General features: G+C 73.4%; 48 protein-coding genes and 1 pseudogene (1 of these 49 running past the window's edge). 24 read left to right on the forward strand and 25 right to left on the reverse strand.

Translation table 11 applies throughout. The annotated features are described in order from the left end of the window. Nucleotides 1–65: 65 nt before the first annotated feature. Nucleotides 66–356, reverse strand: coding sequence for a rhodanese-like domain-containing protein (locus ABD106_RS00605; protein WP_343916290.1), 291 nt, complete (start codon nt 354–356; stop codon nt 66–68). A 46-nt stretch (nt 357–402) separates the two neighbouring features. On the opposite strand from ABD106_RS00605, the gene ABD106_RS00610 reads away from it, so the two are divergent. Then, complete coding sequence (locus tag ABD106_RS00610) at nt 403–876, forward strand: VOC family protein (protein ID WP_343916292.1); 474 nt, start codon at nt 403–405, stop codon at nt 874–876. A 3-nt stretch (nt 877–879) separates the two neighbouring features. Here the strand turns inward: ABD106_RS00610 and ABD106_RS00615 are convergent, their stop codons facing one another. From ABD106_RS00615 to aroA, 3 genes are all read right to left on the reverse strand, one after another. Beyond that, nucleotides 880–1,617, reverse strand: coding sequence for an inositol monophosphatase family protein (locus ABD106_RS00615; protein WP_343917826.1), 738 nt, complete (start codon nt 1,615–1,617; stop codon nt 880–882). Nucleotides 1,618–1,709: 92 nt separating this feature from the next. Continuing rightward, nucleotides 1,710–2,750, reverse strand: a complete 1,041-nt coding sequence (gene rsgA / locus ABD106_RS00620) for a ribosome small subunit-dependent GTPase A (RefSeq protein ID WP_343916294.1) — start codon at nt 2,748–2,750, stop codon at nt 1,710–1,712. Further along, nucleotides 2,747–4,045 (reverse strand): 3-phosphoshikimate 1-carboxyvinyltransferase, encoded by a 1,299-nt coding sequence (gene aroA, locus ABD106_RS00625; protein WP_343916296.1) that lies wholly within the window; start codon nt 4,043–4,045, stop codon nt 2,747–2,749. The genes rsgA and aroA overlap by 4 nt, the downstream gene beginning before the upstream one ends. 139 nt (nt 4,046–4,184) lie before the next feature. Here aroA and ABD106_RS00630 point away from each other — a divergent pair, with 139 nt between their 5' ends. Beyond that, complete coding sequence (locus ABD106_RS00630) at nt 4,185–4,790, forward strand: sigma-70 family RNA polymerase sigma factor (RefSeq protein ID WP_343916298.1); 606 nt, start codon at nt 4,185–4,187, stop codon at nt 4,788–4,790. Then, a complete protein-coding gene (locus ABD106_RS00635; RefSeq protein ID WP_343916300.1) occupies nt 4,787–5,047 on the forward strand; it encodes a zf-HC2 domain-containing protein in 261 nt (86 codons plus the stop codon). The genes ABD106_RS00630 and ABD106_RS00635 overlap by 4 nt, the downstream gene beginning before the upstream one ends. Nucleotides 5,048–5,115: 68 nt before the next feature. On the opposite strand, the gene aceB is transcribed toward ABD106_RS00635, so the two are convergent. Beyond that, complete coding sequence (gene aceB / locus ABD106_RS00640; RefSeq protein ID WP_343916302.1) at nt 5,116–6,804, reverse strand: malate synthase A; 1,689 nt, start codon at nt 6,802–6,804, stop codon at nt 5,116–5,118. Between the two features lie 70 nt (nt 6,805–6,874). Further along, nucleotides 6,875–8,149 carry an isocitrate lyase gene (aceA, locus tag ABD106_RS00645; protein WP_425545713.1) on the reverse strand — a complete coding sequence of 425 codons (1,275 nt, stop codon included), beginning with the start codon at nt 8,147–8,149 and terminating at the stop codon, nt 6,875–6,877. 198 nt (nt 8,150–8,347) lie between these two features. Here aceA and ABD106_RS00650 point away from each other — a divergent pair, with 198 nt between their 5' ends. Then, on the forward strand, nt 8,348–9,835 hold the full coding sequence (locus tag ABD106_RS00650; protein WP_343916304.1) for a helix-turn-helix domain-containing protein: 1,488 nt from the start codon (nt 8,348–8,350) through the stop codon (nt 9,833–9,835). Here the strand turns inward: ABD106_RS00650 and ABD106_RS00655 are convergent. The 3 genes from ABD106_RS00655 to ABD106_RS00665 form a co-directional block, all read right to left on the reverse strand. Next, nucleotides 9,832–10,281, reverse strand: coding sequence for an FAD synthase family protein (locus ABD106_RS00655; protein ID WP_343916306.1), 450 nt, complete (start codon nt 10,279–10,281; stop codon nt 9,832–9,834). The two genes, ABD106_RS00650 and ABD106_RS00655, sit on opposite strands and share 4 nt — an antisense overlap. A 75-nt stretch (nt 10,282–10,356) precedes the next feature. Beyond that, complete coding sequence (locus tag ABD106_RS00660; protein ID WP_343916308.1) at nt 10,357–11,283, reverse strand: glycosyltransferase; 927 nt, start codon at nt 11,281–11,283, stop codon at nt 10,357–10,359. Beyond that, nucleotides 11,280–12,323: a glycosyltransferase gene (locus ABD106_RS00665; RefSeq protein ID WP_343916310.1), complete on the reverse strand. Its 1,044-nt coding sequence runs from the start codon at nt 12,321–12,323 to the stop codon at nt 11,280–11,282. Before ABD106_RS00665 ends, ABD106_RS00660 begins: the two co-directional genes overlap by 4 nt. Before the next feature lie 108 nt (nt 12,324–12,431). Here ABD106_RS00665 and ABD106_RS00670 point away from each other — a divergent pair, with 108 nt between their 5' ends. From ABD106_RS00670 to ABD106_RS00680, 3 genes are read left to right on the forward strand one after another with little or no spacing between them, the layout of a single operon-like run. Then, nucleotides 12,432–13,172 (forward strand): CDP-alcohol phosphatidyltransferase family protein, encoded by a 741-nt coding sequence (locus ABD106_RS00670; RefSeq protein WP_343916312.1) that lies wholly within the window; start codon nt 12,432–12,434, stop codon nt 13,170–13,172. Further along, nucleotides 13,169–14,134 carry a glycosyltransferase family 2 protein gene (locus ABD106_RS00675; protein WP_343916314.1) on the forward strand — a complete coding sequence of 322 codons (966 nt, stop codon included), beginning with the start codon at nt 13,169–13,171 and terminating at the stop codon, nt 14,132–14,134. Before ABD106_RS00670 ends, ABD106_RS00675 begins: the two co-directional genes overlap by 4 nt. Next, nucleotides 14,131–14,772: an arsenate reductase/protein-tyrosine-phosphatase family protein gene (locus tag ABD106_RS00680; RefSeq protein WP_343916316.1), complete on the forward strand. Its 642-nt coding sequence runs from the start codon at nt 14,131–14,133 to the stop codon at nt 14,770–14,772. Before ABD106_RS00675 ends, ABD106_RS00680 begins: the two co-directional genes overlap by 4 nt. A gap of 24 nt (nt 14,773–14,796) precedes the next feature. Here ABD106_RS00680 and ABD106_RS00685 read toward each other — a convergent pair whose 3' ends face one another. Beyond that, complete coding sequence (locus ABD106_RS00685; RefSeq protein WP_343916318.1) at nt 14,797–15,840, reverse strand: glycosyltransferase family 4 protein; 1,044 nt, start codon at nt 15,838–15,840, stop codon at nt 14,797–14,799. A gap of 162 nt (nt 15,841–16,002) precedes the next feature. Here ABD106_RS00685 and ABD106_RS00690 point away from each other — a divergent pair, with 162 nt between their 5' ends. Genes ABD106_RS00690 through ABD106_RS00700 form a run of 3 tightly spaced genes read left to right on the forward strand, consistent with a single transcriptional unit; the run spans nt 16,003 to nt 21,540 of the window. Then, complete coding sequence (locus ABD106_RS00690; protein WP_343916320.1) at nt 16,003–16,686, forward strand: hypothetical protein; 684 nt, start codon at nt 16,003–16,005, stop codon at nt 16,684–16,686. Nucleotides 16,687–16,701: 15 nt separating this feature from the next. After that, entirely contained in the window at nt 16,702–20,217 is a 3,516-nt protein-coding gene (locus ABD106_RS00695; RefSeq protein ID WP_343916322.1) for a PKD domain-containing protein, read from the forward strand. Between the two features lie 60 nt (nt 20,218–20,277). Beyond that, the gene (locus ABD106_RS00700) at nt 20,278–21,540 is read left to right on the forward strand and encodes a hypothetical protein (RefSeq protein WP_343916324.1); all 1,263 of its coding nucleotides are present in this window, start codon (nt 20,278–20,280) and stop codon (nt 21,538–21,540) included. Here ABD106_RS00700 and ABD106_RS00705 read toward each other — a convergent pair. Genes ABD106_RS00705 through ABD106_RS00715 form a run of 3 tightly spaced genes read right to left on the reverse strand, consistent with a single transcriptional unit; the run spans nt 21,497 to nt 25,265 of the window. Continuing rightward, the gene (locus ABD106_RS00705; RefSeq protein WP_343916326.1) at nt 21,497–22,981 is read right to left on the reverse strand and encodes a lipopolysaccharide biosynthesis protein; all 1,485 of its coding nucleotides are present in this window, start codon (nt 22,979–22,981) and stop codon (nt 21,497–21,499) included. The two genes, ABD106_RS00700 and ABD106_RS00705, sit on opposite strands and share 44 nt — an antisense overlap. Further along, nucleotides 22,981–24,195 (reverse strand): Coenzyme F420 hydrogenase/dehydrogenase, beta subunit C-terminal domain, encoded by a 1,215-nt coding sequence (locus tag ABD106_RS00710; RefSeq protein ID WP_343916329.1) that lies wholly within the window; start codon nt 24,193–24,195, stop codon nt 22,981–22,983. The genes ABD106_RS00705 and ABD106_RS00710 overlap by 1 nt, the downstream gene beginning before the upstream one ends. Next, nucleotides 24,192–25,265, reverse strand: a complete 1,074-nt coding sequence (locus ABD106_RS00715) for a polysaccharide pyruvyl transferase family protein (protein ID WP_343916331.1) — start codon at nt 25,263–25,265, stop codon at nt 24,192–24,194. Before ABD106_RS00715 ends, ABD106_RS00710 begins: the two co-directional genes overlap by 4 nt. 90 nt (nt 25,266–25,355) lie before the next feature. Between ABD106_RS00715 and ABD106_RS00720 the strand changes: the two genes are divergently transcribed. After that, the gene (locus tag ABD106_RS00720) at nt 25,356–26,789 is read left to right on the forward strand and encodes a tyrosine-protein kinase domain-containing protein (protein WP_343916333.1); all 1,434 of its coding nucleotides are present in this window, start codon (nt 25,356–25,358) and stop codon (nt 26,787–26,789) included. Here ABD106_RS00720 and ABD106_RS00725 read toward each other — a convergent pair. The 5 genes from ABD106_RS00725 to ABD106_RS00745 form a co-directional block, all read right to left on the reverse strand. Beyond that, nucleotides 26,769–27,734, reverse strand: coding sequence for a DUF6492 family protein (locus ABD106_RS00725; protein ID WP_343916335.1), 966 nt, complete (start codon nt 27,732–27,734; stop codon nt 26,769–26,771). The two genes, ABD106_RS00720 and ABD106_RS00725, sit on opposite strands and share 21 nt — an antisense overlap. Then, nucleotides 27,731–28,903, reverse strand: a complete 1,173-nt coding sequence (locus ABD106_RS00730; RefSeq protein ID WP_343916337.1) for a glycosyltransferase — start codon at nt 28,901–28,903, stop codon at nt 27,731–27,733. Before ABD106_RS00730 ends, ABD106_RS00725 begins: the two co-directional genes overlap by 4 nt. A 9-nt stretch (nt 28,904–28,912) precedes the next feature. Further along, entirely contained in the window at nt 28,913–30,451 is a 1,539-nt protein-coding gene (locus ABD106_RS00735; RefSeq protein ID WP_343916339.1) for a sugar transferase, read from the reverse strand. A gap of 173 nt (nt 30,452–30,624) precedes the next feature. Further along, nucleotides 30,625–34,509 (reverse strand): multifunctional oxoglutarate decarboxylase/oxoglutarate dehydrogenase thiamine pyrophosphate-binding subunit/dihydrolipoyllysine-residue succinyltransferase subunit, encoded by a 3,885-nt coding sequence (locus tag ABD106_RS00740; RefSeq protein WP_343916341.1) that lies wholly within the window; start codon nt 34,507–34,509, stop codon nt 30,625–30,627. Nucleotides 34,510–34,599: 90 nt separating this feature from the next. Beyond that, on the reverse strand, nt 34,600–35,106 hold the full coding sequence (locus ABD106_RS00745; protein WP_343916343.1) for an HNH endonuclease: 507 nt from the start codon (nt 35,104–35,106) through the stop codon (nt 34,600–34,602). 72 nt (nt 35,107–35,178) lie between these two features. Here ABD106_RS00745 and ABD106_RS00750 point away from each other — a divergent pair, with 72 nt between their 5' ends. From ABD106_RS00750 to ABD106_RS00770, 5 genes and pseudogenes are all read left to right on the forward strand, one after another. Continuing rightward, nucleotides 35,179–36,804 (forward strand): bifunctional 3'-5' exonuclease/DNA polymerase, encoded by a 1,626-nt coding sequence (locus ABD106_RS00750; RefSeq protein ID WP_343916345.1) that lies wholly within the window; start codon nt 35,179–35,181, stop codon nt 36,802–36,804. Between the two features lie 38 nt (nt 36,805–36,842). Next, nucleotides 36,843–38,285 carry a GMP reductase gene (gene guaB1, locus ABD106_RS00755; protein WP_343916347.1) on the forward strand — a complete coding sequence of 481 codons (1,443 nt, stop codon included), beginning with the start codon at nt 36,843–36,845 and terminating at the stop codon, nt 38,283–38,285. A gap of 123 nt (nt 38,286–38,408) precedes the next feature. Next, entirely contained in the window at nt 38,409–39,719 is a 1,311-nt protein-coding gene (locus ABD106_RS00760; RefSeq protein ID WP_343916348.1) for a hemolysin family protein, read from the forward strand. After that, nucleotides 39,716–40,756: a hemolysin family protein gene (locus ABD106_RS00765; protein ID WP_343916350.1), complete on the forward strand. Its 1,041-nt coding sequence runs from the start codon at nt 39,716–39,718 to the stop codon at nt 40,754–40,756. The genes ABD106_RS00760 and ABD106_RS00765 overlap by 4 nt, the downstream gene beginning before the upstream one ends. A 158-nt stretch (nt 40,757–40,914) precedes the next feature. Further along, nucleotides 40,915–41,631: pseudogene (locus ABD106_RS00770) on the forward strand (glycosyltransferase 87 family protein); the annotation flags it as partial. 297 nt (nt 41,632–41,928) lie between these two features. Here the strand turns inward: ABD106_RS00770 and metX are convergent. Both metX and ABD106_RS00780 read right to left on the reverse strand, forming a co-directional pair. After that, nucleotides 41,929–43,152, reverse strand: a complete 1,224-nt coding sequence (metX, locus tag ABD106_RS00775) for a homoserine O-acetyltransferase MetX (RefSeq protein WP_343916352.1) — start codon at nt 43,150–43,152, stop codon at nt 41,929–41,931. Nucleotides 43,153–43,169: 17 nt separating this feature from the next. Beyond that, complete coding sequence (locus tag ABD106_RS00780) at nt 43,170–44,489, reverse strand: bifunctional o-acetylhomoserine/o-acetylserine sulfhydrylase (RefSeq protein ID WP_343916354.1); 1,320 nt, start codon at nt 44,487–44,489, stop codon at nt 43,170–43,172. A 138-nt stretch (nt 44,490–44,627) separates the two neighbouring features. Here ABD106_RS00780 and ABD106_RS00785 point away from each other — a divergent pair, with 138 nt between their 5' ends. Next, entirely contained in the window at nt 44,628–45,416 is a 789-nt protein-coding gene (locus ABD106_RS00785; RefSeq protein ID WP_343916356.1) for an SDR family NAD(P)-dependent oxidoreductase, read from the forward strand. Between the two features lie 27 nt (nt 45,417–45,443). Here the strand turns inward: ABD106_RS00785 and ABD106_RS00790 are convergent, their stop codons facing one another. Beyond that, entirely contained in the window at nt 45,444–46,886 is a 1,443-nt protein-coding gene (locus ABD106_RS00790; protein ID WP_343916358.1) for an MFS transporter, read from the reverse strand. A gap of 132 nt (nt 46,887–47,018) precedes the next feature. Here ABD106_RS00790 and ABD106_RS00795 point away from each other — a divergent pair, with 132 nt between their 5' ends. The 6 genes from ABD106_RS00795 (at nt 47,019) to ABD106_RS00820 (ending at nt 51,097) form a co-directional block, all read left to right on the forward strand. After that, complete coding sequence (locus ABD106_RS00795) at nt 47,019–47,807, forward strand: ZIP family metal transporter (protein ID WP_343916360.1); 789 nt, start codon at nt 47,019–47,021, stop codon at nt 47,805–47,807. Nucleotides 47,808–48,090: 283 nt separating this feature from the next. Continuing rightward, on the forward strand, nt 48,091–48,621 hold the full coding sequence (locus tag ABD106_RS00800) for a YceD family protein (protein WP_343916362.1): 531 nt from the start codon (nt 48,091–48,093) through the stop codon (nt 48,619–48,621). A 3-nt stretch (nt 48,622–48,624) separates the two neighbouring features. After that, nucleotides 48,625–48,828, forward strand: coding sequence for a 50S ribosomal protein L32 (gene rpmF, locus ABD106_RS00805; RefSeq protein ID WP_092918636.1), 204 nt, complete (start codon nt 48,625–48,627; stop codon nt 48,826–48,828). A gap of 10 nt (nt 48,829–48,838) precedes the next feature. Next, nucleotides 48,839–49,531 carry a ribonuclease III gene (gene rnc, locus ABD106_RS00810; RefSeq protein WP_343916365.1) on the forward strand — a complete coding sequence of 231 codons (693 nt, stop codon included), beginning with the start codon at nt 48,839–48,841 and terminating at the stop codon, nt 49,529–49,531. A 1-nt stretch (nt 49,532) separates the two neighbouring features. Further along, entirely contained in the window at nt 49,533–50,441 is a 909-nt protein-coding gene (gene mutM, locus ABD106_RS00815; protein WP_343916367.1) for a bifunctional DNA-formamidopyrimidine glycosylase/DNA-(apurinic or apyrimidinic site) lyase, read from the forward strand. 23 nt (nt 50,442–50,464) lie between these two features. After that, on the forward strand, nt 50,465–51,097 hold the full coding sequence (locus tag ABD106_RS00820; RefSeq protein WP_343916369.1) for a DUF2461 domain-containing protein: 633 nt from the start codon (nt 50,465–50,467) through the stop codon (nt 51,095–51,097). Nucleotides 51,098–51,267: 170 nt separating this feature from the next. On the opposite strand, the gene ABD106_RS00825 is transcribed toward ABD106_RS00820, so the two are convergent. From ABD106_RS00825 to ABD106_RS00840, 4 genes are read right to left on the reverse strand one after another with little or no spacing between them, the layout of a single operon-like run. Further along, on the reverse strand, nt 51,268–52,680 hold the full coding sequence (locus ABD106_RS00825) for an aldehyde dehydrogenase family protein (RefSeq protein WP_343916371.1): 1,413 nt from the start codon (nt 52,678–52,680) through the stop codon (nt 51,268–51,270). Further along, complete coding sequence (locus ABD106_RS00830; protein WP_343916373.1) at nt 52,677–53,810, reverse strand: GNAT family N-acetyltransferase; 1,134 nt, start codon at nt 53,808–53,810, stop codon at nt 52,677–52,679. The genes ABD106_RS00825 and ABD106_RS00830 overlap by 4 nt, the downstream gene beginning before the upstream one ends. Further along, complete coding sequence (locus ABD106_RS00835) at nt 53,807–54,892, reverse strand: GNAT family N-acetyltransferase (protein WP_343916375.1); 1,086 nt, start codon at nt 54,890–54,892, stop codon at nt 53,807–53,809. Before ABD106_RS00835 ends, ABD106_RS00830 begins: the two co-directional genes overlap by 4 nt. Then, on the reverse strand, nt 54,889–55,965 hold the full coding sequence (locus tag ABD106_RS00840; RefSeq protein ID WP_343916377.1) for a GNAT family N-acetyltransferase: 1,077 nt from the start codon (nt 55,963–55,965) through the stop codon (nt 54,889–54,891). Before ABD106_RS00840 ends, ABD106_RS00835 begins: the two co-directional genes overlap by 4 nt. A gap of 123 nt (nt 55,966–56,088) precedes the next feature. Between ABD106_RS00840 and smc the strand changes: the two genes are divergently transcribed. Next, nucleotides 56,089–56,623: the start of a chromosome segregation protein SMC gene (smc, locus tag ABD106_RS00845; RefSeq protein ID WP_343916379.1), read on the forward strand. The gene runs 2,966 nt beyond the window's last position; the window shows 535 of its 3,501 coding nt (coding positions 1–535); the start codon lies at nt 56,089–56,091; its stop codon lies beyond the right edge, outside the window.

Genomic DNA, 56,623 nt, shown 5'->3' on the forward strand with positions numbered 1-56,623 from the left:
TCCGGGGGCGCCGCTGCGTGGTCGTGGGCGCTGCGTGGTCGTGGGCTCGGCAGTGTGGTCGTCGCTCAGGCGACCGAGCCGACCATCGGGCGGCCCTCGGCCGCCCAGGCGAGGGTGCCGCCCGCGACGTTCACCGCATCGAGCCCCTGCCGCTCGAGGTAGGCCACGACCCTCGCGCTGCGGGCGCCCGAGCGGCAGATGACGGCAGCGCCGTCAGGCACCTCGGCGAGCCGCTCGACGACCTCGCCCATCGGGATGTGGATCGCGCCGTCGACGTGCCCCTGCTGCCACTCGCTCGGCTCTCGGACGTCGACGATCGGGCGGTCATGGACCTCGGCCGGGGAGATGTCGCGCATGGATCCACGCTAGCGCGGCACCGACGCGCGAGGCATGATGACCGGCATGGACGTGCGCAGCTGCATCTGGTTCGACGGCAGGATCGAGGAGGCGGCGCAGTTCTACGTGTCGCTCGTGCCCGGTTCCGAGCTCGGGGCGGTCTCCCGCTATCCCGATGACAGCGCCTTCCCGGGCCCCGATCCCGGAGCGGCGCTCACCGTCGACTTCACGCTCGCCGGGGTGCCCTACCAGCTGCTCAACGGCGGCCCCGAGTTCCCGCTCACCGAGGCGTTCTCGATCGTGCTCATCGTCGACGGGCAGGACGAGGTCGACCGGCTCTGGGAGGCGCTCACGGCCGACGGCGGCCAGGAGTCGGTGTGCGGCTGGTGCAAGGACCGCTTCGGGCTCTCGTGGCAGGTCGTGCCGCGCCGCTTCATGGAGCTCATGGAGGGCCCGCACGCGGGCGCGGTCTCGGGCGCGCTCATGCAGATGCGCAAGATCGACATCGCCGAGCTCGAGGCCGTCGCCGCGGGCGGCTAGGGGTCAGCGCGCGAGCCTGGAGAGCAGCTGCTCGTGCAGCGCGCCGTTCGAGGCGAGCGCCGAGCCGTGCCAGGGACCCAGCTGGCCGCCGATCGACGTGAAGGTGCCGCCCGCCTCCTCGATCACGGGCACGAGCGCCGCCATGTCGTAGGGCTTGAGGTCGAACTCGGCGACCGCGTCGATCGTGCCCTCGGCGAGCAGCATGTAGCTCCAGGCGTCGCCGTAGGAGCGCGCGCGCCAGACGTCGCGCTGCAGCGCGACGAGGTCGTCGATCCGGCCGGCCCCGTCCCAGCCCTGGATCGCGTTGTACGAGAGCACCGCATCCGACAGCTCCCGCACCTTCGAGACGTGGATCTGCCGCGGCTTCGCGACGTCGGTCCACGCGCCCTGCCCCTGCGCCGCCCACCAGCGACCGCCGAGCGCAGGCGCCGAGACGACGCCGACGACCGGGTGGTGATCGACGACGAGGGCGATGAGCGTGGCCCAGATCGGCGCACCCCGCAAGTAGTGCGCCGTGCCGTCGATCGGGTCGATGATCCACTGCCGCTCGGCGTCGCCCGTGGAGCCGAACTCCTCGCCGAAGATCGCGTCGTCGGGACGCTCGGCCTGCAGCATGTCGCGGATGCGCTGCTCGACCGCGCGGTCGGCATCCGTCACGTGCGTGGTGTCGGCCTTGGTCGTCACGGCGAGGTCGTGCGCGCGGAAGCGCGCCATGGAGATCGCGTCGGCGGCGTCGGCCATCCGCAGCGCCAGGTCGAGGTCGTCGTCGTAGCGGGTCACGGCTCCAGGGTACGGCGCGCGGCGACCGCCCGGCAGGTGCCGGTCGTCGGTCACTACTCCTGGTGCCGCTGCTCCCGGATCGCGACGAGCGTGCCGAGCAGCCGCTGCATCGACTCGACGCGGCGCGGCGCGAGCCGGCCGTCGGCCGCCGCGGCCGCGAGCTCGCAGTACTCCTCGTCGGCGAGGTGCGTGCAGCCGCGCGGGCAGTCGTCGGCGACGGCCGCGAGGTCGGGGAACCCGCGCAGCACGTTGGCGGTCGCGACGTGGCCGAGCCCGAAGGAGCGCACGCCCGGCGTGTCGATGATCCAGCCGTCGCCGAGCTTGAACGACACCGTCGACGACGACGTGTGCCGGCCGCGGCCCGTGACGGCGTTCACGTGCCCGACCGCGCGCATGGCGCTCGGCACGAGCGCGTTGACGAGCGTCGACTTGCCCACGCCCGAGTGGCCGACGGCGACGGTCGTGTGCCCGTCGAGCCGCTCGCGCAGCGCCTCCACGGGCGGGTCGTCGATCGACGACCGCCACACCTCGATGTCGAGGCCCTCGAAGAGCGCGAGGAACGGCTCGGGATCGGCGAGGTCGGTCTTCGTCAGCACCATGATCGGGGTGATGCCGGCGTCGAGCGCGGCGACGAGGTACCGGTCGACGAGCCGCGGCCTCGGCTCCGGGTCGGCGGCCGCCACGACCATGAGCATGAGGTCGGCGTTCGCGACGATGACGCGCTCGATGACGTCGGTGTCGTCGGCCGAGCGACGCAGCACGGTCGTGCGCGGCTGGATGCGCACGATGCGGGCGAGCGTGCCCGTCTCGCCCGTCGCATCCCCGACGACGTCGACGCGGTCGCCCGCGACGATCGACTGCTTGCGCAGCTCGCGAGCCCGTGCGGCGGTGACGATCGCCTCGTCGCCCTCGCCGAGCCGCACCGCGAGCGTGTAGCGCCCGCGGTCGACCGCGGTCACGATGCCGGTGATCGCGCTCTCGTGCTCCGGCCGCTGCTTCGAGCGCGGCCGGTTCGCCTTGGGGTTCGGGCGCTCGCGCACGCTCGACTCGTCGTACTGCTCGTACGGCTCCTCGTAGTCGCTCAGCCAGCTCATGCGAGCATCGCCGCCCACAGCTCGGGGAACTCGGGGATGGTCTTGGCTGTCGCGCCGATGTCGTCGACCTCGACGCCGGGCACGCGCAGGCCGATCACGGCACCCGCGGTCGCGATGCGGTGGTCGTCGAACGCGCGCCACGCGCCGCCGGCGAGCGGTGCCGGCTCGACGCGGATGCCGTCGGGCAGCGCGACGGCCGTGCCACCGAGCGCCGCGATGTCGTCGACGAGCGCGCGGATGCGGTCGGTCTCGTGACCGCGGATGTGGCCGATGCCCGTCACCTCGACGGGCGCCGACGCGAGGGCGCCGAGCGCGACGATCGTGGGTGCGAGCTCGCCGGCCGCGTGCATGTCGAGCGTCGCACCGGGGATCGCTCCGCCGACGGCCTCGACCGTGAGCGCGCCGTCGGCGACCGACGAGGTCGCGCCGAAGGGGGCGAGCAGCTCGGGCAGCAGGCGCCCGACCTGCGTGGTGCTCGCCGGCCAGCCGTCGAGCACGACGCGGCCGCCGACGGCGACGACCGCCGCGAGGAACGGCGCCGCGTTCGAGAGGTCGGGCTCGATCTGCTCGTCGAGCGGCGCGATCGGCCCCGGCTCGACGCGCCACGACGCCTCACCCGTCGCGTGCGCCTCGACCCCGCGCTGTCGCAGCGCGGCGAGCGTCATCTCGATGTGGGGGAGGGAGGGGAGGCGCGCGCCGCGGTGGTGCAGCGTCAGGCCCTCGTCGAAGCGCGCGGCGGTCAGCAGCAGTGCGGAGACGAACTGGCTCGACGCGCTCGCGTCGATCGTCAGCTCACCGCCGCGCACGGCGCCTGCGCCGTGCACGACGAAGGGCAGGCGCGCATCCGCCGCGTCGACCTCGACGCCGAGCCCGCGGAGCGCCGCGATCGTCTGGTCCATGGGCCGCTCGCGCGCGTGCGGGTCGCCGTCGAAGGCGACCGGGCCGTCGCCGAGCGCCGCGACGATCGGCAGGAACCGCATGGCGGTGCCGGCGAGGCCGCAGTCGATCGCCGTGCCGCCGGTGATGGGGCCCGGTTCGATGACGAGGTCGGGGCCGAACTGTCCGTCGCCGGGCGCCTCCCGGATGTCGGCGCCGAGCGCGCGCAGGCCCGCGATCATGATCGCGGCATCGCGGCTGCGCAGCGGTCGGTGCAGCGTGCTGGGGCCGTCGGCGAGCGCGGCGAGCAGCAGCGCCCGATTGGTGAGGCTCTTCGAGCCCGGCAGCTGCACGCGGGCGTCGAGGCGCGCGTGCGCGGTCGGCGCGGTCCACGGGCGGGAATGATCTGAAGCGGGCATCGGTTGCAATCTATCGGTCAGCGAGCGAGCCGAGGAGGTGCCAGTGCCCATCATGACGCTGTCGAGCGCTCCCGCGCCCGTGGCTCCCGCCGTCGCCCCTCCGACCGCGACGCCGGGCGCGACACTAGACTCACCGGCGATGACAAGCGACCAGACCGACGCCGCGAAGCGCGACGACTTCGCCGAGCAGGCCATGCAGTACGCCGACCAGCTCTACGGCGCCGCGATGCGCATGACGCGCAACCCCTCCGATGCCGCCGACCTCGTGCAGGAGACCCTGCTCAAGGCCTACGCCGCGTACGGCAGCTTCAAGCAGGGCACGAACCTGCGCGCCTGGCTGTACCGGATCCAGACCAACACCTACATCAACACGTACCGCAAGCAGCAGCGCCGTCCCTTCGAGGCCCCGCTCGACGACCTCGAGGATTGGCAGATCGGCGACGCCGAGTCGTTCACCGCCACCTCGTCGCGCAGCGCCGAGGCGGAGGCCATCCACCGCATGCCGTCCGGCATCGTCAAGGATGCGCTCCAGCAGGTGCCGGTGGACTTCCGCATGGCCGTCTACTGGGTCGACGTCGAGGGGCTCAGCTACGCCGAGACCGCCGAGGTCATGGAGTCGCCGGTCGGCACCGTCATGAGCCGCTTGCACCGCGGCCGCAAGCTGCTGCGCGGCCTGCTCGCCGACTACGCCAGAGAACAGGGGATCGCCGTGCAGGACGAACCCGCGAAGGAGAAGAAGCCGTGAGCGAGACTCTCGAGGCCAAGAAGGACTGCACCGAGGCGCGTGCCGCGCTCGAGGAGTTCCTGCACAACGAGCTGTGCGCCGAGGACGCCGCTGACGTGCGCGCGCACCTCGCGACCTGCGAGGAGTGCTCCGCCGAGCACCACGTGGGCGAGATGCTCACCGCGGCGCTCCAGGGCGCGTGCCGCGACCGAGCCCCCGAGGAGCTGCGGGCGAAGCTGCTCGAGAGCCTCCGGGCGGCGCGCGACCAGCACGCCTGACGCTCCACCGACCGACGAGAGGCGGGCGGGCTCCGTGATGGAGCCCGCCCGCCTCTGCGCTGTCGGCGTCAGGCCGCGGCGCGCTCCGGCTCGCCCTCGACGGGCTGGTCGAGCGGGATGAGCCGCTCGGGCGCGTCCTGCACCGGGATGGAGCCGGTCGTCGGCCGCTCGATGCCGTCGCCCAGGTAGCGCTCCGTGCCCGCGAGCGTGAGGAACGCCGGGTAGGTCTCCTCGAGCGCGATCTCACGGAAGAGCGCGATCGCCTCGCGGAAGCGGTTCCCGGGAGCGAGGTCGAAGCCGGCGCGCAGGTCGTCGACGAGCGCGAGGCACCGGTCGCGCGTGACGATGCGGCCGTCCGACGTGGTCGACTCGTTGTGGATCCACTGCCAGACCTGCGAGCGCGAGATCTCGGCCGTCGCCGCGTCCTCCATGAGCGAGTGGATCGCGACGGCGCCGTGCCCGCGCAGCCACGCCTCCATGTAGCGGATGCCGATCTCGATGTTCGAGCGCAGGCCCTGCTCGGTGATCTCGCCGGGCGTCGTCGACAGGTCGATGAGCGCTGCGCCGTCGACCGGCACATCCTCCCGGCTGCGGCCGAGCTGGTTCGGCTGCGCACCGAGCACGGCGTCGAACGCCTCGCGGCACGTCGCGACGAGCCCCGGATGCGCGACCCACGAGCCGTCGAAGCCGTCGCCGGCCTCGCGCGCCTTGTCGGCGGCGACGGCGGCGAGCGCCCGCTCGGTCGCGACCGGATCCTTCGCGCTCGGCACGAACGCGGCCATCCCGCCGATCGCGTGCGCCCCGCGACGGTGGCACGCCCGCACGAGCTGCTCGGTGTAGGCGCGCATGAACGGCGCGGTCATCGTCAGCTGCGAGCGGTCGGGCAGCACGAACTCGGGGCCGCGCAGCCGGAACGCCTTGATCATCGAGAACAGGTAGTCCCAGCGCCCGGCGTTGAGCCCCGCCGAGTGCTCGCGCAGCTCGAAGAGGATCTCCTCCATCTCGAACGCCGCGGTGATCGTCTCGATGAGCACCGTCGCGCGGATGGTGCCCTGCGGGATGACGAGCAGGTGCTGCGCCACGACGAAGACCTCGTTCCACAGCCGCGCCTCGGTGTGGCTCTCGAGCTTCGGCAGGTAGAAGTACGGGCCGCGGCCACGGGCGATGAGCTCGTCGGCGTTGTGGAACACGTGCAGCCCGAAGTCGACGAGCGCGCCCGACATCGGCACGCCGTCGACGAGGATGCGGTGCTCGTCGAGGTGCCACCCGCGCGGCCGCACGACGATCGTCGGCGTCTCGGCCGCCGTGACGCGGTAGTCCTTGCCCTGCGGGCTCGTGAAGGCGATCCGCTCGCGGATCGCGTCCTGCAGGTTGACCTGGCTCGCGATGACGTTGCGCCAGAGCGGGCTCGACGCGTCCTCGCAATCGGCGAGCCAGACCTTCGCGCCCGAGTTGAGGGCGTTGATCGTCATCTTGCGCTCGATCGGTCCGGTGATCTCGACGCGGCGGTCCTCGAGGCCGGGGGCCGGCGGCGCGACGCGCCAACTGCCGTCCTCGCGGATGCGCCGGGTCGACTCGAGGAAGCGCGGCGAGTCGCCGTCGGCGAACGCCGCGCGGCGCTTGCGGCGGATCTGCAGCAGCTGCTGCCGGCTCGCCTCGAAGCGGTCGTGCAGCTGGAGCAGGAAGGCCATGGCCTCGTCGGTGAGGACGCGGTCCTGGCCCTCGGCGGTATCGGTGATGCGGATGCGGTCGTCCATGATCTCTCCTCCTTCGTGTCTCTGTCGGATCTCAGTGCTCAGTGGTGGTGCTGCTCAGTGGTGCTACGGCTCAGTGGAACTGCTCGGACTCGGTGGAGCCCGCGAGCGCGAGCGTGCCCGAGGTGGGGTTGAGCGCGGTCGCGACGAGGTCGAACCAGCCGGTGCCGACCTCGCGCTGGTGCTTCGTCGCCGTGTAGCCCTGCGCCTCCGAGGCGAACTCGCGCTCCTGCAGGTCGACGTAGGCCGTCATGTGCTCGTCGGCGTAGCCCTTCGCGAGGTCGAACATCGAGTGGTTGAGCGCGTGGAAGCCGGCCAGGGTGATGAACTGGAACCGGTAGCCCATCGCGCCCAGCTCGCGCTGGAACGAGGCGATCTGATCGTCGTCGAGGTGCTTCTTCCAGTTGAACGACGGCGAGCAGTTGTAGGCGAGCAGCTGGTCGGGGAACTCGCTCTTGACGCCCTCGGCGAAGGCGCGGGCGACCTCGAGGTCGGGCTTGCCGGTCTCCATCCAGAGCAGGTCGGCGTACGGGGCGTACGCGCGGCCGCGGGCGATGCACGGCTCGATGCCGTTCCGGACCTCGTAGAAGCCCTCGGCCGTGCGCTCGCCCGTGACGAAGGGGCGGTCGCGCTCGTCGACGTCGCTCGTGAGCAGCGTCGCCGCCTCGGCGTCGGTGCGGGCGATGATGACGCTCGGCGTGCGCTCGACGTCGGCGGCGAGGCGCGCGGCGTTGAGCGTGCGGACGTGCTGCTGCGTCGGGATGAGCACCTTGCCGCCCAGGTGGCCGCACTTCTTCTCGGAGGCGAGCTGGTCCTCCCAGTGCACGCCCGCGGCGCCCGCGACGATCATGCTGCGCATGAGCTCGAACGCGTTGAGCGGTCCGCCGAAGCCCGCCTCGGCATCCGCGACGATGGGGGCGAGCCAATCCGCGACGGTCGGGGTGCCCTCGCTGCGCTCGATCTGGTCGGCGCGCTGCAGCGCGTTGTTGATGCGACGCACGACCGCGGGCACGGAGTTCGCGGGGTAGAGCGACTGGTCGGGGTAGGTCTGGCCCGACAGGTTGGCGTCGGCCGCGACCTGCCAGCCCGAGAGGTAGATCGCCTCGAGTCCGGCGCGCACCTGCTGCACGGCCTGGTTGCCGGTCAGCGCGCCGAGGGCGCGGACCGGCGTCTCGTCGGCGTGCAGGCGCTCGAAGAGGCGCTCGGCGCCGCGACGGGCGAGGGTGTGCTCCTCGACGACGGAGCCGCGGAGCCGGACGACGTCGGCGGCGCTGTAGTCGCGGGCGATGCCGCTCCAGCGGGCGTCGGCCGCCCACTCGAGCTCGAGCTCTGCTGCCTCGGTCGCCATCGCGGTGCCCCGCGCGTCGGTCATGGGCTGCTCGGTCATCGGCTGCTCGGTCATCGTGTCCTCCTGTGCTGCACCGCTTCGGGCGGTTCCGGTGGGTCTGCACCCACTGTGCGGGCAGGAAGGACGCGGCGCGCGAGAGTCAGCGGGTGAAGATCTGCATTCCTGCCAGGATGCGCAGGAATGGCGTATGGTGCTCGCATGCCGAGCCAGCGCACCTCCACGCCCTCCTGGGATCGACCGGCGCGGTCAGCCCCCGAGCCGCCGCGCGTCGACGCGCTGCAGCTCGGGAAGTCGCTGCGGCATGCGCGCAAGGCGGCCGGGCTCACGCTCGACGCGGTGCACGCGGCGATCGGGCTCGCGCCGTCGCAGCTCTCGGGGGTCGAGACGGGCAAGCGGGAGGCGCGCTTCTCGCAGCTGCAGCAGCTCGCATCCCTCTACGGCGTCACGCTCGAGCGGCTGACGGGCACCGAGCCGCCCTCGCGCCGCGCCGAGCTCGAGCTGCGGCTCGAGCGCGCCATGCAGTCGTCGACGTGGCAGCAGAAGCAGCTGCCGAGGATGCGCATCTCGCCGCGCACGCCCGACGACGTGCTCGAGACGATGCTCGCGCTCGTCGACGAGCTCGACCGCGCCGCGGAGGAGCGCGTCGCGACGCCCGAGGAGGCGCGGCGCGCGAACACGCAGCTGCGCGCCGAGATGCGGGCGCGCGACAACCACTTCCCCGAGATCGAGGCCGAGGCGGCAGCGATGCTCGCGCGCGTCGGCTACCAGTCGGGACCGCTGTCGCAGCACCTCATCGCCGCGATCACGGAGCGGCTCGGCTTCACCGTGCACCACGTCGGCGACCTGCCGCACTCGACCCGCTCGGTCACCGATCTCAAGCGCAAGCGCATCTACCTCTCGCGCTCGAGCCGCATCGACCACGATCCGCGGTCGGTGCTGCTGCAGGCGCTCGGGCACCACGTGCTCGGCCACGCGGTGCCCGCCGACTACGGCGGCTTCCTGCGGCAGCGGATCGAGACGAACTACTTCGCCGCCGCCCTGCTCATGCCGGAGCGCGCCGCCGTCGACTTCCTCGCCGCCGCGAAGGCCGAGCGGCAGCTCGCGATCGAGGACCTGCGCGACGCGTTCGCGGTCTCGTACGAGACGGCGGCGCACCGGCTCACGAACCTCGCGACGGTGCACCTGGGCATCCCGCTGCACTTCCAGAAGGTGCACGAGTCCGGGATCATCTACAAGGCCTACGAGAACGACGGCGTGACCTTCCCGGCCGACCACACCGGCGCGATCGAGGGGCAGCCCGTGTGCAAGCGCTGGACGAGCCGCGAGGTCTTCGACGTCGCCGACAAGGTCAACGCGTTCGAGCAGTACACCGAGACGCCGGCCGGGACCTTCTGGTGCACGGCGATGACCGAGCGGAGCGCGACGGGAGAGTTCTCGCTCTCGATCGGCGTGCCGTTCTCGCAGGCGAAGTGGTTCCGCGGCAGGGCGACGAAGGAGCGCTCGGTGTCGCGCTGCCCCGACCCCTCGTGCTGCCGCACGCCGCCGTCCGAGCTCGCCGCGGCGTGGGCGGGGCAGGCGTGGCCGAGCGCTCGGGCCCACTCGCACCTGCTCGCGGCGCTCCCTCCCGGGGCGTTCCCGGGAGTGGACGAGACCGAGGTCTACAGCTTCCTCGCGTCGCGACCCTAGGTGGCGATGCGCGACTGCGGGCCGGCGTCGCCGAGCTGCGCGAGCGCGCGCCGCAGCGCGGTGCTCGAGGTGTGCGCCGTGTACGGCAGGTAGACGACCTCGACGCCGACCTCGGCGAACTCGCGCTCGAGCCGCAGTCCGAGCTCGGTGCCGCGCCAGTCGTCGCCCTTGAAGAAGTGGGTGAAGCCGACCTCGCGCCACGTGTCGAGCTTGTCGGGCACCGTCTCGACGTGCACGTCGTCGACCCAGCGGACGGCGCGCACGATCTCGACGCGCTCGAGCGTCGGCACGACGGGCTCGATGCCCTTGATCTGCCGCAGCATCTCGTCGCTCACGACGCCGGCGATGAGCACGTCGCACTGCTCCCGCGCGTGGCGGAGCACGTTGAGGTGCCCGATGTGGAACAGGTCGAAGGCGCCCGCCGCGTAGCCGATGCGTCGCACCATGCCAGCCCTCCGTTCACGAACACTGTTACGGATGCTAGCGCACGGGGAGCACGACGGCGCGCGCGGCGCCCCGGTTCAACCGGCGGGGCGCGCGTACTCGAACTCGTCGAGGCCGATGGCGCCCAGGATGCGACCCTGCGCGAACCAGCGCCGCCGCCGGTACGTCGCGCTCGCCGGGACGTCGCCGCGCACGCGCGCGAGCGTCTCGCCGGCCGCGAACGCCGGCACCCGCACGAGCCCGCCGACCAGGAAGCCGGCGCGCTTCGCGAGCCGTGACGCGCTGCTGTCGGCGCGCGTGTAGAGCCGGGCGCGCACCTGCCCCTGGCAGATCGCGCGTCGGCGCACGAACGCGCGCGTCGTGCGCGAGGCCGCGATGTCGTCGCGCGCGACCGACTCGGCCGACGCGACGATCTCGCCGCCGCTCGCGATGACGTCGCGGCCGAACTGCACGTCCGATCCGCCCGAGAGCCCGAGCGAGACGTCGAACCGCACGCCGAGCGCGCGCACCTGCGCCGCATCGACGAGCACGTTGCCGGTCTTGAGGCCGTCGAGCCGTTCGCCGCTCGGCACTCGGGTGCGGCGCAGGAAGCCGCCGCCGGCGATCCACGGATCGGTGCCCTCGGGCCACACGTAGCGCACGTAGCCCATCACGACGGCGGGCCGGTGCTGCATCCAGACGGCGACGAGGCCCTCGAGCCAGCCGGGCTCGGGCACGAGGTCGTCGTCGATCATGACGACGAGCTCGTGGTCGAGCGCCGCGTCGAGCGCGGACTGCCGCGCCGCGGCGATGCCCGGGACCGGCTCGTGGCGGTAGCCGACGCCGAGCGCAGTGGCCGTCGCCTCGGCGGAGCGGTCGGGATCGTTGTCGACGAGCAGGATGCGCGAGGGCGGCTCGATCGCGTTCGCCTCGCGCCGCACGACCTCGACGAGCTCGGGGAGCAGCTCCGCGCGCCGGAACGTGGGGATCGCGATGAGCACCGCGGGAGCGGCCTCGGCCGTCATGCCCGCGCCCTTCGCCTGCGACGCTCGACGGCGGCGACGAAGGCCGACCGGTGCGCCGCACCGACGCCGTCCCAGCCTCGATCACCGAGCTCGGGCGGCGCGGCCGGCGGGGTCGAGACGCTCGCGGCGAACCGCTCGAGGTCGTCGCCCGTGAGCGGGCCGTCGAAGGTCGAGACCCAGCCCGGACCCACCTCGCTCGCGAGCGCCTCGGTGGCGTCGGAGCGCGGCACGAGCACGGGGCGGTCGAGCGAGAGCGCCGCCAGCGCGCTGCCGGAGTTGTGCATGGCTCGGTACGGTAGCACCACGCCGGACGCTCGCATGACAGCGTTCGCGAATGCCGCATCCGGGAGGTGGCGCAGGTCGAGCTCGACCCTCGGGTCGCGCTCGGCGCGGCCGCGGAGCTCTCGCTCGAGCGCCGCGCTCGTCGGCCTGCCGGCGACGCGCAGCCGCAGCTGCGGCGACGAGTCGCGGGTCGTCGCGAAGGCGTCGAGCAGCTCCTCCACCCCCTTGTACGGGCGCACGAGCCCGACGAAGCCCAGCACGCCGGGCGTCGCCGGGGTCGCGGGCGCCGACGCGAACCAGTCCCGGTAGTGCCCGTGGCGGATGAGCGTGGTCGGGGCGCCGGGCGGCACCGTCGTGCGCTCCTGCAGCACGATGCGATGGTCGGTCCGCCGCTCGAGCCACGCGAGGTAGCGCCGCTCCCACGGCGTCGACGACGAGTGCGGCTCGAGGTTGTGCACCGTGCGCAGCACCGCGACCGGCGTGATCGTGAGGCGAGCGCGCAGCGCGAGGGCGAACGCGCGCCGCGCGAGGGCGCGCGAGGGGGTGGATCCGCCGAAGAGCGTCTCGGGCCAGTGCAGCTGCAGGGCGTCGTAGCGACCGAGCAGCGCGCGACGCCGGTCGAAGCGCAGGTGCTCGATGCCGGGCGTGCCGGCGAGCGCCTCGTCGAGCATGTGGATGTACGGATTCGTCGTCGGCCTCGGGCGCCCGAACGACTGCATCACGCGGATCGGTCGCTGCTCGCCGCGCCGGTTCCTCATGCTCGACAGTCTGCACCTTGCGCGACGGCGGGCGCGGCGACCTAGACTCGGCGACGACCGCGTCCGGCGACCCCGGAAGGGCGCTGGTCGACTGGAGGCGACGAGGTGATGCAGGTGTCGGACTCGTTCGCGGACGTGCACCGGCGCCTCGCGGCGGCCCAGAAGGGCCACGCGCGGGGCGCGCCGGCCTACTCCGTCTACGTGAACCGCAGGATCGGCCGCGTGCTCGCGACCGCCGCGTTCCGCTGGGGCTGGACCCCCAACCGCGTCACGGCGGTGAGCGCCCTCCACACCTTCGCCGCGATCGCCCTGCTGGTCGCGCTGCCTGCGCAGTGGTGGGTCGGGCTGCTCGTCGCGGTGCTGCTCGCGCTCGGCTACGCGTGGGACTCGGCCGACGGGCAGGTCGCCCGGCTGCGCGGCGGCGGCAGCCTCGCGGGGGAGTGGCTCGACCACTTCGTCGACGCGATCAAGATCGCCTCGCTGCACCTCGCCGTGCTCGTCGCGCTCTGGCTGCACACGCCGCTGCGCGACTCCGCGTGGCTGCTCGTGCCGATCGCGTTCTCGATCGTCGGCGTCGTCACGTTCTTCGGCATGCTGCTCAACGACCTGCTGAAGGGCAAGTCGGGCGTGCCATCGACCCACGCCCGCGGCGGCGGGACCGCCGGGCGCTCGCTGCTGCTGCTGCCGACCGACTACGGCGTGCTGTGCCTCGTCTTCGCGCTCTGGGGCTCGACGACGGGATTCCTGTGGGCCTACGCCGCGCTCGCGCTCGCGAACGCGGCGTTCCTCGTCCTCGCGGCCGTGCGCTGGTTCCGCGAGATCCGCGCGATCGACGCTGCCGCGCGATGACCGGTCCGGAGCCCGCCGAGGCGCCGTCGTCGCCGTTCGCGGTCGTCGTGGTGAGCTTCGGGTCGAGCGGGCTGCTGCACCGCAACCTCGCGAGCCTCGAGCTCGGGGCCGCGACGGTCGTCGTCGTCGACTGCTTCAGCGGGCTCGACGAGCGGGAGCGGGTGCGGTCGCTCGCGGCTGCGCGCGGCTGGCACGCGGTGCTGCTCGACGAGAACGCCGGCTTCGGCGGGGGCATGAACGCCGGGGCGGCGCGGGCGATCGAGCTCGGCGCGCGCGTCGTCGTGGCGCTCAACCCGGATGCGTCGATCGACGCCGCGTCGCTCGACGCGCTCGTCGGCGCCGCGGCAGCCGACCCGCTGCTGCTCGCGTCGCCCAGGATCGTCGGCGCCGACGGGTCGCCGTGGTTCGAGGGCGCCGACCTGTACCTCGACGACGGCGAGACGCGAGGCGCGCGCGCCCGGCCGCGGTTCGCCGGCGCCGAGCGGCGAGCGTGGGCGACGGGCGCGTGCTTCGCGATCTCGGCCGCGCTGTGGGAGCGGCTCGGCGGCTTCGACGAGTCGTTCTTCCTCTACTGGGAGGACATCGACCTCTCGCACCGCGTGCTCGAGCTCGGGGGGACGCTCGCGCTCGTCGACGCGACCGCCGTCCATGACGCGGGCGGCACCCAGGCGCGAGCGGCCGGCGGCCGGGCGAAGTCGGAGCTGTACTACTACTGGAACATCCGCAATCGGCTCCTCTACGCGGTCAAGCACCTCGACGACGAGGGGGTGCGTCGATGGCAGCGCTCCGCGGCGCGCGTCGGCTACCGCGTGCTGCTGCGCGGCGGCCGCCGCCAGCTCGTCCGCTCCGTGCGTCCGTGGCGAGCGCTCGTGCGCGGGCTGCGCGACGGCCGGCGGATCGTGCGCGACGATCGGCGCGCGCGGCGCGGCACGACGCGCGTCGCCGCGTCGAGGTCGCGATGAACGACCATCGCTCGGGCGCGATCCTGGTCGTCTGCGCCGCCAACGTGTGCCGGTCGCCGATGGCCGAGCTGACGCTGCGGCAAGCGTTCGCGGCGATGCCCGGGTTCGAGCGCATCAGCGTCGCGAGCGCCGGGGTCAGCGCCGCGGCGGATCAGCAGCTCTGCCGAGGGGTGCTCGCGGTGCAGGGCGACCCGCGGTGGCGAGCGCTCGCGTCGGCGCACCGCTCGCGCCGGCTCGAGTCGCGCGAGGTCGAGGCCGCGACGCTCGTGCTCACCGCATCCCGCGCGATCCGCGCCGCCGTCGTCGCTGCGGCGCCCGAGTGCCGCCGCAGGGTCTTCACGCTGCGCGAGGCGGTGTGGCTCGGCGCGGGCTTCGAGCGCGGCGTCGATGCGGGCGCCGTCGACGAGCGCGGCGCCGACGCGGTCGACAGCTTCTGGGCGCACATCGACGGCAGCCGAGGGCTGCGCCAGCTGCCGGTGGCGCCGCCGCGGCCGCCGTGGCGCCGCCGACCGCCCGACCCGCTCGACATCGTCGACGGCCACGGGGCGCGCACCGCGTCGCATCGTCGGACGGTGCGCGACGTCGAGGAGTCGGCGCGGGCGCTCGCGGCCCTCATCGGCACGCGGCGCGCGAGCTGAGGTCGGGGCGGCGGCGGACTGCGCTCAGCGCACCGCTGCCGCGAGCGCCCGGGCCGCTGCGTCCCAGCTGTAGCGATCGGTGCTGGGCGAGCGCGCGGGTCGCGCACCCCACGTCGCGTCGAGCGCGCGAGCGGCCGCGCGCTCGTCGAGCGGCTCGACGAAGGTCGCGCAGTCGCCGACGGTCTCGCGGAAGACGGGGATGTCGCTCACGAGCAGCGGCGACGAGAAGTGCGCGGCCTCGACCGACGGCATGCCGAACCCCTCGTCGAGGCTCAGCGACACGGTCAGCGAGGCGTTCGCGTAGAGCCACGCGAGCTGGGCATCGGGCACGGCGCCGAGCATCACGATGCGGCCGTCCTCGAGCAGGGGTCGCGCGCGAGCGGGGATGCTCGAGACGACCCCGGAGTGGGCCGCGGTGCCGACGACGTAGAGCGGCGTGCGCGGGGTGATCCGCTCCGAGCGCGCGGCGGCGAGCATGACCGTCTCGAGGTTCTTGCGCACGTTGAGCCGCCCGACCGTGACGGCGAACTCGCCGTGCTCGGGCACCGCCGCGGGGCGCTCGCGCGGCCCGTCGAGCGCCGGCCGCACGCCCAGCCCCGTCACGACCGGGCTCGCGAGCGCGGGAGCGTGCCGGAGCATCCGCTCGGCCTCGGTCCGGCTCGACGTCGCCACCGCGGCCGCGCGCGTCGCCCACGGCAGCATCGGCTGGAAGTACAGCCGCTCGGCCCTCGAGAACCACTCGGGGTGCTCCTCGAACATCACGTCGTGGACGAACACGAGCGCGTCGCCGGATGCCGGCGCGTAGTTGTGGCAGACGGTCACGTCGACGCGCGACCGTCGCGCGAGCACCGGCAGCTCCCAGTGGTTCGAGGCCGCGTGCGGCCACACGCGCGACCGCGCGACCTCGGCCCCGGGCGGCAGGCCCGCGGCGTCGGCGCCGACCGGCAGCGCCACGACGAGATCGTCGTCGGGATGCGCCCGGGCCCACGCCAGGATGAGCTCGCGCTGCACGGCGCGGTTCGCGGCGGGGCCGCGCTGCCACCAGTAGCCGTCGAACAGGATGCGCATTCGTGCTCCACGAGTCAGAGCGGCGACGCCGCTGCGGCAAATCTTGAGCGAGAAGGGTGCCTCAGGGTAACACTGTTACGGATACGCTCGAGGGAGTGCATCCGCAGGCCGCAGGCCGCTCGCCGACGGCGTGGGATGGCTGCTGGACAGGACTGGAGCGGCGTGGAATCGCAGGAGATCGGGCGGCGAGCGATCGTGCCTCGCGCGCTCGCGACGGCAGCCCTCGCGGCGGTCGTCGCGCTCGGGATGACCGCGTGCACCGCACCCGACGCGGCGCAGCCGTCGAGCACCGCGGCGCAGCCGCAGGCGACCGGCTCGGCGACCGACCCCGCGACGACCGAGGCGGCGCCCACCGATCCCGCCGCCCCCGAGCCCGCGCCGAGCGGCTCGATGGTGCCCCCGCCGGGCGCGGCAGCGGAAGCGACCGACGGTCCGCTCGAGGCCGCGCCGCTGCCCTCGACCGCCGCCCGGCTCGACGAGCAGGTCGCGTTCGACACCGGCATGGTCGTCGAGGTCGTCTCGGTCGAGCCGATCGAGGTGGAGGCCGAGACGCCGGGCGAGATCTCCGGGCCCGCGGTCGTCGTGACGGTCGCCGCTCGCAACGACTCCGACGCGCCGCGCTCGGTGGACTCCGCCGTCGTGATGGTCGCGACCGCGGACGGCGTCCCCGGCGTGGGCACGACCGCCGGCGATCCCTCGCCGTTCGTCGGCGTCATCGCACCCGGGGCGACCGCCTCGGCGAGGTACGTCTTCATGCTCGACCCGGCCGCCGGCCGCGAGGTCACCGTCACCGTCAACTATGCCGCGGGCGAACCCGTCGCGGTCTTCACCGGCTCACCCTCCTGACAGATGGAGCTCACCATGCACGCTCGCCGCCCGCTGCGGTCCGCCCTCCTCGCCGGGATGGCCGTGGTCGCCACCGGTGCGATGCTCGCCGCAGGCCTCACCGTCGCATCCGCGGCGGGGACGGGTCCCGTCTCCCTGCAGCAGCGCACGCCGGCGGTCGTCACCGCCGATCCGCTCCCCACGGTGCAGATCGACAACGGCTACGTCTGGGCGCAGACGATGATCGGCAGCACCGTCTACGCGGCGGGCGGCTTCGCCAACGCGCGCGCCCCGCTCGCCGCTCCTGGCACGAGCCTGACGCCGCGCAGCAACATCCTCTCCTTCGACATCCGCACGGGGAACCTGTCGTCGTTCGCCCCGCAGGTGAACGGGCCCATCCGCGCCGTCGCGGCGTCGCCCGACGGGTCGCGCCTCTACATCGGCGGCTCCTTCACCTCGGTGAACGGCCAGTCGAGGTTCAACGTCGCGGCCCTCGACCCCGTCACCGGTGCCCTTGTGCCCGGCTTCAACGCCTCGATCGGCGGCAGCGGCGTCTACGGCATGGCCGTGACCGGCGACGCCGTCTACGTCACGGGCCTCTTCTCGCAGGCCAACGGCGTGGCGCGCCAGAACCTCGCGGCGTTCGCGACCGCGAACGGCGCGCTGCGGCCGTGGGCGCCGACGCTCGACCGGCAGGGCGATGCGCTCGTGATCGAGCCCGGCGGCGCGCACGTGATCGTCGGCGGCCGATTCTCCGTCACCAACGGCGTCGTCCAGCGCGGCCTCGCCGCCATCCACCCGGTCTCGGGCGCGCTCGACACGAGCTGGCTCGCGCCGCGCACCGTCGTGAACGGCTGGGGCTCGGGGGCGAACGCCGGCAAGGCAGGCATCTTCGCCCTCGCGACCGACGCGAACGGCGTGTACGGCACCGGCTGGGTCTTCGCCAACGCCGAGGTCGGCAACCTCGAGGGCGTCTTCGCCGCGGAGGCGGGGACCGGCGCCATCCGCTGGGTCGCCGACTGCCACGGCGACCACTACGGCGTGTACTCGACCGGAGAGGTCGTCTACGCGACGAGCCACACGCACGCGTGCGACACCGCCGGCCTCGCGCCCGAGCTGAGCCCGCGCACCTACCGCTACGTCGAGGCCTTCTCGGCGACGGCGGAGGGGACGCTCACGCGCACGCCGTCGGCGGGCGTCAGCTACAAGGACTGGAGCGGCACGCCCGCGCCCGAGCCGTACGCGTGGTACCCGGACTTCACGGTCGGCCGCACCTCGGGCCTCAACCAGGCCGGGCTGTCGATGACCGGCAACGGCGAGTTCCTCTCCGTCGCCGGCGAGTTCGGCAGCGTCAACAACCAGCGCTACGAGGGCATCGTGCGGTTCTCGACCGCGCCGCCCGGAGGAGCGAAGCAGGGCCCCCGGATCGCGGCCGCGACCTGGGGCGCGCCGACCGCATCCTCGGTCGTGGCGGGTCGCGTGCGCGTCGCCATCCGCGCCAACTGGGATCGCGACGACCGAGACCTGACCTACGAGCTGCGTCGCGTCGGCACGACGGGCGTCATCGCCTCGCAGACCGTCGCGTCGAGCTGGTGGTCGCAGCCGCTCGTGACCTTCGACGACACCGGGCTCATGCCCGGCAGCAGCCACAGCTACTCCGTGCGCGTCGTCGACGCGAACGGCAACGCGGTCACGAGCCAATCGGCGACCGTGACGGTCGCGAGCGGGTCGTCGTCCGCCTACGCGGATGCCGTGCTCGACGACAGCGCATCGCTGTACTACCCGCTCGGCAGCATCCGGGCCGACTGGGGCGGCGGGAACGCGCCCGTCTTCGGCAGCGGCGCCACCGTCCGGACGCCCGGCGCCGTGCCCGGCGTCACCGGGGCGAACGCGTCGGCCTTCAACGGCACGACGTCTGGCCGCGTCTCCTCCGGCGCGAGCACGACGGTCTCGCCCGAGTTCTCGACCGAGCTGTGGTTCAGCACGACGACGACCCGCGGCGGCAAGCTGCTGGGCTTCGGCAGCTCGCAGACGGGGTCGTCGGGCAGCTACGACCGCCACATCTACATGCAGAACGACGGCCGGCTGACCTTCGGCGTCTACCCCGGCGTCGCGCGGACCGTCTCGTCGACGGCCTCGTACAACGACGGCCAGTGGCACCACGTCGTCGCGACCGCCGGTGCCGGCGGCATCGCGCTCCACGTCGACGGCGTGCGGGTCGCGCAGGACACGACGGCGATCGGGGCGCAGGCCTACTCGGGCTACTGGCGCGTCGGCGGCGACAGCCTCGGCGGATGGCCGAACCAGCCGACGTCGCAGTGGTTCAGCGGTGCGATCGACGAGGTGGCCGTCTACGGCTCGGCGCTGCCGAGCGGGCGGATCGCCGCGCACTACGCGCTCGGCAAGGGGCAGGTCGCGCCCACCGCAGCGTTCACGTCGACGGTCTCGGGCTCGCAGGCGAGCTTCGACGCCTCCGGCTCGTCCATCGGCGCCGGGGCGACCGTCGCGTCGTACTCGTGGAGCTTCGGGGACGGCACCCCCGCGGGCACCGGCGTCTCGCCGAGCCACACCTACGCCGCCCCCGGCACCTACCCGGTCACGCTCACCGTCACCGACTCCCGCGGCGCGAGCGGCGTCGTGACCCGCGACGTCGTCATCGAGGCGCCCAACGTCGCGCCCACCGCGTCGTTCACGACCGCCGTCGACGGCTTGAGCGTCGCAGTGAACGCCTCGGCCTCGACCGACCCCGACGGGGGCATCGTCTCGTACTCGTGGAACTGGGGCGACGGCACACCCGCCGGCTCCGGAGCGATCGCGAGCCACAGCTACGCGACCGCCGGCACACGCACCATCACGCTCACCGTGCGCGACGCCGACGGGGCGACCGGCACGCGCTCGGCGCAAGTGACGGTGCAGCCGCCGCCCGTGTCGCAGTTCGCCGCATCCGACGACTTCGGCAGGACCGCGTCGTCGGGCTGGGGCACGGCCGACGTCGGCGGTGCATGGAGCATGCTGGGCGGCACCGCGGCCCCCGCCTCCGTCGCGAACGGCACCGGCCGGCTGACGCTCGGCGCCGGGTCGACGCGCAACATCGTGCTCGCCGGCACGCCGCTGCGCGACTCGCGGACGACGATGCAGTTCTCGCTCGACCAGGCGCCCTCGACCGGCTCGTCGTACATCGGCGTGGTCGCTCGCGCGACGTCGACCGACAACTACACCGCGCGCGTCTGGCTGCGCGACACGGGCGCCGTCTGGCTCGTGCTCCAGCACGGCTCGACCGTGCTGCGATCGCAAGCCGTGCCGGGCATCACGCGCGCGGCAGGGGACTCGTTCTCGCTCGCCGTCGAGGTGACGGGCACGACCACCACGACCATCTCGGCGAGCGTCTGGCGCACGGGCACGCCGCAGCCGGCCGCGTGGCAGGCCACCGCCTCGGACGCGACAGGGCCCGGCACGGCGGCTGCGGTGGGGGTGCACGCCAACCGGGCCGGTTCGGCGACGACGACGGGCGTCTTCACCGTCGACGCCTTCCGGGTGACCGACCTCGGTTGACGCCGGCCCTCCGGGCGCCGGATAGGTTGTGCTCGTGATCCGAGCGTCCGGAGGGCAGCGTTGAGCGAGTCGCTGCTGCTCCTGATCCCGCTCGCGCTCTGCGCGGGCGGGGTCGCCCTGTTCGTGTTCCGCGCGAGCCCCAGGACGACCTTCGTCGCCTGGACGCTCGTGCTCTTCCTCGTGCCGATCTGGATCGGCGTCACGGCCGGCATCTTCTGGGCCGCGATCATCCTCGTGACGATCGCCGCGATCGCCGCGAACCTCACCGACCTGCGGCTGGCGCCCGTCGACGCGCTCGTCGCGCTGTTCGCGCTGCTCGTGCTCGTGCTCCTCGCGCTGGGCCTCGCCTCGCTGTCGCACGCGGTCACGGCGGTGCTGGAGTGGATCGTGCCCTACGCGTGGGGGCGCCTCGCGCTCGCGCGCGTCGGCGAGCGCTTCATCGTCCGCACGATCGCGGCGATCGCGGCCGTCGCGGCCGTGCTCGCGATCGTCGAGTTCCTGTCGGGCGTCAACGTCTTCACGCTCGTCCCGGGCCCCGGCGGCTTCGCGCAGTGGTCGACGCTGCAGGTGCGCGGGCCGTTCCTGCGCGCGGAGGGCGCGTTCGGCCACTCGATCGCGCTCGGGGCGGCGCTCGCGATGTCGACCGCGTGCATCCTGGCCGCGCGGTGGCGCACGTGGGTCACGCTCCTCGCGCTCCTCGCGGTCGTCGGCGCCCTCGTCGTCACGTTCAGCCGCATCGGGCTCGTGACCGGAGCGCTCACGATCGCGCTCAGCCTCGTGGCGCTGCCCGGTCTCGGCCGCGCGGCGCGCTGGAGCATCGCCGCCGCGGGAGCCGCGGCCGTCGCCGTCATCCTCCCGTTCCTCGGCGACGTGTTCGTCGACGCGGGCGACGAGGCCGCCGGCAGCGCCGAGTACCGGACGGGGCAGCTGTCGCTGCTGTCGGAGGTGCAGGTGCTCGGGAGCGCCGGCGACTTCTCGGGCAGGCTCGCCGACGGGGTCTACCTCGGCGCCTTCTCGGAGTCGGTCGACAACACGCTGCTGCTCATCGCGCTGCGCTTCGGCTGGGTCGCGGTCGCGCTCGTCGCGGTGGCGCTCGTGGCGATCGCGGCCGGGGTCATCCGACGTCCGAACCCTGCCGCGATCGCCGTCGCCGCGCAGCTCCCCGCGCTCGTCGCCGTGGCGCTCATCACGCAGTTCGGGGTGCTGCTGTGGTTCTTCGCGGGGCTCGCGGTGGCGTGGCGGGCGATGGACGACGATCGCGCTCGCGAGCCTTCGCTGCTCAGGCGCGTCCCGCCGCTCCCGCGGCCGGCCGTCGCCGCGTGACCATGAGCCGCACGAACGACGCGAGCGAGGCGGCGTCGCGCCGGTAGATCGGCAGCAGCAGCGCCGTGCTCGCGACCGCGAGCCCGGCCGCGAGCCCCAGGCCGACCTCGGCCCACGAGCCGAGCCCGCGGCCGGCGAGGCCCGCGCCCCAGCTCGCCGCGCCCGCGAGCGTCGCGACGGCGACGATGCGCGCTGCACCGCCGTAGAGCCTCCGCGTGGGCATCGGCGTGATGCGCGAGAGCCAGGCGAGCGAGACCGGCCACGCGATCGCGGGGTGCACGGCGAACCCGATCGCGACCCCGATGAGCCCGAAGCACGAGCCGACGGCGACGCACACGATCTTGATGCCGGCCGTGACGAGCGTGTACCGCACGAGCTGGGCGCCGAGGCCGCGCGCCACGTACACCCAGTAGCCGACGTACGAGAGCGTCGTGAGGAGGCCGGCGATCGCGAACATGCGCAGCAGCGGCGCCGCCGGCGCCCACGCGTCGCCGAGCATGATCGCGACGACCGGCTCGGCGAGGCCCGCGAGCATCGCGAGCGGGATGCCGATGGCGTAGCCGAGCGCGAGCTGCGCGGCGACGACGTAGGACTCGAACCTCGGCTGGTCCTGCTGGAGCCTCGACAGCAGCGGGAGGGCGACCGACTGGAGGGGCGAGCGGACCTGCCCGAGCGGCGTCATCACGAGCTGGTACGCGCGGTTGTACAGGCCGAGCGACGTCGTGCCGAAGCGGCTCGCCACGACGACCGTGTCGACCTGGCGGGCCGCGTACTGGACGAGGTTCGCCGCGACGAGGTTCCAGCCGAACGTCACCATCGTGCCGATGCGGTGGGTCCGCGAGTACCACCGGGGCGCCCACCGGCCCGCGATCACGACGCCGAGGAGCGCGACGAGCCCCGTGGCGAGCTGCTGCACGACGAGGGCCCAGTAGCCCGCGCCCAGCAGCGCGGCACCGACCGCGAGCGCGAGCGCGATCGCGGCAGCGCTCACGTCGGCGATCGCGAGCGGCCGCAGCCGCATGTCGCGCATGAGGGTGGCGCGGTGCTGGGTCGCGAGCCCGTTGAGGAGGAACAGCAGCGAGAGCCACTGCGCCATGCCGACGATCTCGGGCTCGCCGGTGATGGCGCCGAGCCCGGCGGCGACGAGGAGCATGGCGGCGGCGAGCGCCGCGCCGATCGCCGTGTTGATCCAGAAGAGGTTGTCGCGCTGGCCGCTGGAGAGCTCCGGTGCCTGGATCGACGCGGAGGTGAGGCCGAAGTCGCGGAAGATCTCGCCGAGGCCGACGAGCACGAGCACGATCGCGAGCATCCCGTAGTCGTGCGGCGTGAGCAGCCTCGCGAGCACGACGACCGACACGAGCTGCAGCACGATGCGCGCCCCCTGGGCGAGGAGCGTGAAGAGCGCGCCGCGCGCGGCGTCGTGGGCGAGCGGCGACGGCATCACGGCTCCCGGCGGTCGCGCCGCACGCGGCGGAAGGATCCCAGCAGCACGCGCAGCGCGAGTCGCGGCGACGCGATCGTGAGCCGGAGCAGCCGGAAGCCCGGGTAGCGCGGCGGTCGCCGCCCGGCGAGCGCGGAGCCCCACAGCCGCGCGCGCAGCAGCCGGCGCCTGCCGGTCTGGAGCGGCTGCGCGGCGGCGAGCGCCGCCATCGTGAAGGGCTCGAGCGAGAGCACCCCAGCCGCTTGCGCGTCGAGGATCGTCTGCCGGCCGCGCGGCGTGCGCGCGATGAGCGCGCTCGAGCCGTCGCCCTCGGCGAACGACGGGTAGCCGTGCTCGTCCGACTCCCACGCGTCGGCCGACACGATGTCGGCCGACTCGCCGACCCCGTCGGGGCACACCTTGCACCGCCACTGGGTCGTGGGGCCGAGCGCGCGACCCCACGACTCCTCGTAGGCGACCGAGACGGCGCGATCGCCCGCGATCGCGCGGAAGCTGCCGGGCCAGCCGAGGCCGCGGTAGCGGAGGCTCGAGACCGGCGCCCCGCTCGGCACGCCGAGCTCGGCGAGCAGCGAATCGGTCGCGAGCTGGCTCGGGGTGCCCGCGCAGAAGAACGAGAGCAGCAGCGGAGGCTCACCGTCGACGAGGTCGTCGGCGGTCTGGCGGAGCGCCGAGATCTCGCACGGCTTGCCGCACACCGCGCTGTCGGAGCGCAGCGCATCGGCGTTGTCGAGCGCGGCGACCGGCGCGTACCGCGATCCCGCGGCGGCGAGCGCCTGCTCGCGCGTCACGATCGAGACCGGCACGGAGCGCCGCGGCTCCCGCTCGTCCATCGCGGCGCCCGTCACGCGCGCCGCGCGGCCGCTCGCGACGAGCCAGGCGTGCAGGGCGGTGAGCGCACCGCCGCTGCTGCCCGCGTGCCGCACCTCGGCATCCGTCGCCCAGGCGCGCCAGATGCCGACGTGCGCCCCGAGCAGCGGATGGGTCGCTGCCCCCGCCGGGGTCTCGGGCGCGCGCACGACGACACCGGGGCAGCCGCGCCGGAACACGGCCTCCGCGCCGGGCGCCGCGCGGGAGGGTCCGTCGAAGCGCGGCCGCGCATAGCCGCGCGCGTCGAGCGCCATGCGCAGCGACGGGTCGAGCCGGGTGCACAGCCCGCAGCCCGAGCACGCGTCGCGCGCCAGCACGTCGGCGACCGCCCGCTCGAGGCCCGTCATGCTCCGGCCAATCGCTCGACGACGACATCGAGCATGCGCTGGCCGCGCTCCTGCGCGGCGACGGCCTCGTCGGCCAGCCCCTCGCCGCGCGCGTGGGCGAGCACCGCCGCGGCGACGTCGCCGCTGCCCGAGAGCTGCACGACGTGCTGCCACCCGATCGAGTCCATGAGCGGCGCGAACTTGCGCGAGTACGCCATCGCGACGGCGGGCGTGCCGGTCGAGAGCGCGTTGAGGCACGCGTGCATGCGGGCGCCGATCACGAGCCGGGCCCCCGCGACGGCAGCGCGCGCGTCGGACAGGTCGAGCGGCACGTGGAGGCCGATCCGGCCGTCGAACTCGGCGGCGAGCGCGCGCGACGCGGGCACGTCGTCGTCCGAGTGCTCGGAGTCGAGCACGTGGGGGAGCAGCGTCACGGCGCGGCCGTCCGAGAGCAGCCCGTCGATGACGCCCCGCACCGCGGACCGGTAGCCGGTCGCGTCGACGTGGTCGTTGCCGTGCCACAGCAGCCCCGAGACGTTGAGCAGCACGTCGTGCTCCGAGCGCGCGGTCGGCTGCCGGAGGCCGAAGACGAGGTCGCTCGTCGTGCCGTCGACCGGCCGGCCGAGGCGGGCGGCCTCGCGCGCGCTCCGGGGGTCGCGCGCGAAGACGAAGCGGCTGCGCCGCAGCGAGCGTCGCGCGAGCAGGCCGCCCCGCACCGTGCGGAAGGGACCGATCGTCTGCGGCGCGAGTGCGACGGGCGTGCCCGCCTGCACCGCGAACTCGTGGACGAGCGACATCGTCGTGTGGCGCGGCAGGCCGTAGAGGTCGGCGAAGCTGTCGCCCGACCTCGTGTCCCACACGAGGTCGAAGCCCGCCAGCCAGCGCATCATGCCCGCGCGCCCCGTGACGCGCTCCCGCAGCAGCGATCGATCGCGGCCCCACGGGATCTCCTGCGGGCGCCGCCGGTAGTTCATGAACGTGAACTCCGCCTCGGGCCACACGCGGCGCAGCAGGTCGACCGACCCCTCGCCGAGCGCCCGCACGCCGAGGTTCGGCGAGGAGTCGTCCGCCCATCCCACGAGGACGCGCATGGTGTCCTCCTTCGGGCCCGTTCGCGACGTGCTCACGATATCGCCGAGGATGCGTCGGTTCCGGGCCGCGGCGCGGGTAGTGTCTCACCCATGACGGGTGCCGAGTCTGGGCAATGGAGCCTCTCGCACGTCCTCGAGGCGCTGCGCAAGTTCTGGGCGCTCGTGCTCGGGCTCGCGCTGCTCGGCGGCGGCATCGGGTTCCTCGTCTCGGCGTCGACGCAGCCGCTCTTCCAGTCGCGGGCCTCGCTGTACTTCGCCCTCAACGAGGGCACGTCCGGCGCCGACCTCAACCAGGGCTCGGCGTACACGCAGAACCAGATGCTGTCGTTCGCCCGGCTCGCGACCTCCTCCCGCGTGCTCGAGCCCGTGATCGCCGAGCTCGGCATGGACCTGACCCCGCGCGACCTCGCGAGGTCGATCGCGATCACGATCCCGCAGGACACGGTCATCCTCGACGTCACGGCGACCTCGACAGATCCCGTCCGAGCCGCGGCCATCGCGAACACCGTCTCGCAGCAGCTCGCCTCGGTCGTGCAGGACGTCGCCGCGGAGGGCGTCGACGGTGCCGCGACCATCAGCGCCTCGGTCATCGACGACGCGGTCGCGCCCGCCGTGCAGACGACGCCGAACAAGCCGCGCGATACGGCGCTCGCCGCAGCGCTCGGGCTGCTGCTCGGCGTGCTCGCCGCCTTCGTCGCGACGATGGCCGACACGCGCGTGCGCAACGAGGCGGCGGTCGCGCGGGTCACAGACCTGCCCGTGCTCGGCGTCGTCACCCGCGCGAAGCGCGCCGTCGATCCGGGGCTCATCGTCGCCCGCGAGCCCCACAGCCCCGTCGCCGAGGACATGCGCCGCATCCAGTCGGCGCTCGCCTTCACGACGCTCGACGGCAAGTCGCGACGCCTGCTCGTCACGTCGTCGTCGCCCGGCGAGGGCAAGTCGACGTTCTCGACGAACCTCGCGATCGCGCTCGCCGACGCGGGTGAGCGCACGCTCGTGATCGATGCCGACCTGCGGCGGCCGCGCGTCGACCAGCTCTTCGGCCTCGACGGCTCGGTGGGGCTCACGACGGCGCTCATGGGCAGGCTCTCCCTCGGCGAGGCGATCGTGCCGTGGCGCGAGAGCGGGCCCGACGTGCTGACGTCGGGCGAGCTGCCCCCGAACCCCGCGACGGTCGTCACGTCGCAGGCGTTCCGATCCCTGCTCGACAGCGCATCCCATCGCTACGACGTCGTCATCGTCGACTCGCCGCCCGTGCTGACGGTCGCCGACTCGAACCTGCTCGCGCCGCTCGTCGACGGCGTCGTGATCGTGGTGGATGCGTCGAGGACGCGCCGGCCCCAGCTGGCCAACACGGTGCGCTCGATCGAGTCGGCGGGCGGGCAGATCCTCGGCATCGTGCTCAACAAGTCCCGGGCCACGAGCGATCGCAACACCTACTACTCGGACGTGCCGAGCAGCGAGCAGTCGGGCTGGAAGCTGCCGATCGGTGCACCGCGCCGGTCACCGGTCGGCGAGTCCTGACAGGCGCCGCGCGAGCCGGGCGCGCCCCGTCGCGGGCAGGTACGCGAGCCGGAAGCGGCGCACGAAGCGTGCGGCTTCGACGCGGTCCATGAGGCCCCGCTCGACCCAGAGCGCGATGATGCGCCGCCGCGTCGCGCGGTCCGAGCGCGCGAGCGCCCGTCGATGCACGGCGAACCACGCGGCGCCCGTCGCTCGAGCGTGCTCGATCGCATCGGCGGCGCCCTGCTCGTCGGCGTGCGCGGGCCAGACGATGGGCGACTGGATGGGCTCGCCGTCGACCGGCACGCCCTCGCCGCGCAGGATCGACCAGCCCGAGTAGAGGAAGAACTCGAGCAGTCGGGCGTGCTCGAACTCGGCCGCGAACGGCCGGCCCGAGGTGCGCTCGATGTCGTCGAGCATGCGTCGCGCGAGCCGCGCGTCCATGACGAACGGCGTGGCGGTGCGGGGGAAGTCGGCGACGAGCTCCTGCACCCGCTCGTCGTCGGCGCCGAGGTAGCGCAGCGTGCGCTCGAGGTCGGCGCGCAGCGGATGCGTCGTGTACGGATGGGTGCCGCCCCTCGCGACACCGTCGGCATCCACGAGGTCGACCGCCCCGGCCGCCGCGATCAGGTGGTTCTTCGCGTCGAGGACGACGAAGTGGTCGGTGCGCACGCGGCGCGACACGAGCAGCTTCGCCGCCTGCTGCCCGCGCCAGCCCTCGGTGGCGCCCTCGACACCCAGGTGCTTCGCGCGGATGAAGGCCGCGAGCGGGGCGAGCGTCGGCCCGAGCTCGCGCAGCACGGCGCGGCGGGCCCCGCGGCCCATCCCGCGCGCGCAGTTGTCGAGCACGATGAGCTGCGCGACGCACGCCGGGTCGAGGAACCGGCGGAGCGAGCGCGCCTGCAGCCGCAGCAGCGGGAGCTCGGGCTCGAAGACGACCGTGACGAAGGTCAGCGCCGCGCTCACGACGCGGCGCGGCCCGCGTGCACCCGCTCCGACGGCGCGCGCCTCGCGCGCCGCGTCCGCGCGTGCACCGACTCGCCGTCGGCGAGCCGGCGCGCGAGGTCCTCGTACTCGTCGGCGACCTCGTCCCAGCGGAAGACGCGGCCGGCGCGCGCGTGCGCGCGGATGCCGCGCGCCACGACGAGCGCGTCGTCCGCCTCCGCCGCCTCGATCGCGATCGCGACCTCCGAGGCGTCGCGGAAGGTCCACGCGTCGTCGGCGAGCACCTCGCGGTTGAAGCCGACGTCGAACGCGATCGTCGCGGTGCCCGCGCCCATGGCGCGCAGCAGGGAGGGGTTCGTGCCGCCGACCGAGTGGCCGTGCACGTAGGTGCGCGCGTGCGCGTAGAGCGCGTCGAGCAGGTCCTGGTCCCAGACCCCGCCGAGCAGGCGGATGCGGTCGTCGCCGGCCGCCGCGGCGTGCACGGCGCGCGTGTAGGCCGCGCTGTACGGGGCGGAGCCGACGACCGCGAGCGGCAGCCGCGCGTCGCTGCGGCGGTAGCCCTCGACGACCTCGAGCACGTGGTTCTCGGGCTCGAAGCGCGCGACCGCGAGGTGGAAGCGGTCGGGCTCGAGCCCGACGGCGGCGAGCGGCGCCGTCGCGACGCGCTGCAGCAGGGGTGCGCCGTAGCGGATGAGCTCGGTCGGGGCATCGAACTCGCGGTCGTAGTAGTCGGCGATGCCCGGCGCGTCGGCGATGAGCGCGTCGGCCGCGCGCACGGAGCGCTGCTCGGCCCAGCGGTAGTAGGCGCGGCCCGCGCCGCCCCACTTCGCGCGCCGCCACTCGAGCCCGTCGACGTGCACCGCGACCGGGATGCCGCGGGCGCGCAGCAGCGTCACGTACGGCGCGTTCGCGGCGTTGAAGACGAACGCCACGTCGGGCCGCTCGCCCGTCACGGTGCGCAGCGTCGCGGCGCCCGTGCGGCTGAGGGTCTCGAGCTGCCGCACCGGGAGCGACGGCAGGTGCACGACCCGCATGCCGAGGTGCTCGGTGACCTCCGGATGCGTGCGGTCGCCGTAGACCGTCACCTCGTGCCCGCGGGCGGCGAGCCGGGCGCCGACCTCCTCGACGGCGGTCTCGAAGCCGCCGTACGCGGCGGGCACGCCGCGAGTGCCGAGCATGGCGATGCGCATCGATCCTCCTCAGTAGGCGCCGACCGGGCGGATGACCACCCGAGCGGTCTTGGCGATGATCATCAGGTCCTGCATGACCGACCAGTTCTCGACGTAGCGCAGGTCGAGCCGCATGCTCTCGTCCCACGACAGCTCGCTCCGGCCGCTGATCTGCCAGAGGCCCGTGATGCCCGGCTTCAGGTAGAGCCTGCGCAGCGTCACGCCGTCGTACGTCGTCGCCTCGCCCGGCAGCGGGGGCCGCGGGCCCACGACGCTCATGTCGCCCTTCAGGGCGTTCCAGAACTGCGGCAGCTCGTCGAGCGAGTGCTTCCGCAGGAAGGCGCCGACGCGAGTGACGCGCGGGTCGTCGCGCAGCTTGAACAGGGGACCGGCGCCCTCGTTGCGCGATTGCAGCGCCGCGCGCTGCTGCTCGGCGCCGACGCGCATCGTGCGGAACTTCAGCATGCCGAACGTGCGCCCATCGCGACCGACGCGCTGCTGGCGGAAGAGGATCGGCCCGGGGGAGTCGAGCCGGATCGCGATCGCGATCGGCACGGCCAGCACCGCGACCGCCAGCAGCGCGAAGGATGCCACGACGATGTCGAGCGCTCGCTTGAGCACGTGCTCGGCGCCGTCGAACGTGGGGATCCGCACCTGGATGAGCGGCAGGCCGTCGACCGGGCGGAAGGAGATGCGGGGCCCGGCGACGTCGGAGAGGCGCGAGTAGAGCACGAGCTCGGCGCACGTGCCCTCGAGCTGCCGGCTGAGCCGCGTGAGGTAGTCGGGGTCGGCGTCGGGCTTCGCCGCGAGGATCACAGTGTCGGCGCCCAGCCGGTCGGCGTCCTCGACGAGGGTGGAGCGGGCCGCGATCACGGGAACGCGCCTGCCGTGCAGCTCGAGCGGCTCTCCGGGATCGTCCTCGATCGCGGCGGCGACGACGTGGTACGTCAGGTCGCCCGTGCGCGACAGCCGCTCGAGCACGTAGGCGACCTCCGCGCGGTCGCCCACGAGGATCGTCCTCGACGACCACTCGCCCTGCCGCCGACGCGTGACGAGCCACCGGCGCCACTGCCACCGGCCGATGAGCAGCGCGAGCAGGCCGGTCGGCAGCGCGACGAGCAGCTGCAGCCGCAGCGCGGGCCAGTCGACGACGAGCGCGGCGGCGGCGAGCACGGCGAAGGCGAGGCCGGTGGCGTGCGCGACGCGGCGGTACTCCGTCGCCCCGGCGCCAAGCACCGAGGCCTCGCGCGACTGGATGGCGGCGAGCGCGATGAGCCAGACGACGAGCACGAGCGAGGGCGCCGCGAGCAGCAGCTCGATCTCAACGGGGTCGAGCCCCGTGGCGCCGTATGGCGCGCTCACGAGGGCGACGGTGACGGTCGCGGCGGCGGCGATGCCGGCGTCGGTGAGGCCGAGCCGCAAGCGTGTCCCGCGCTCGCGCTGCAGCCGGCGCGCGAGCGTCGGGGTCGCCCTCGGCGACTGCGCGCCCGGGAGCGAGAAGGACGGGCTCGCGGCGACCGCCGCGATGGCCGTGGCCTTGCGGGATGTGCCCTGCCACGCTCGCTGCACGCGCTCCACCCACTCCCTCACCGGCGTGGGACGACTCTCACCGGTCCCGGAATAACACTGTTTCCGAACAGTATGGGAGGAGGGACTTTGCAGACAAGGGAAGATCCCCGCACGAAGAGACTCGTGCGGGGATCGTCGGGTGGTGCTGAGGCGATGTTCAGCGGAACGGTGAGCTACCCGAGGACGGACTCCAGGATCGCCGCGAGCTCCTGCGCAGAGCGCTTCGCGGAACCGGTCGCGGGGCTCGCCGACGGCGCGCGGCCGGCGACCTTGAGCGTGCGTCCGTGCAGGTGGCGGGGGAGCGCGAGGTGCATGAACGGCCACGCGCCCTGGTTGAGCGGCTCCTCCTGCACCCACAGCAGCGAGGCGTTCGGGTAGCGGTCGACCGCGGCGTTGATCTCGTCGATCGGGAGCGGGTACAGCTGCTCGACGCGGACGAGCGCGATGTCGGTGCGGCCGCGCTTCGCGAGCTCCGCCTTCAGGTCGTAGTGGATCTTGCCCGAGTGCAGCAGCACGCGGGTGACCGCCTGCGGGTCCTGCACCTGGCGGTCGTCGATCACGGGCTGGAAGCGGCCGCTCGTGAAGTCCTCGACCCCGCTCGTCGCGTCGCGCAGTCGCAGCATCGCCTTCGGGGTGAAGACGACGAGCGGCCGACGCGGGCGGGCGTACGCCTGGCGTCGCAGCAGGTGGAAGTGGTTCGCGGGCGTCGACGGGCGCGCGATCGTCATGTTGCGCTCCGCCGACATCTGCAGGAAGCGCTCGATGCGCGCCGACGAGTGGTCGGGGCCCGCGCCCTCGTAGCCGTGCGGGAGCAGCAGCACGAGCGACGACTGCTGGTTCCACTTCTGCTCGGCCGAGGCGATGAACTCGTCGATGACGATCTGCGCGCCGTTCGCGAAGTCGCCGAACTGCGCCTCCCACAGCACGAGCGCGTCGGGCCGCTCGACCGAGTAGCCGTACTCGAACGCCATGGACGCGTACTCGCTCAGCAGCGAGTCGTAGATCGACAGGCGCCCCTGGTCCTCGCCGAGGTTCGCGAGCGGCAGCCACTCCTGGCCGTTGTCCCGGTCGTGCATGACGGCGTGGCGCTGCACGAACGTGCCGCGGCGCGTGTCCTGGCCCGACATGCGCACGGGGGTGCCCTCGGTGAGCAGCGAGCCGAGCGCGAGCAGCTCGCCGAACGCCCAGTCGATGCCGCCCTCGCGGCTCGCCTTGACGCGCTTGTCGAGCACCTGCTTGACCTTCGGGTGCACCTGGAAGCCCTCGGGCGGGTTGCCGTGGGCGTCGCCGATGGCCTCGATGACGGAGGCATCGACGCCGGTCGAGTCGGGCTCGCTCACCGCGGGCTCGCGCTGCGCGGCGACCACGGGCATCGAGCCCGTCGCCGCGGCGTGCGTCTCCATGAAGGCCTGCTCGAGCTTGCCCTGGAAGTCGGCCTGCGCCGCCTGGTACTCCTCCTCGGTGATGTCACCGCGGCCGACGAGGTTCTCGGCGTAGAGGGTGCGGACGGAGCGCTTCGCCTCGATGAGCGAGTACATGAGCGGCTGCGTCATGGTCGGGTCGTCGCCCTCGTTGTGCCCGCGACGGCGGTAGCAGATGAGGTCGATGACGATGTCGCGCTTGAACTCCTGGCGGTACTGGAACGCGAGCTCCGCCACCCGCACGACGGCCTCGGGGTCGTCGCCGTTCACGTGCAGCACGGGCGCGTGGATCGCCTTCGCGACGTCGGTCGCGTAGGTCGACGAGCGCGACTCGGTCGGGGGAGTCGTGAAGCCGACCTGGTTGTTCACGACCAGGTGGATCGTGCCGCCGGTCTTGTAGGCGCGCAGCTGCGAGAGCTGGTGCGTCTCGAACACGACGCCCTGGCCGGCCATCGCGGCGTCGCCGTGCACGAGCACGGGCAGCACCGAGGCCTCGCCGTTGCCGATCCGGTCCTGCTTCGCCCGCACGATGCCCTCGAGCACGCCGTTGACGGCCTCGAGGTGCGAGGGGTTGGCCGCGAGGTACACGGGGACGGTCGAGCCGTCGGCCGCGGTGAACTCGCCCGCGTTGCCGAGGTGGTACTTGACGTCGCCGGAGCCCTGGAAGACGGCAGCGCCCTCGAACTCCTGGAACACCTGGCCGTAGGTCTTGCCGGCGATCGACGTGAGCACGTTGAGGCGGCCGCGGTGCGGCATGCCGATCGCGACCTCGTCGAGGCCCGCCGAGGCGGAGCCCGTGAGGAGCGCGTCGAGGAAGGCGATCATCGACTCGGCGCCCTCGAGCGAGAAGCGCTTCTGGCCGACGTACTTCGTCTGCAGGAACGTCTCGAACGCCTCGGCCTCGTTGAGCTTGCGCAGGATGCGCATCTGCTCGTCGTGCGTGGGCTTGACGTACGGCACCTCGAGGTGGCTCTGGAACCACTGGCGCTGCGCCGGGTCGGCGATGTGCATGTACTCGATGCCGGTCGTGCGGCAGTACGAGTCGCGGAGCACGCCGAGGATGTCGCGCAGCAGCGCGGAGCGCTTGCCGCCGAAGCCGCCGGTGACGAACTCGCGGTCGAGGTCCCAGAACGAGAGCCCGTGCTGCTCGATCTCGAGGTCGGGGTGCGTGCGCTGCACGTACTCGAGCGGGTCGATGTCGGCCATCAGGTGGCCGCGCACGCGGAACGAGTTGATGAGCTGCGTGACGCGCGTCTGCTTCGAGAGCTCGTCGGCCGCCCGCACCGAGACATCCGTCGCCCACTTGATGGGCTCGTACGGGATGCGCAGGTCGGCGAAGATGCCGCGGTAGAAGTCCTGCTCGCCCATCAGCAGGCCCTGCACGATCTTCAGGAACTCGCCGGAGCCGGCGCCCTGGATCACGCGGTGGTCGTAGGTGGACGTCATCGTGACGGTCTTGCCGATGCCCGCCTCGGAGAGGCGCTCCGGGCTCGAGCCCGTGAACTCGGCCGGGTAGTCGAGCGCGCCGACGCCGATGATGCAGCCCTGGCCCTGCATGAGGCGCGGCACCGAGTGCACGGTGCCGATGCCGCCGGGGTTGGTGAGCGAGATCGTCGTGCCGGCGAAGTCGCCGGCGTCGAGCTTGTTCGCGCGCGCCTTCTTGACGATCGCCTCGTAGGCGGCCACGAACTCCGAGAAGTCCATCGACTCGCACGCCTTGATGCTCGGCACGAGCAGCGCTCGCGTGCCGTCGGGCTTCGGCATGTCGATCGCGATGCCGAGGTTGATGTGCGGCGGTGCGACGAGCGAGGGCTTGCCGTCGATCTCGTCGTAGTAGACGTTCTGGCTCGGGAAGAGCTTGAGCGCCTGCACGAGCGCGTAGCCGATGATGTGCGTGAACGAGACCTTGCCGCCGCGCGTGCGGCGGAGGTGGTTGTTGATGACGATGCGCTGATCGATCATGAGCTTCGCCGGCACGGTGCGCACGCTCGTGGCCGTCGGGACGGCGAGCGACTTGTCCATGTTGGCGGCGAGCGTCTTCGGCATGCCGCGCAGCGTCGTCACGACGGGCTGCTCGGCCGGGGCTTGAACCTGCTCTGCCTTCGCGGCCTGCTTCGCCGCGGCGGCGGGAGCGTCGGCGGGCACCGGCGTGGGTCGCGCTGCCTGCGCCGTGGTGCGCGCGACGATCGCGCCGTCGGCCCGGGCCGGCGCGGGGGTGTCGGACTGGCCCTTGGTGCTCTCCTGCGGCGCGTCCTGCGCGTGCTGGGCCTCGCCGGAGTCGACGGGCCCGTCGGGGCGCGACTCGGCGCGCGCCGGAGCGCGGGGCGGCGTCGGCCGCTTCGGCGCCTGCGCCGGCTTGGCGGGCGCGGCGTGCTTCGGCGCGCTCTGCTCGGCCTTCGGCGCCGGCTGCTCGCCCTTCGCGGGCTGCTCAGCCTTCTGCGCGGGCGGCGTCGCCGACTTCGGCGACGTGCTCATGCTCGTCGTCGCCTCGCCGGACGAGCGCTGGGCGGCGTACCGCTCGAGGATGGGCCACCACGACTGGGCGACGGACGCCTTGTCCTTGACGAAGAGCTGGTACTGCTCCTCGACGAGCCACTCGTTCGCTCCGAAGTCGTTGTCGTCCGACGGGCTGGACACGGTATCGATCGCCTCTTCCGAAGTCTTCTGGCATGCCGCAGGCAGTCCGCGGCGACATCACCCTCCAGCATAGTGGCGCGCGGCGGCGGCTCAGTGCGTGAGGCCGAGCTCGGCGAGGTCGACGCCGGCCGCCTGCACCGCGAGCAGCATCACCTCGCGCCGCCAGACGACGCGCGGCTCGAAGCGCAGCGGCATGCCGGCCTCCGAGGGCGTGCGGTCGCCCTTCCGCCCGTTGCAGGCGACGCACGCGGTGATGGTGTTGAGCCATGTCGACGGGCCGCCGCGCGATGCCGGCTGGATGTGGTCGATCGTCGCGCCCGGGCCTCGGCAGTACGCGCAGCGCCGGCGGTCGCGGTCGAGCACGCCCTTGCGGCTCCACGGCACAGGCGCGTAGAGCCGGGTGTGGGGGATCTGCACGTAGTCGTTGAACACCACGACGCGCGGCACCGGGAGCTCGAGCGAGTTCGACCGGATCGTGCCGTCGGCGGCGAGCATGATCTGCGCGCGCTCCTTGACGACGAAGGCGACCGCGCGCTGCAGCGACGCGACGCCGATCGGCTCGAGCGTCGCGTTGAGCACCACCACTTGCGCTGCCATCGCGACCAGCACCTATCGTGCCGCATCCGAGGCGGTCTGCGCGTGTGGGAGGCGCAGATTAGTGTCGCGGATGTGGACGACACCCCAGCCGACGCCGTCCGCGCCGACGCCGTCCGGGCCGACCTCGGCGTCGTGCCGCTCGAGCGCGGGTCGCGGATCGCCGTCGCCACGCTCGAGCACGGTCGAGCGGTCGACGTTCGCGAGCACGACGCGGCGCGGGTCGGCGACGACGACCGCCTGCGCCGACCCGGCGCGCGGATCGTCTGGCAGGACGCGAAGGCCGCGGCCCCAGCGCTGCTCGACGCCGGCGTGCCGATCGACCGGGTGCGCGATGCGCGGCTCGTGCACCGCATCCTCGTCGACGCCCGCTCGCTGCCGCTCGAGGAGCGATGGTCGAGGTCGCTGCGCACCGAGGCCGAGGGGCTCTTCTCGCTCGCACCGGAGCCCGAGCCGCTCGACGCGCTCGCCGAGCAGCTGCAGCGGCAGGAGGCGGCGATCGGCGACGACGCCGGGCTCGCGATGCTCGCGGCCGCCGAGTCGATGGGCGCGGTGCTCGCGGTCGAGCTGAGCCGCGAGGGGCTCCCGTTCGACCGCGACCGGCACGACGCGCTGCTCACCGAGGCGCTCGGGGAGCGCGCCGTGCACAGCCCGAGCGGTCGGCCGAGCCGCATGGAGGCGCTCGCGGTCGAGGTGCGGGCGGCGCTCGGCGACCCCTCGCTCAACCCCGACTCGCCGCAGGAGGTGCTGCGCGCGCTGCGGCGAGCGGGGGTCGACGTCGCTTCGACCGCCCGCTGGGAGCTGCGCGAGCACGACCACCCCGCGATCGAGCCGCTCACGGCCTACAAGCGGATGGCTCGCCTCCACACCGCGAACGGCTGGTCGTGGGCGCAGCGGTGGGCGCGCGTCGACGAGCGCGGCCGCTGCCGCATGGCGATCGAGTACGTGCCCGGCGGCGTCGTCACGGGCCGCTGGGCGACCGAGGGCTCCGGCGCGATGCAGATCGCGCGACAGATCCGCGGCGCCATCGCCGCGGAGCCCGGCATGCGGCTCGTGGTGGCCGACGCCGCGCAGCTCGAGCCGCGAGCGCTCGCCGCCCTCGCGCGCGACGAGGCGCTCGCCGAGGCCGGTCGCGGCGCCGACCTCTACCAGGCGCTCGTCGACCGCGGCGTGGTCGACACCCGCACCCACGCGAAGCTCGGCATGCTCGGCGCGCTCTACGGCGGGACGACGGGCGAGTCGGCGGTCGTGCTGCCCCGGCTCGGCCGCGCCTACCCGCGGGCGATGGCGACGGTCGAGGCTGCCGCGAGGGCGGGGGAGCGGCGCGAGCGCGTGCGCACGTGGCTCGGCCGCACGTCGCCGCTGCCGCCGCGCTGGCGCGACGACGAGCACGGCGGCCGGCAGGCGCGCGCGTGGGGCCGCTTCACGCGCAACTTCGTCGTGCAGGGCACCGCCGCCGAGTGGGCGCTCGCGTGGATGGCGGGCGTGCGCCGGGCGATCCGCGACGTCGAGGGCGCGGCGCTCGTGTGCTTCCTGCACGACGAGGTCATCGTGCAGGCGCCCGAGGCGCGCGCCCACGAGGTGGCGGAGGCCGTGCGCGCGGCCGCCGCACTCGCGGGCCGCACGCTCTTCGGCGACTTCCCGATCGAGTTCCCCGTGCAGACCGCTGTCGTCGGCGACTGGGGCCAGGCGAAGGACTGACGCGCCGAGCGGGTCCGTGCGCCGCGTAGCGTTGCAGCATGCGATTCATCGGCGACGTCCCGGAGCACGACCTCACCTACTCCGACGTGTTCCTCGTGCCCAGCCGCAGCGACGTGCGGTCGAGGATGGACGTCGACCTCTCGCCGGACGACGGCACGACCGCGACGCTGCCGATCGTCGCGGCGAACATGAGCTCGGTCACGGGGCCGCGCATGTCGGCGGCGCTCGCGAGGCGCGGCGCGCTCGCCGTGCTCACGCAGGACCCGCCGATCGACGAGACCTGCCGCTCGATCGCGTGGGTGAAGGCGCAGCCGATCGCGCTCGAGTCGCCGCACCGCGCGTCGCCCGACGACGTCGTGCAGGCCGTGCTCGAGCGCGTGCCCGCGATCCCGGGGCACTGCGTCGTGGTCGAGGACGCCGACGGCGCGCTGCTCGGCGCCATCCCGGCGGAGCGGCTCGCCTCCGCGCTCCCGGACGCGAGGCTCGGCGACCTGCTGCACTCGCAGCTGCCCGTGCTGTCGCTCGAGGACGTCGCCGACGGTCGCGCCATGTTCGCGTCGCTCGAGCGCGAGGGCGTCGACGTCGCGCCCGTCGTCGACGGCGGCCGCTGCGTCGGCATCGCGTCGCGGCTCGGCGCCCTGCGCGCCGACCTGTACGTGCCGGCGCTCGACGGCGGCGGCCGGTTGAGCGTCGCCGCGGCCGTGGGCATCAACGGCGACCCGGGGGCGAAGGCTCGCGCGCTCGTCGACGCGGGCGCCGACGTCATCGTCGTCGACACCGCGCACGGGCACCAGGAGGGCATGCTGCGGGCGATCGAGTCGGTGCGCGCTGCGATCGGCGACCGGCTCCCGGTCGCCGCGGGGAACGTCGTCGCGGCCGACGGGGTGCGCGACCTCGTCGCCGCGGGCGCGTCGATCGTCAAGGTCGGTGTGGGTCCGGGTGCCATGTGCACGACGCGCATGATGACGGCGGTCGGCAGGCCGCAGTTCTCGGCGGTGCTCGAGGCCTCCTCGACCGCGATCGAGCTCGGCGCGCGCGTGTGGGCCGACGGCGGCGTGCGGTACCCGCGCGACGTCGCGCTCGCCCTCGCGGCCGGTGCCTCGAGCGCCATGATCGGCTCGTGGTTCGCGGGGACGATCGAGGCGCCGGGGCGGCTGCAGCGGGATGCGCAGGGCAGGCTCTTCAAGGAGTCGTGGGGCATGGCCTCGACGAAGGCCGTCGAGGGCCGCTTCGGCGGGCTCGACCCGTACGAGCTCGCCCGCAAGCGCCTCTTCGCCGAGGGCATCTCGTCGTCGACGATCCTCCTCGACCCGCAGCGTCCGAGCGTCGAGGACCTCGTCGACATGATCACCGCGGGCGTGCGCTCGTCGTTCACGTACGCGGGCGCCGACAGCGTGCCGACGTTCCGCGAGCGCGCGCGCGTCGGGGTGCAGTCGGCGGCCGGCTACGAGGAGGGCAAGGCGCTGCCGGTCTCGTGGTGATCGCGGGCTCGAACCCGGGCCGGACTCCGGGCCACGACACGGGAGCGCTCGAGGCAGCGCCCGCTACGATGCTCTGGTGAACGACGACTCCAGTCATAGTCCCGAGCCGGAACCGATCGACTGATGGACCTGCTGCTGATCGCCACCGGCATCGTCCTGACCATCGGAACCGGCCTGTTCGTCGCGAGCGAGTTCGCGCTCGTCAACCTCAACCGCGCAGAGCTCGAGGCGCGCAAGGAGCGCGGCGAGGGCCGCCTCGAGGGCACCATCAAGGCGCTCCGGCAGACCTCGACGCACCTCTCGAGCGCGCAGCTCGGCATCACCCTCACGACGCTCCTCACGGGCTACACGATGGAGCCGGCGATCTCGCGCCTGCTCACGCCCGTGCTCGTCTCGTGGGGCGTGCCGGAGGGCTTCGCGGCGCCGCTCTCGAGCGTCATCGCCATGACCGGCGCGACGATCCTGTCGATGATCGTCGGCGAGCTCGTGCCGAAGAACTTCGCGCTCGCGAAGCCGCTCGGCACCGCGATCGCGGTCACGCCGTTCCAGCGCGCGTTCACCGCGGTGTTCAAGCCCGCGGTGCTCGCCCTCAACGGCTCGGCCAACGGCATCCTCCGCTCCATCGGGCTCGAGCCCAAGGAGGAGCTCTCGGGCGCCCGCACCGCCGAGGAGCTCTCGACCCTCGTGCGCCGCAGCGCCATGGAGGGAGCGCTCGACGCCGGGGCAGCGACGCTCCTCTCGCGCACGCTCCGCTTCTCGGAGCTGAGCGCCGGCGACGTCATGACGCCGAGGCCGCGCGTGCAGGCCCTCGAGCGCTCCGCATCCGTCGCCGACCTCGTCGCGCTCGCCCACGCCACGGGCCTGAGCCGCTTCCCGGTCTACGACGACGACCTCGACGACGTGCTGGGCATCGCTCACATCAAGCAGGCCATCTCGGTGCCGCGCGACCGGCGCGCCGACGTGCCCATCGCCGCGATCGCCGAGGAGCCGCACCGCGTGCCCGAGTCGGTCAAGCTCGACGCGCTGCTGCGCGACCTCAAGGAGCGCGGCTACCAGATGGCGATCGTCGTCGACGAGTACGGCGGCACCGCCGGCATCACGACCCTCGAGGACCTGGTCGAGGAGGTCGTCGGCGAGGTCTCGGACGAGCACGACCGGATGCACGTGGAGGTCGTGCGCGGACCCGGCTGGGTGACGTTCCCCGGCTCCTTCCGCCCCGACGAGCTGCGCGAGCGCGCGCTCGTCGAGGTGCCGGAGGACGGGCCGTACGAGACCATCGGCGGCTTCATCATGGCCGAGCTCGGCACCGTGCCGGTCGTCGGCGACAGCGTGCCCGTCGCGGGCGGCTCGCTGCGCGTCGAGCGCATCGACGGCCGTCGCGTGGACCGCGTGCGGTTCGTCGAGCAGACCGATGCACAGGAGGAGGCACGATGAACGACTGGCTCGGCATCATGTGGCTCGTCATCCTGCTGATCGCGAACGCCTTCTTCGTCGGCGCGGAGTTCGCCGTCATCTCGGCCCGCCGCAGCCAGGTGGAGCCGCTCGCCGACCGCGGCAACCGCGCCGCGAAGCTCGCGCTGTGGGCGATGGAGCACGTCTCGCTCATGCTGGCCATGTGTCAGCTCGGCATCACGGTCTGCTCGCTGCTCATCCTCAACGTCTCTGAGCCGGCGATCCACCACCTGCTCGAGGGACCGCTCTCGTGGACCGGGCTCGCCCCGGAGGTCGTCTCGGTCGTCGCGTTCGTCATCGCGCTGCTGCTCGTCACGTACCTGCACGTCGTGCTCGGCGAGATGGTGCCGAAGAACGCCGCGTTCTCGGTGCCCGACCGGGCGGTGCTGCTGCTCGCGCCGCCGCTCGTGCTCATCTCGCGCGTCTTCCGGCCCGTCATCTGGGCGATGAACGCGGTCGCGAACGGCGTGCTGCGGCTGTTCCGGGTGGAGCCGGTCGACGAGGCCGCGAGCGCCTTCACGATCGACGAGGTCGAGACGATCGTCGAGACCTCGAAGCGCGAGGGGCTGCTGTTCGACCCCACGGGCGCGATCTCGCGCACGTTCGAGTTCACCGAGCGGCGCGTGCGCGACGTGGCGCTGCCGCTGTCGGAGATCGTGGCGCTGCCGTTCGGCGCGACGCCCGCCGACCTCGAGCAGGCCGTGCGCGAGCGCGGCTTCTCGCGCTACGTCATCTCCGATGCCGACGGCAACCCGAACGGCTACGTGCACATCAAGGACGTGCTCGGGGCCGACGACGAGGCCGTCGACCAGCCGGTGCCGGCCAAGCGCATCCGCCTGCTCGCCTCGATCTACCAGGACGCGGAGGTGGAGGACGCGCTCGCGCTCATGCGATCGACGGGCGCCCACATCGCGCGATCCTTCGACGCGAACGGCGAGACGACCGGGCTGCTGTTCCTCGAGGACATCATCGAGGAGCTGGTCGGCGAGGTGCGCGACGCCACGAGGAGGCTCTTCTGACGCGCGACCGCGCGTGGGCGTGGCTCGCGTTCGGCGGCGTGCATGCCCTGCTCGCGATCCTCAACGTGCCGAGCGTCTCGGACGCCTACGGCGACGTGCTCTTCGTCTACCCGTCGTGGGTCGAGCAGGGCGAGCTGGGCGAGTGGCTGGGCATCGACGTGCCGTGGGTCTACCCGCTGCTCGCGTGGGCGCCCATCCTGGTCTCGAACGTGCTCGGCACCGAGGCGCTGCCGCTCGTGTGGATGCTGCTGGTCACCGCGCTCGACGCGGTCGCGTTCCGGCTGCTGCTCACGGTGCCGCGCGGGCACGTGCTCGCGGGCACGTGGCTCGCGCTGCAGCTCGCGCTCGGTCCGGTCGCGCTCGCGCGCATCGACACCGTCGCGGTCGCGGTGTCGATCATCGGCATCGCGGTGCTGCGGCGCGGTCGCCCGGGGATCGCGGCCGCCGCGTTCACGGCCGCTGCCTGGATGAAGGTGTGGCCGGGCGTGCTCTACCTCGCGCTGCTCATCGCGCGGCGCGAGCGGCTGCGGGTGCTCGCCGCCGGCGCCGCAGTCTCGGTCGCGGTGCTCGCGGTCGCGCTGCTGCTCGGCTCGGAGCACGCGCTGTCGTTCCTCACGCAGCAGGAGGACCGCGGGCTGCAGATCGAGGCGGTCGCGGCGACGCCCTACATGTGGCTCATCGGCGGCGATCAGGCGCACGTCTACTTCGACCGCGAGATCTGGACCTACCAGGTCGACAGCGACGGCGTCGGGATGGTCGCGAGGCTCGCGACCCCGGTGCTCGTCGGCGCCGTGCTGCTGCTGTGCGCGATCGGGGTGCTCGCGGTGCGCCGCTCCCACGGGCGAGAGGCGGTCGTGTGGCTCGCGGTCGCGCTCGTCGCGTCGATGATCGTCACGAACAAGGTCGGCTCGCCGCAGTTCGTGCTGTGGCTCACGGTGCCGGCGCTCCTGCTCGCGGAGCTGGGCGCGAGGCGCCACTGGATCGGCGTCGGCGCGATCGGTGCGGTGTCGCTCGCGACCCAGTTGCAGTTCCCGTGGACCTACGACTGGCTCGTGGTGGGCGACCCCGGGGCGGTGCTGCTGCTGACCGTGCGCAACCTGCTGCACGTCGCGATCCTCGTCGGCGCGGTCGTGATGCTGGTGCGCGCCGCGCGCCGCGGCCCCTTCGCCGTCTCAGGCGAGGAGCGGCGCCAGCAGGTCGCCGACGCGGGCGGTCTCGATCAGGAACCCGTCGTGGCCGAAGCCGCTCTCGAGCACGACCGGCTCGGCACCGGAGACGCTCGACGGCAGCCCCGCGGCGAGCCGCTGCTGATCGGCGACGGGGAAGAGCCGGTCGCTCGAGATCCCGACGACGAGCACCGGTGACGTGACGCGCTCGAGCGCGGCCTCCACGCCGCCGCGCGCGCGGCCGACGTCGTGCGTCGACATGGCGTCGACGAGCCGCACGTAGGAGCCCGCGTCGAACCTGCGGGTGAAGCGGTTGCCGTGCACGTCGAGGTAGGACTCGACCTGGAACCGGCCGCCCGCGAGCGGGTCGACGCTCGACTGCCACTCGCGGCGGAAGCGCTCGTTGAGCTCGTGCTGCGAGCGGTAGCCGAGCATCGCCATCCGGCGCGCGAGGGCGAGGCCCCGAGCGGGGCCCGCGTGGCCCGGCAGGTCGTAGAAGTCGCCGCCCAACCAGCCGGGATCGGTCGTGACGGCCTCGATCTGCAGCGAGTTCTGGGCGATCTGGTCGGCGCTCGTCGCGGCGTTCGAGGCGAGCAGCGCGGCGCTCCCGACGCGCTCGGGATGCGCGATCGCCCACTCGAGCGCGTGCATCCCGCCCATCGAGCCGCCGACGACGGCACGCCAGCGCGCGATGCCGAGCCGATCGGCGAGCCGGCGCTGCGCCTCGACCTGGTCGCGGATCGTCACGCGCGGGAAGCGCGAGCCCCACTCGACGCCGTCCGCGGCGAGCGACGCGGGACCGGTCGATCCCTGGCAGCCGCCGAGCATGTTGGGGGCGACGACGAAGTGCCGGTCGGTGTCGATCGCGAGGCCGGGACCGACGACGTCGCCCCACCAGCCGGCGGTGGCGTGGCCCGGACCGGCGTCGCCGCGCACGTGGCTGTCGCCCGTGAGGGCGTGGGCGATGAGCACGGCGTTGTCGCGCGCCTCGTTGAGCCGGCCCCACGTCTCGAACGCGAGCACCGCATCCGTGACCGTGCCGCCCGCCTCGACGTCGATGTCGCCGATGCGCGCGAAGCGGCGGTCGCCGGGGTCGTCGCCCGGGCGCCAGGCGCCCGTGACGGGCACGGGCCTGGACTTGCCGCCGTCGCCGAAGGGGAGCGCCTCGTCGAGTCGCGAGGCGGGCACCCTGGAGGCAGGCTGCACGTCGTCGCTCAGCTGCCAGTCCACGGGTGCCCGCCCTCTCGTCAGGCCGCTGCGGCCTCGAGCGCCGCCGCCTTCTGGGCCGCCGCCTCGAGCCCGGCACCGAGGTCGGCGATGAGGTCGTCGGCGTGCTCGATGCCGACCGAGAGCCGCACGAGGCCTGGGGTGACGCCGGCCGTGAGCTGCTGCTCGGGGCTCAGCTGCGCGTGCGTCGTCGAGGCGGGGTGGATCACGAGCGAGCGCACGTCGCCGATGTTGGCGAGGTGGCTGAACAGCTGCAGCGACTCGACGAGCGCCTTGCCGGCCTCGACGCCGCCGACGAGCTCGAACGAGAGCACGGCACCCGTGCCTCGCGGCGCGATCTGCTTGCCGCGCTCGTGCCACGGGCTCGACGGCAGTCCCGCGTAGTGCACGGCCGCGACCTGCGGGTGCGACTCGAGGAACTGCGCGACCGCGGTCGCGTTGGCGACGTGCCGGTCGAGCCGCAGCGAGAGCGTCTCGATGCCCTGCAGCAGCTGCCAGGCCGTGTCGGGGGAGGAGGAGGCGCCGACGTCGCGCAGCAGGGTCACGCGCGCCTTGATGATGTAGGCGATCTGGTCGCCGAGCGCCTCGGCGAACGTGACGCCGTGGTACGACTCGTCGGGCTGCGTGAGGCCCGGGAACTTGTCCGACTTCGACCACTCGAAGCGGCCGCCGTCGACGATCGCGCCCGCGACGACCGAGCCGTGCCCGCCGAGGAACTTCGTCGCCGAGTGGACGACGATGTCGGCGCCGTGCTCGAGCGGGCGGATGAGGTAGGGGGTCGCGATCGTGTTGTCGACGACGAGCGGGAGCCCCGCGTCGTGGGCGACGCCCGAGACGCCCGCGATGTCGAGCAGGTTGATGCGCGGGTTGCCGATCGTCTCGGCGAACAGGAGCTTCGTGTTCGGGCGGATCGCGCGGCGCCACTCGTCGAGGTCGTCCTGATCCTCGACGAACGTCACGTCGATGCCCAGGCGCTGGAGGGTGAAGCTGAAGAGGTTGTAGGTGCCGCCGTAGATCGACGACGACGACACGATGTGGTCGCCGGCCCCCGCGATGTTGAGGATCGCGTAGGTCGTCGCCGCCTGCCCGGATGCGACGAGCAGGGCCGCGGAGCCGCCCTCGAGGGCCGCGAGCCGCTGCTCGACGACGTCGTTCGTCGGGTTCATGATGCGCGAGTAGATGTTGCCGAACTCGGCGAGGCCGAACAGCCGCGCGGCGTGATCGGCGTTGTCGAACACGTACGAGGTGGTGCGGTAGACGGGCGTGATGCGCGCATTCGTCGTCGGGTCGGGCTTCGCACCCGCGTGGACCTGCAGGGTCTCGAACTTCCAGTCGCTCATGGTGCGCCTCCTCGGCTTCAGCGGGCGGTGGTCTCGACCCAGCGTGCAGCGGTTGCGCCTGCGTCGCCAGCGACGACGACGCACGGCGTAACAGAGCGCGATTGGCGCGCACGGCGCATCCGGTGCTTGCATGGCGGCATGAGCGAGAAGCGGATCATCGTCACGGGTGCGTCGAGCGGGATCGGGGAGGCGGTGGCCAGGCAGGCCGTCGCGCGCGGCTGGCAGGTGCTGGCCGTCGCGCGGCGCGCGGAGCGGCTCGAGGCGCTCGCGGCCGACATCGGCTGCGAGGTGCTCGCCGCCGACCTCACCGACGAGGGCGACGTCGCGCGGCTCGAGCAGGCTGCGGCGGCGTTCCGGCCGACCAGCCTCGTGCAGGTCGCGGGCGGCGCGAAGGGCTCTGCGCACCTCGCCGAGACGACGATCGAGGACTGGCGGTGGATGTTCGAGTCGAACGTCATCGCCGCGAAGCGCGTCATCGACGCGGTGCTGCCGCACCTGCGGGCGTCGACGAATCCGTCCGGGGATGCGCCGGGCGGCTACGCCGAGATCATGGTCGTCACGTCGATCGCCGCGACCGTCGCGTATGCCGGCGGCTCGGGCTACAACGCCGCGAAGTCGGCCGAGAAGCAGCTCGTCGACGTGCTGCGGCTCGAGCTGCACGGCGAGCCGATCCGCGTCATGGAGGTCGCGCCCGGAATGGTCTGGACCGAGGAGTTCTCGCTCGTGCGCTTCGAGGGCGACCAGGCGAAGGCCGACGCCGTCTACAAGGACGTGCAGGACCCGCTGTCGGCCGACGACGTCGCGCGCGTGATGACCGACATCCTCGCGCTCCCCGGCCACGTGTCGGTCGACGAGACGATCATCAAGCCCGTCGCGCAGACGCACCCGTGGATGGTGCACCGAGGCCCGCTCGTCGCGAAGGACTGAGCCGGCTCAGCGGTCAGCGGTCAGCGGTCAGCGCTCGGCGGTCGCGGGCGTCGCGTCGGGCACGGGCTCGGGGTCGGCGAACGCGAGCCGCGGCACGGCGATGAGGCCGACGGCGGCGACGAGCGCGGTGACGCCGCAGACGATCCAGACGACGATGTAGCCGCCGATGCTCGCGGCGGTGCCGATCGCGCCGATCGCCAGCACGATCGCGAAGATCGACGACGCGAACGAGCCGCCGATCGTCTTCGTCGTGTTCGTCATCGCCGTCGCGACGCCGGTCTGGCCGCGGGGCGCGGCGGCGGCGGCCGCGGCGGGCAGCGCGCCGACGAGCGCGCCGGAGCCGACGCCCGCGATCGCCATGCACGCGAAGACCTGCCAGACCTCGAGGTGGAAGGGCACGAGCAGCAGGTAGCCCACGCCGACGAGGGTCGCGGCGACGATGAGCAGGAGCCGGGGGCGGATGCGCGACGACAGCACGGCGAGCGCGGCGGCGCCGACGATGAGCGAGAGCAGGTACACGCCGATGAGGATCGACCGGCCGGAGGCGTCGAGGCCGAGGCCGTAGCCGAGCGACGGGTCGGTGCCGGCGTAGGTCGCGAGCGGCGTCTGCGCGCCGAGCAGGCTGACGCCGACGAGGCCCGCGGTGAGCTGCACGGGCCACATCTCCGGGCGCCGCATGACGCGCAGGTCGATCGCCGGGTCGTCCTTGCCGAGCACCCAGCGGCCGAAGGGCAGCAGCAGGGCGACGCCGACGAGCATGACCGCCCAGCCCCACCACGCATCCGCACCGCCGATCTTGAGGAACGTGAGGCCCGACGTGATCGTGAGCAGCGACAGGGCGAGCAGCACGAAGCCGCCCGCGTCGAGGCTGCGGCCGGGGAGCGGCTCGGACTCGGGCACGCCCCACAGGATCGCGAAGAACGTGAGCGTGACCATCGCCGCCGGCACCATGAGCGTCGGCGCCATCGCCTCGCCGAACGCGCCGAGGGCGACGGCCGAGCCGAGCGCGCCGAGGATCGCACCGGCCTCGAGCGCGATGACGAGCAGGCCGGCAGCGCGGCGCGTCGTGGAGGGCGCGGCGCCCGTGCGGCGGCCGCGGTCGAAGATGAGCGCGACCTCGAGCGGCAGCCACACGGCGTAGGCGCCCTGCAGCGAGAAGGCGATGAGGTAGCTCCAGAAGTCGCCTGCGAAGGCCATCCACCAGCTCGCGCCGGCCGTGAGCGCGGTCGCGACCAGCAGCATCCGCTTGTGGCCGTGCATGTCGCCGAGCTTCGCGAGCACCGGCACCATGAGCGCCGACAGCAGCAGCTGGCCCGCCTCGAACCAGTTGACGTCGGCGTCGGTGACCGAGAGGTGTCGGGCGATGTCGGGCGTGAGGGTGACGTACCAGCCCTGCAGCACGCCGCTCGTGAGCTCGACGCACACGAGCCAGCCGATGAGGGCGATGGGTACGGCGCGCGACGTTGGCACGAGTGCATCATGGCACCGCGACGGCACGATTCCTCAGCGAATCTGGACGCGCCGCGCCGGGGCTCCTCCCGGCGGAGGCGGTGAGCACTGATCTGTCCCCCAGGGGGACGCGTGCGGACGTACGCTCTGCGCATGGGGCAGTCCCTGATCTTCGGCGTCGTGGCCTCGAGCGCGCTCATCATCGGCGCGCTGATCGGCATCCGCTTCGACCTGCCGAAGCGGCTCCTCGCCGTGCTGCTGTCGTTCGCGGCCGGTGCGCTCATCACGGCGCTCGCCTTCGAGCTCTTCGAGGACGCCTTCGAGAAGGGCGGCATCTGGCGCGCGGCGATCGGCCTCTTCGCCGGCGCGCTGGTCTTCACGGTGCTGAGCGCCCTGCTCAACCGGGCGGCGCAGCCGGGCAAGGGCACTCCGGCGGACGAGCATCAGGGGAGCGCGAAGCTCGACACCGATGCGGCCGCCTCCGACCGCAGCGCGACGAAGGCGACCACCCGCGGCGCGGCGGGGCTGGCGCTGCTCGCGGCGGTGACGCTCGACGGGGTGCCGGAGAACGTGGCAATGGGGGTCTCGCTCGGCGAGGGCACGGGCGGCCTCGCCCTGCTCGCCGCGATCTTCGTGTCGAACCTCCCCGAAGCGCTCGTGGGTGCGTCGTCGATGCGGACGCAGGGGATGTCGCGGCGCAAGATCCTGGGACTCTGGTCGATCTGCGCGGTGCTGCTCGTCGGGGCCGTGGTGGTGGGCGCCGGACCGCTCGCCGTGGTCGACGAGGCGACCATCTCGCTGCCGCTCGCCTTCGCCGCCGGCGCGGTCATCGCATCGCTCGCCGACACGCTGATGCCGGAGGCGTACGAGCACGGTGGGCCGGCCGTGGCGATGAGCACCGCTGCGGGGTTCGTGCTGTCGTTCGTGCTGTCGCTGGCCTGAGCGACGCCCGCTCCCGGCCGGCGTGGTCTCGACTCGCTCAGCGCGCTGCGCGCGCGGAGCGGCTCGACCAGCGAGGCGGGGTGGTCTCGACTCGCTCAGCGCGCTGCGCGGCTCGACCAGCGAGGCGGGGTGGTCTCGAATCGCTCAGCGCGCTGCGCGCGCGGAGCGGCTCGACCGGCAGCGGGGAGTCGCGGCTCGACCAGCGAGGCGGGGCGGCGTCGGGGCGCAGCGTGCGGGCCCGTAGACTGGAGGCATGGCCACCCCTCACCCGTTCACGATCTCCGTGCGCGACATCGTGCGGAAGCCGGGCCGGATGCGCGACGCCGAGCTGACCGCCCCCTTCGGCATGAAGGTCGGCGAGGGACTCGCGACCGTGCTGCCCGAGCAGCCCGTCGACCTCGACGTGCGACTCGAGAGCGTCCACGAGGGCATCCTCGCGACCGGCGAGGCCTTCGTCACCGCACTCGCGACGTGCTCGCGCTGCCTCGTCGAGTTCGACCTCGACGTCGAAGTCGACTTCCTCGAGCTCTTCGCGTATGCTGGTGCGTCGGAAACCGACTACCTGGTGGTCGACGAAACCGTCGACCTGCTTCCGGTGGTCAGGGACGCGATCGTGCTGGCGCTGCCGTTCCAACCGGTCGACAGGCCGGACTGCTCTGGACTGGATCCGGAGACAGGGGAGCGGCTCGAGCCTGGCACCGAATACGTCCCGACGGAGACCATCGATCCCCGGTGGGCAGCGCTCCAAAGTTTTGCCCGAGATGTGACCGACGACACGTCGGAAGATGACGCCCCGGCGTCGAAGAAGGAGTGAGCAATGGCTGTTCCCAAGAGGAAGATGTCGCGGTCCAACACCCGTGCGCGCCGTTCGCAGTGGAAGGCCGAAGCGCCCAAGCTCGTCAAGACGATCGAGGGCGGCAAGACCGTCTACAGCCTTCCGCACCGCGCGAAGGTCGTCGAGGACTCGGCCGGCACGCCGCTGTACATGGAGTACAAGGGCCGCAAGGTCGCTGACGTCTGATCTTCGTCCGTTGACGGAGCACCGACTGCTCGAGCAGCTCGGGGTCGAGATCGACCCCGAGCTGCTGTCGTTGGCGCTCACCCATCGGTCGTGGGCGTACGAGCACGGTGGCGCGCCGCACAACGAGCGCCTCGAGTTCCTCGGCGACTCCGTGCTCGGCCAGGCGATCACGATCGAGCTCTATCGACGCTTCCCCGACGCGACCGAGGGTGAGCTCGCGAAGCGCCGTGCCGGCGTCGTCTCGTCGGTCGCGCTCGCCGAGGTCGCCCGCTCGATCGGGCTCGGGCAGCACATCCGGCTCGGCAAGGGCGAAGCGGCATCGGGCGGTGCCGACAAGGCGTCGATCCTCGCCGACACGATGGAGGCCATCTTCGGTGCCGCCTTCCTGAGTGCCGGGCGCAGCGCATCCGCCGACCTCGTGCTCCGCCTCGTCGGCCCGCTGCTCGACGACCCCGGCCGCACCGGCGCCGCGCTCGACCCGAAGACCGCGCTGCAGGAGGTCGCGGCCGCGCAGGGCCGTGGCGCGCCCGTCTACGAGGTGGTCGCGACCGGTCCCGACCATGCCCGCACCTTCAGCGCGACCGTGCTGATCGACGACGAGGCGGTCGCCGCGGGCTCGGGCACGAGCAAGAAGGTCGCTGAGATGGCCGCGGCGCTCGCCGCGCACGGCAGGCTCACCGCCGCCGACAGCCTCCAGGCCTGACGTGCCGGAGCTGCCGGAGGTCGAGGTCGTCCGCGCCGGCCTCGCGCCCGCGGTCACCGGTGCGCGGATCGACGGCGTCGAGGTGCTCGACGCCCGCTCCGTCGCCCGGCACGCGGGTGGTCCCGTGGGCTTCGAGGCCGCGCTCGTCGGCCGCACGTTCGGCGTGCCGGCCCGGCGCGGCAAGTTCCTGTGGCTGCCGCTCGAGCCGCTGACTTCGGAGGTCTCGACGGGTGCCGTGTCGACGGATGCGCTGCTCGCGCACCTGGGGATGTCGGGCCAGTTGCTCGTGCGCGAGCCGGGCGCGGCCGCCGATCGGCACACGCGCGTGCGACTGCTGCTCGACCAGCCGCAGCACGGGCAGATCGAGGTGCGCTTCGCCGATCAGCGGATCTTCGGCGGCCTCGCCGTGCGACCGACCGCCGACGGGGTGCCCGACCTCGCCGCGCACATCGCGCTCGATCCGATCGACCCCGCCTTCGACGCATCCGCTGTCGCGAGGCGCCTGCGCATGCGCCGCCAGGGCGTGAAGGCGGCGCTGCTCGACCAGACGCTCGTGTCGGGCATCGGCAACATCTACGCCGACGAGGCGCTCTGGCGCAGCCGGCTGCACTACGCGACGCCGGGCGAGCGGCTCACGCAGTCGAGGGCGCTCGCGCTGCTCGCCGATGTGCGCGACGTGCTCGACCTCGCGCTCGCCGAGGGCGGCACGTCGTTCGATGCGCAGTACGTCAACGTGAACGGCCAGGCCGGGTACTTCGCGCACTCGCTGAACGCGTACGGCCGGGGCGGGCAGCCGTGCCCGCGCTGCGGCTCGATCATGGTGCGCGAGGCATGGGCGAACCGCTCGTCGACGCGCTGCCCGCGGTGCCAGCGGCGGCCGCGGGGCATCGCGGTCGCAGGCAACCGCTGAGCCGGTCGTCGTAGGCTCGAGGGATGGCATTCGACGGATTCGGTGACGAGGCGTTCGCGTTCTACCGCGAGCTCGAGCCCAACAACGAGAAGCCCTGGTGGCTCGCCAACAAGCATCGCTACGACACGTTCGTGAAGGCGCCGTTCGAGGCGCTCGCCGAGGAGCTCGAGCCGATCGCGAGCACGGTGAAGATCTACCGGCCCTACCGCGACGTGCGGTTCGCCCACGACAAGACGCCGTACAAGACGCGGCAGGGGCTGTTCGCGCAGCGCGCGCCGGGCATCGGCTGGTTCGTGAACCTCGACGCGACCGGCGTCTCGCTCGGCGGAGGCTTCTTCGGCGACGCGACGTTCACGAAGGCGTACCGCGCGGCCGTCGAGGCGGCAGCGCCCGGGACCGCGCTCGAGGGCATCGTCGCCGACCTGCGGGATGCGGGCTACGAACCGGGCGGCGAAGCCGTGAAGACGGCGCCGCGCGGTGTCGACCCGCAGCATCCGCGCATCGAGCTGCTGCGCTACAAGTGGCTCACCGCGAGGCGGCACGTCGAGCCGGCGGATGCCGGCGGGCCGGCGCTGCTCGACACGGTCTTCGACACGGTCGAGGACCTGCAGCCGCTCGTGCGGTGGGCGGGAAAGCACGTCGCGCCGAAGCGGTGATCTCGACTCGCGGCCGGCTCCGCCGGCTGCGGCTCGATCAGCGGGGACTCGCGGCCGGCTCCGCCGGCTGCGGCTCGATCAGCGGGGACTCGCGGCCGGCTCCGCCGGCTGCGGCCCGATCAGCGGGGACTCGCGGCCGGCTCCGCCGGCTGCGGCTCGATCAGCGGGCGTCAGCCGAGGATGCGCTTCGCGATGCGGCCGCGCAGCTCGGTGAACGGCGGGTAGATGATGCGCAGCGTGTCGATCGCCGTCGACTTCGACAGCACCGCCTTGCGGTGGCTGAACGCCTCGAACGAGTGCCGCCCGTGGTACGCGCCCGAGCCGCTCTCGCCGACGCCGCCGAACGGCAGGCCCGCGGCGCCGACCTGCGCGACCGCGACGTTGATGCCGAGCGAGCCCGACGACGTCTCCCGCTCGATGCGTCGCACCGCATCCCGGTCGCGCGCGAAGACGTAGAGCGCGAGCGGCTTGTCGCGGCCGCGCATCGCCTCGACGAAGCCGTCGACGCCGTCGACGGGGAGCACGGGCAGGATCGGCCCGAAGATCTCCTCCTGCATCACCGCCGCCGACTCGTCGACGTCGGTGAGGATGGTCGGGGCGACGTAGCGCGCATCCGCATCCACCTCGCCGCCGGTGACGACCGTGCCGCCGTCGAGCAGGCCCCGCAGGCGCTCGACGTGCCGCTCGGTGACGATGCGTGCGAAGTCGGGCGAGGTGCGAGCGTCGCCGAGCTGCTCGGACGTCGCGAGCCGCAGCTGCTCGACGAGCTCGACCGCCACCTCGCGGTCGACGCGGATGTGGTCGGGGGCGACGCACGTCTGGCCGGCGTTGATCCACTTGCCCCATGCGATGCGGCGAGCGGCTGCCGGGATGTCGGCGGAGCGGTGCACGTAGACGGGGCTCTTGCCGCCGAGCTCGAGCACCGTGGGCGTCAGGTGCTTCGCGGCGGCCGCTGCGACGACGCGCGCGATGCGGCCGTTGCCGGTGTAGAAGATGAGGTCCCACCGCTGTTCGAGCAGCGCCGTCGTCTCGTCGACGCCGCCCTCGACGATCCGCACCGATCGCTGGTCGAGGTGGCGGGGCGCGAGCTCGGCGAGCAGCCGCGAGGTCGCGGGCGCGACCTCGCTCGGCTTCACGACCGCCGCGTTGCCAGCCGCGATCGCGCCGACGAGCGGCGCGAGGGCGAGGTGCAGCGGGTAGTTCCAGGGCGCGATGATGAGCGTCGCGCCGAGCGGCTCGGCGATCGTGCGCGCCGTCGCGGGCTGCAGGGCGAGCGGCGCCGCGACGCGCGTGGGCGCCATCCAGCGGCGCAGGCTCTTGCGAGCTGCACGGGCCTCGGCGACGACGAAGCCGATCTCGGTCAGGTGCGCCTCGATGTCGCTCTTGCCGAGGTCGGCCTTCAGCGCCGCCTCCCACCGCGACGCGTGCTGCAGCAGCATCTGCACGAGCCCGTCGAGCTGCTGCTCGCGGTAGGCGCGCGAGCGCGTCAGCCCGCGGTCGACGGCCCAGCGCAGCTCGGCGGCGAGGCCGTCGAGGGACGCGGTGGTCGGAGTGCGGGCAGCGTGCGCGGGGGCGTCGGTCATGCCTCCATCGTGTCAGCGGTTGCTGTGGCTTCCGCTCGACCGAGTCGCTTCTGCCAGCCGCCCTCGGCACCGATGGGCACGAATCCGAGCGCCTCGTTGACCGCGAGCATCGGGCGGTTCTCCTCGGCGTTCCACGTGATGACGCGCGCGCGGTCGGGGTGCAGTCGGCCGAGCTGCAGCAGGTTCTCGGTCTTCACGAGCATGCCCAGGCGGTGTCCGCGGTGGTCGGCGTGCACGAGCGTGTCCTCCTGGAACGCGGGCCGCCCGGGTGCCGGCAGCACGAGCACCGTGAACGCGACGACCCCACCGCTCTCGCGGTGCACGGCGATCGCCTGCAGGATCGACTGCCCGGCCTCCTCGAGCTCCTCCTCCATGCGCGCGAGCCGCGCGGCATCCCACGACTCGTCGTCGACGTCGAGCCCCGCGCTCGGCGCATCGGTGACCATGCGCGCGTGGAGCGCCGCCATTCCGTCGGCGAACTCCGGCGGCGTGCGGCCCGGCCACGAGCGCACGTCGTACGCGTCGCCTGCGTGCTGCAGCGCATCCGCCCGGTCTCGCTCGAGCGTCGCCCGCACCGCGGCGACGTCGAGCACCGAGATGCGGTCGACCTGCTCGAGCGCGTAGCCCATCGACACCGCGAGCCGCGCGGCCGCATCGGCGGCGACCGCCCCGTGGCCACTCGCCGGCGCGATCGCCGCATCGCCCTCGACGGGCGCGCGGTGGTCGATCCACGCCTGCAGCGAGGTGGCGCCGAGCTCGATCGCGATGCGCTCGATGTGCTCGGCGATCGCCCGGCCCAGCCCGCGGCCGCGCTCCTCGGGCACGACCCAGGCCGAGAGGTAGGCGACGGATGCGCCCTCCTCGCGGTTGATGGCCGCGATCGACCGTCCCACGTCGCGCCCGTCCTCGACGGCGAGGAACCGTCGCACGATCTCGTCGTCGGGATGCCGCAGGCTCGCGACGATCTCGTCGACCGTCGTGTCGTGCGAGTCGTCGCCCCAGAACGCCTGCGTCACGCGGTTCGCCGTCGCGACGTAGCGCGCGATGCGCGAGAGCGCCGGCTCGTCGAAGGCGTCGGCGGGAGCCTCGATCTCGAGGTGCTCGAGGCCGCCGGTGTGCCCGTCGCTCATGGGGTCGCCTCCTTCCGCTGCCAGACGCCCTCGCTGCGGATGGGCGCGAAGCCGAGCGCCTCGTTCACGCGCAGCATCGGTCGGTTCTCCTCGGCGTTCCACGTGCGCACGATCGCCGTCCGCTCGCGGTCGGCGAGGGCGAGCAGGTTCGCGGCCTTCACGAGCATGCCGAGCCGGTGGCCCCGGTGCTCGCCGTGCACGAGCGTGTCGTGCTGGTACCAGGGCGCGCCGCCGCCGGCCCCGACGAGCGTCGTGAAGGCGACGACGGCGTCGGTGGATGCGTCGATCGCGATCGCGCGCAGCACCGTGCGGCCGCCGTCGAGCTGGCTCGACTCGTAGCGGTGCAGGCGCTCCGCGTCCCACGCCTCGGGCTCGTGCGCGAGGTCGGCGGAGGGCGCGTCGACCGACATGCGCGCGTGCAGAGCCGCGAGCGACGCGACGCGAGCGGTGGGCGTGCGGCCCTCCCACGTCTCGACCCGGTAGCGGGGGAGCGCGTGCGACCGGGCGTCGTCGAGGTGGGCGTCGAGCGCGGCCCGGGCGGCGTCGAGGCGCAGCTCGCTCATCCGCTCGACCTGCTCGAGGCCGAAGCCGAGCCGCTCGAGCAGCCGCACCTCGGACGAGCCCGCGGGCACGGCGCCGAAGCCCGTCGGTGGGGCGATCGTCGGGCCGGGGCCGGAGCGATGGCCCACCCAGGCCTGGAACGTCGTCGCGCCGCGCTCGCGCATCCGCTCGATGAGGTCGTCGGCGAGGGCCGCGCCGACGCCGCGGACGCGAGCGGCGGGCAGCACCATCACGTCGATCTCGGCGATCGTCGTCGCCTCGAGCAGCCCGCGCGACCCGTAGCCGCGGCCGGCCGGCACGCCGTCGAGCAGCGCGATCGTGCGCAGGTCGTCGGTCTCGCCGACCTGGCCGCGCCACTGCGCCCATGCCTCCCGATAGGAGAAGGCGTGGCTCTCGTCGCCGCCCCACGAGTCGGCGACGACGGCGTTCCGCACGTCGACGAGCGTCCGCAGCAGCCGTGCACCCTCGCTGTCGTCGTCCCAGGCGTCCGGTACCGGCACGTCGACGATCTCGATGCTCATCGCGACTCCTTCCACTGCCACTGCGCCTCGTAGGCGACCGGCAGGAAGCCCGACGCCTCGTTCACCGACAGCATGGGCCGATTCTCCTCGGCATTCCAGGTCACGATCCGCACGAGCTCCGGCCGCACCGCCCGCAGTCGCACGAGGTTGTCGAGCTTGAGGCGCATGCCGAGCCCGTGCCCGCGGTGGGGCTTCGTCACGAGCGTGTCGTGCTGGCGCGCGGTCGAGCCGGTGAGCGGCAGGATGAGCGTCGAGAAGCCGCCGAGCTCGCCCGTGGCGATCTCGCGCGCGGCGACCGTGAGCAGGGTGCGGCCGCCCTCCTGCACGGTGCGCTCGAACTCCGCGAGCCGCGCCTCGTCCCACGCCTCCGGCTCCCACGCGAGGCCCGCGACCGGCGCATCCGTCGACATCCGCTCGTACATCGTGCACATCGCGGCGCGCAGCTCCGACGGGGTGTCGCCGACCCAGCGCACCATCTCGTAGCCGGGGGAGCGCGTCTCGGCGGCGGTCAGCCGATCGTCGAGGTCGGGCAGGTCGGCGAGCGCGGCGACGCTCACGCGGTACACCTGCTCGAGCTCGTAGCCGCGAGCGACGAGGGGAGCGGCCTCCGGATGCGCCGGGTCGGCGGCGCCGAAGCCGCTGCGGGCGGTCACGGGCCCGGTCGCGGCGCCCACGGTCGACATGATCACGGTGGAGCGGCCCGCTCGCGCGGCCTCGTCGTGCGCGCGAGCGACGAGCAGCTCGGCGAGCTCCCGCTGCGCGGCCAGGCTCAGGTCGCTCGAGAGCTCCGGCTGCGCCTCGACGACGTCGGTCGAGTCGAGCAGGTTCGAGTAGAGGGTCATGACGCCCACGATGCGGTCGCCCTGCCAGGCGTGGAGGCGGTCGAGCCGGTAGTCGGCGTTCGACTGCAGGGAGGCGAGGAACTCGACGGGCGTGTTCACGTAGAGCCCTTCGCCGTAGCGCTCGGCGTTGCCGCGCTCGTTGAAGGCGAACGCGGCGCGGAACTCGTCGCCGACGGGGCCGAGCTCGTCGGGGCGCTCGGGAAGCGGCATGGGGCGGATGTCGATCTGCATGGGACTCTGCCGCTCGCCCCGGCACCGTACCGGCGGGCAGCCTTGCAGACTAGCGCCGCGCGCGCCGCACGCACAACGCGCGATCGCGCGGCTACGGTGGCTCCAGCACCAACCGGGAGCCGCATGCACCTCAAGTCACTCACCGTCAAGGGCTTCAAGTCGTTCGCGCGCGCGACGACGTTCCAGTTCGAGCCGGGCGTCACGTGCGTGGTCGGTCCCAACGGCTCCGGCAAGTCGAACGTCGTCGACGCGCTCGCGTGGGTGATGGGCGAGCAGGGCGCGAAGACGCTCCGCGGCGGCAAGATGGAGGACGTCATCTTCGCCGGCACGGCGACGACCGGTCCGCTCGGCCGCGCGCACGTCGAGCTCACGATCGACAACGCCGACGGCGCGCTGCCGATCGAGTACGCCGAGGTGCAGATCTCGCGCACGCTCTTCCGCAACGGCGGCTCGGAGTACGCGATCAACGGCGAGTCGTGCCGGCTGCTCGACGTGCAGGAGCTGCTGAGCGACTCGGGGCTCGGCCGCGAGATGCACGTGATCGTGGGTCAGGGGCAGCTCGACAACGTGCTCCAGGCGACGCCCGCCGACCGCCGCGGCTACATCGAGGAGGCCGCGGGCATCCTCAAGCACCGCCGCCGCAAGGAGAAGACGCTCC

The organism is Agrococcus citreus (assembly GCF_039527715.1).
Taxonomy (GTDB): Bacteria; Actinomycetota; Actinomycetes; order Actinomycetales; family Microbacteriaceae; genus Agrococcus; species Agrococcus citreus.

Bases quoted from the DNA above. Each gene is read 5' to 3' on its own strand.
- aceA (WP_425545713.1), bottom strand. From the start codon at position 8,149: ATGGCGACCGAGGCAGCAGAGCTCGAGCTCGAGTGGGCGGCCGACGCC.
- ABD106_RS00705 (WP_343916326.1), bottom strand. From the start codon at position 22,981: ATGCCGTCGCCGCTCGCCCACGACGCCGCGCGCGGCGCGCTCTTCACG.
- ABD106_RS00710 (WP_343916329.1), bottom strand. From the start codon at position 24,195: ATGACGGGCCTCGAGCGGGCGGTCGCCGACGTGCTGGCGCGCGACGCG.
- rpmF (WP_092918636.1), top strand. From the start codon at position 48,625: ATGGCTGTTCCCAAGAGGAAGATGTCGCGGTCCAACACCCGTGCGCGC.
- ABD106_RS00680 (WP_343916316.1), top strand. From the start codon at position 14,131: ATGAACGACCATCGCTCGGGCGCGATCCTGGTCGTCTGCGCCGCCAAC.
- ABD106_RS00825 (WP_343916371.1), bottom strand. From the start codon at position 52,680: ATGACCGACGCCCCCGCGCACGCTGCCCGCACTCCGACCACCGCGTCC.
- ABD106_RS00795 (WP_343916360.1), top strand. From the start codon at position 47,019: ATGGGGCAGTCCCTGATCTTCGGCGTCGTGGCCTCGAGCGCGCTCATC.
- ABD106_RS00745 (WP_343916343.1), bottom strand. From the start codon at position 35,106: ATGGCAGCGCAAGTGGTGGTGCTCAACGCGACGCTCGAGCCGATCGGC.
- ABD106_RS00835 (WP_343916375.1), bottom strand. From the start codon at position 54,892: ATGAGCATCGAGATCGTCGACGTGCCGGTACCGGACGCCTGGGACGAC.
- ABD106_RS00760 (WP_343916348.1), top strand. From the start codon at position 38,409: ATGGACCTGCTGCTGATCGCCACCGGCATCGTCCTGACCATCGGAACC.
- ABD106_RS00720 (WP_343916333.1), top strand. From the start codon at position 25,356: ATGACGGGTGCCGAGTCTGGGCAATGGAGCCTCTCGCACGTCCTCGAG.
- ABD106_RS00660 (WP_343916308.1), bottom strand. From the start codon at position 11,283: ATGACGGCCGAGGCCGCTCCCGCGGTGCTCATCGCGATCCCCACGTTC.
- ABD106_RS00615 (WP_343917826.1), bottom strand. From the start codon at position 1,617: ATGGCCGACGCCGCCGACGCGATCTCCATGGCGCGCTTCCGCGCGCAC.
- ABD106_RS00605 (WP_343916290.1), bottom strand. From the start codon at position 356: ATGCGCGACATCTCCCCGGCCGAGGTCCATGACCGCCCGATCGTCGAC.
- ABD106_RS00830 (WP_343916373.1), bottom strand. From the start codon at position 53,810: ATGAGCGACGGGCACACCGGCGGCCTCGAGCACCTCGAGATCGAGGCT.
- ABD106_RS00685 (WP_343916318.1), bottom strand. From the start codon at position 15,840: ATGCGCATCCTGTTCGACGGCTACTGGTGGCAGCGCGGCCCCGCCGCG.
- ABD106_RS00610 (WP_343916292.1), top strand. From the start codon at position 403: ATGGACGTGCGCAGCTGCATCTGGTTCGACGGCAGGATCGAGGAGGCG.
- ABD106_RS00765 (WP_343916350.1), top strand. From the start codon at position 39,716: ATGAACGACTGGCTCGGCATCATGTGGCTCGTCATCCTGCTGATCGCG.
- ABD106_RS00650 (WP_343916304.1), top strand. From the start codon at position 8,348: ATGCCGAGCCAGCGCACCTCCACGCCCTCCTGGGATCGACCGGCGCGG.
- guaB1 (WP_343916347.1), top strand. From the start codon at position 36,843: ATGCGATTCATCGGCGACGTCCCGGAGCACGACCTCACCTACTCCGAC.
- ABD106_RS00675 (WP_343916314.1), top strand. From the start codon at position 13,169: ATGACCGGTCCGGAGCCCGCCGAGGCGCCGTCGTCGCCGTTCGCGGTC.
- ABD106_RS00670 (WP_343916312.1), top strand. From the start codon at position 12,432: ATGCAGGTGTCGGACTCGTTCGCGGACGTGCACCGGCGCCTCGCGGCG.
- ABD106_RS00715 (WP_343916331.1), bottom strand. From the start codon at position 25,265: ATGCGCGTCCTCGTGGGATGGGCGGACGACTCCTCGCCGAACCTCGGC.
- ABD106_RS00840 (WP_343916377.1), bottom strand. From the start codon at position 55,965: ATGCAGATCGACATCCGCCCCATGCCGCTTCCCGAGCGCCCCGACGAG.
- ABD106_RS00780 (WP_343916354.1), bottom strand. From the start codon at position 44,489: ATGAGCGACTGGAAGTTCGAGACCCTGCAGGTCCACGCGGGTGCGAAG.
- ABD106_RS00695 (WP_343916322.1), top strand. From the start codon at position 16,702: ATGCACGCTCGCCGCCCGCTGCGGTCCGCCCTCCTCGCCGGGATGGCC.
- ABD106_RS00630 (WP_343916298.1), top strand. From the start codon at position 4,185: ATGACAAGCGACCAGACCGACGCCGCGAAGCGCGACGACTTCGCCGAG.
- rsgA (WP_343916294.1), bottom strand. From the start codon at position 2,750: ATGAGCTGGCTGAGCGACTACGAGGAGCCGTACGAGCAGTACGACGAG.
- ABD106_RS00785 (WP_343916356.1), top strand. From the start codon at position 44,628: ATGAGCGAGAAGCGGATCATCGTCACGGGTGCGTCGAGCGGGATCGGG.
- ABD106_RS00820 (WP_343916369.1), top strand. From the start codon at position 50,465: ATGGCATTCGACGGATTCGGTGACGAGGCGTTCGCGTTCTACCGCGAG.
- ABD106_RS00730 (WP_343916337.1), bottom strand. From the start codon at position 28,903: ATGCGCATCGCCATGCTCGGCACTCGCGGCGTGCCCGCCGCGTACGGC.
- ABD106_RS00655 (WP_343916306.1), bottom strand. From the start codon at position 10,281: ATGGTGCGACGCATCGGCTACGCGGCGGGCGCCTTCGACCTGTTCCAC.
- ABD106_RS00665 (WP_343916310.1), bottom strand. From the start codon at position 12,323: ATGAGGAACCGGCGCGGCGAGCAGCGACCGATCCGCGTGATGCAGTCG.
- aceB (WP_343916302.1), bottom strand. From the start codon at position 6,804: ATGGACGACCGCATCCGCATCACCGATACCGCCGAGGGCCAGGACCGC.
- aroA (WP_343916296.1), bottom strand. From the start codon at position 4,045: ATGCCCGCTTCAGATCATTCCCGCCCGTGGACCGCGCCGACCGCGCAC.